Source organism: Streptomyces sp. NRRL S-1813 (genome assembly GCF_000719605.1).
Classification (GTDB): domain Bacteria; phylum Actinomycetota; class Actinomycetes; order Streptomycetales; family Streptomycetaceae; genus Streptomyces; species Streptomyces decoyicus.
On sequence record NZ_JOHB01000004.1, the window covers coordinates 57,507 to 114,081 of the forward strand.

Consider the following 56,575-nt stretch of genomic DNA (forward strand, 5'->3'; position numbering starts at 1 on the left):
CGGTCGTCGTCTTCTTCTTGGCGGCTGGCACCTGGCCATTGTCGCCCCGCCTGTCCCCTCTCTGTCGTCCCGCTCCGTCGTCCCGCTCCGTCGTCCCGCTCCGTCGTCCCGCTCCGTCGTCCCTCCCCGGCGTCCCTCGCTCCCGTCCCCCTCTGTCGTCCCGCTCTGCCATCTGCGCTGCCGTGGCCGCGGCCCCGCGCTGCCGCTCATCTCCCCCGCGCTGCCCCCACTGCCTCGCGCAATGCCCCGCGCCGACTCTCCCCGCCCTGCCCCTCGCTGCCTCGTCTCGCTTCCCCGCTTCTCTGCCACTCCCCTTTGTCGTCTTCCTTACATCGCGCCTGGGTGCCGTTCCTTACAGGGCACCTGGTTCCGGTTGCTTGCGTGGCGCCTGTCGGCAACGGCCGGACGCGAGAGGCGTGTATTTCACTAGTAAAATACCTGCTAACCTTCTCGTATGGGGAAGCACGCCAGACCGGCCGGGAAGAACGCGCGCACCGCGCCGGGGAGCGCGGTGCGCGTCCGGCCGTTGCCGATCAGGAGCGCCGTGCGACTGCGCCGCCCCGTCGACATCTGGCACAAGCCGGCACTCAGCGCGGTGGCGGCGCTGGCCGTACCCGACTTCGCGTTGTTCGCCCTGGGCCGGCTGGATCTGATCCTGTACACCTCGGCCGGGGCGATGTGCGCCCTCTACGCGCACGGTCTGCCGTACGCAGCGCGCGCCCGCACGCTGCTGTGGGTGGTGCTCGGCATGGTCGCCGGCCTCGGCGTCGCACTGACCGCCGCCTCGCTGACCACCTCGACCGCGCTGCTCGTCGTCCTGGCCTCGCTGGTGGCCGCGGTCCACAAGATGGTCTGTGACGCCACGCGCATCGGCCCGCCGGGAAACCTCATCCTGACGTTCATCGCCGCGTCGGCATTCTTCGTGCCGCAGCACCTCGGCCAGGTGCCCCTGCACCTTGCGCTCGCGCTCGGCGCCGGGGGGCTCGCCTGGCTGGTCTGCATGGCGCCGGCGCTGATACGGCCGCGGGGGCCGGAACGTATCGCCACCGCCCGTGCGCTGGAGGCCGCCGCGGGGCTGCTGCGTACGGAACCTGGCCCCGGCGGGGTGGAACCGGCCGGTGTGGCACAGGCCCGGCATACCGCGGCGGCCGCCGTGAACGCGGCCTGGCACACGCTGTTCCTGGTCCCGGCGCACACACCGGCGCAGGCCGCGGCGCGGGCCGGGCTCGAACGGCTGCTGGTGCGCGCCGAGTCGGCGCTCGGGCACGAACCCCGGTCCGCGGCGGCGGAAGCCGAGCGGCTCACCGGCTGGGCGCCTGAGCTGCGCAGCGGGCGGCCGTTGCCCGAGATCGCGCTCTCGACTGCGGAGACCGAGGAGCTGGTGGGCGTCGCCGACGAGGCGCGGGAACCACGGCGGCCCGCGCCCGGTCGCCCCGGGGTGCTCGCCCGGCTCGCGCCCGGGTCACCACTGCTGCCCATAGGCGCGCGGGTCGCCGCCGGGGGTGTGCTGGCGGGCTGGGCATCGATGGCCGTCGGCGTCGGTCATCCGTACTGGGCCGTGGTCACCGCGGCCTCGATCCACCAGGCCAACACCACGCTCTCCTGGCAGCGGGCGCTGCAACGCACGCTCGGCAATCTGCTCGGTCTGCTGCTCTACACCGCACTGCTGCCCCTGCTGCACGCCGGGCAGCTCGCGATGATCGTGCTGGCGCTGGCCTGCCAGCTCGGCGCGGAGGCCTGCATCACCCGCAATTACTGGCTCGGCTCGGTGTGGGTCACGCCGATGGCACTGTTGCTGACCGAATTCGGCAGTCGGCTGCCGGCGAGGACACTGATCGCGGACCGCTGGATCGACACCGTGGTGGGCGCGGCGGTGGGCCTGGCCTGCTGCGTGCTGGTCACCAACCGGCGGGCCGCCGACCGTATCGAGGTCGCCCTGGACCGGGTCACGACTGCGGAGTCCGCCGCATCGCGGCTCCTCGCGACGGGGCCCGCGTCCGGGGCGGACGACGCACGGGAGACCGGCTGGGCCCGTGACCGGCTGGCCGGCGGCCTGGTCGAGCTTCGCGAGGCCGTGGAGGTGGCGGCCGGCGAGTGGTGGCAGCGCGCCCTTCCGGAGGAGCGGATCGCCCATGCCGAGCAGCAGGGCCACCGGGCACTGGCCGGTCTCGTACGGCGGCTCTCGGCACCGGTGCCGGCCGCCTGACCCGTGCGCCCGCCCGGCGCGGTTCAGGCGGCCTGCGGCAGGCACAATTAGGGGCGTACGGCATGGCCGAGAGGAGTGTGCGGGTGACCGAGGACATCGTCGCGGGGGTGCTGCGCCAGTGGCAGCAGGTGCACCCCGGGCTGGACACCGGCCCGATGGCGGTGATCGGGCGGCTCAACCGCTGTTCCGCGCTGCTTCAGCAGGCGGCCGATGCGCCGCTGCGGAAGGCCGGGCTCACCCGTCCCGAGTTCGACATCCTCGGCACCTTGCGCCGGATGGACCGCGAGCTGACCCCCGGGCGGGTGGCCCGCGAGACCTTTGCGTCGGGTGCCGCGGTGACCAAACGTGTACGGCAGCTGGAGGAGCGTGGGCTGATCTCCCGCCGCCCTGACGACCGGGACCGCCGCGTCGCGCATCTCTCGCTCACCGACGAAGGACGCGAGACCATCGACCAGCTGCTGCCCGAACAGCTGCGGTACGAGGCGGCGCTGCTCGACGGCATCGGCGATCAGCGGCAGGAGGAACTCTCCGAGGCGCTGGGCGAGTTGCTGGTGGTGCTGGAGGGACGGCTCGGCAGCCTGATGGAGTGAGGAAGGCGCCCGTGGGTGGGCGGTGAGCCCAGGTCCCCAGGTGCCCCCAGGTGCCCCCAGTAGGCGTAGTGGGGCTACGGCCCCAACGGGGGGCGGCGAACCCGGCGGGGCCCGACCTGGCCAAGGGGCCGACCTGGCCAGGGGGCGAAGTCGGCTAGGGGCGGCGAACCGAGGCGGCGGGGGTTGCCCTGGTGAGGGTGGCCCGGGGTGGGCCGCGGCGCGCAGCAGGCCGTCAGACGCCCGGGGCCCTCGCCCGAGGCCCTCGCCCGTCCACCATCCCGGGCCGGCCACCCCGAGCGCCCGGCCGGACCCTCGCCCGCCGCCACCCCGGTCCACCCGCCTCCTTCTCAGCCCGCCCGTCGCGCCGAGTAGGCGCGCCCGTTCCGCGTCAGGCTCGCCGTCACGGCTCCAGTCGTGCGATCCGGCCCCGCTCGCCGGCGGCCCAACAGCCCAGGTCAGGGGCGCAGTCGACGGTGTCGTACGAACCGTTGTCGAAGGTGTGCCAGGTGCGGCCGGCGTCGAGTGTCAGATCGCTGCCGGACGGACCGACCGCCACGGCGAGGCGCCGGGAGTGCGGGAGCCAGACGACGCCGGAGCGATAGGCCTTCGGGGGTCCGGCGGCCGGTATCCAGGTGGCACCGGCGTCGTCGCTGACCGCGGCGGCATGGGGCGAGGGCTGGTCGGGGCGGAAATCGCCGCCCACCGCGAGGGCGTGGGTGCGGTCGCGGAAGGCGAGCGCGAAGACGCCACGGGCCGGGTCGCCCGCCGGGATGGGGGTGTCGGTGACCGACCAGGTACGGCCGCGGTCGGCGGTGTGCAGGACGCGGGCGGTGGCCGCCCCGCCGGTCGCGATCCAGGCATCACGGCGGCCCGCCGACACCAGACACTGGCCGCTGGCGGCGAACGCGGCTTCGCCCTTCTGGGCCGGCGGCATGCCGTCCGACGGCAGTACGCGCCAACTGCGGCCCCCGTCCGCGGTGGACAGGATGCGGTAGGTGCCGTCGACGGGATCGCTGAGTGCGATGCCGTGCCGCCGGTCGAAGAACGTCAGGCAGTCGTAGAACGCCCGAGGATCGGTGTTGCGGAAGCTTTCGCTCCAGGTGGCGCCGGCATCGTCGGTCCGGAAGACGCGTGAGGCCTCGCCCTCGCCGATCGCGAGGACGACCGCGCGGCGTGCATCAAGCGCTTCGATGTCACGGAACTCCAGCTCCCCGGCGCCGGGCGGGGAGATGTCCCTCCAGTGCTTGCCGCCGTCGTGGGTGCGCAGCACGGTGCCCGCCGTGCCGGCGACCCAGGCCGTCGTGCGGCTGACGGCCGCCAGACCCCGGAAGCGGGCGGTGCTGCCGCTGTCCTTGAGCCGCCAGCCGGCGTGCGGGGTGGTGAGCGACGCCGCCGGCACCGGCTCGCCGGCCGCAGCCGGTGCCGCCGCGTACGAACGCGCCTCCCTGGTTCCGTGCGCGCTCGCGTGTGTGGGCCCGTACGCGTCGGTGTCCGTCGGCCGGGCGGCGGACGCCGGGCCGGATGCCATCGTGGCGAGCGCCGCCGCGCCGGCCGCTACGGCCGCCCAGCGCCGGGCTTTCCGCATGCGCCGCGCCCGCCTCGTGTCCCGGTCCGAGCTCTCCCACAACAAGCGTCCCGTGCGCCGCATTCGCCCCACCCCGCTCTGGTTTTGGGCTGGAAGCTAGCCCAGCCCGCCCGCGCCGTCCAGACCGCCCCCCGCTCGCGGAAACAGCGCGAGCCACCGGCAGCCGACGGGGTCGCGATCACGGCGCACCACCAACGCACCGCCAAGGCCCCGCCGGTACGCCACCGACGCGCCCACTCGCCCCCGCGCCTGACCGCCCCGAAGTGCCTGACGGGCCATCACTTCACGCCCTTGAGGCCCGGTCACCCGCTCCGGGCGCACAGCAAAGAGGGCATATGCGTACATCCAAAGGCCCGTGACGCAGGTCACGCAGGAATCCAATGCACCTGGCGGGATGCCCTACGCGTCCTAGTGGTCAAAGACCCAACGATCCGCACCGAATGCAAGGGAGCCGGCGATGTCCAGCGTCATCGATCAAGCCGTTCAGGCCCGTCTCATCGCGACCGCTCCCCGGTCGCAGGTGATTCCGGCGAGCCTGCGTTACGACCGCGCCGATCCGTTCGCGGTGCATCTGGTCTTTCCGCCCGCCGCGTCGCTGGACGGCGCGGAGGTGACGTGGACGTTCGGGCGGGACCTGCTGGAGGAGGGCCTGAGCGAGCCGGCCGGGGCGGGCGATGTGCAGATCTGGCCGTACGACTCCGATGACGTGGTGGTGGAGTTCCACGCCGTCAGCGGTATGGCGGTGGTGCAGTTCGACGCACAGGAGCTGCGGGCCTTCCTGACCCGGTCCTACCACCTCGTCGCCAAGGGCGACGAGGCGAGACACCTGGATGTCGAGGCCGATCTCGCCGCCCTGTTGCGCGAGGCGTAGGACTCGCCTCTGAAGGCAAAGGCGAAGCGGATAGCGAAGACGAAGGCGCAGACGAAGGCGCAGACGCAGACGAAGGCGCAGACGCAGACGCAGACGAAGGCGCAGACGAAGGCGCAGACGCAGACGCAGGCGAAGACGCGGGCGCCGGTGGCGAAGAGGCGCTTCACCGAGGCGGTCGCACATACGAGTTCGGCGCGCACTCCCCTCAAGGCCGCTCCGCCGCCGATACCGGACGTTCACCGGCGGACGAAGACGGCGCCTTCCCCCCTCCGGACGAGGGCGACACCTCCCCTTCTCCGGACGAACACGGCACTCCACCTCCTCCTGGTGGCCGTGGCACTCCACCTCCTCCGGGCGCGGGCGCCGCATCCGCCCCGCAGCCGGAGGACGTCGGCCCTTCCGCCACCCGCTCCGCCCCGAAGAGGTTCGCCAGATGCAGATCCAGCAGCCGTAGCGCGGTGCCGGGGTCGTGCACACCCAGCAGGACGTAGGTGGCGAGGCCGTCGGCCATGCTGATCAGCAGCATCGCCTCGTCCTCGGTGGCGCGTTCCGGCGGCAGCTCACCGCGGTCCGCGGCCAGCCGCAGTTGGTCGGCGAAGAAGGCACGGAGCTGAGGGATGCCGTTCTCGGCCTCGGCGCGCAGGGCCTCGTCGTGGACGGCGCGGGCGAAGTAGGCGGCACCGACCAGCAGCCCGATGCGGCTCTTGTCGTCCAGCGGCAGCATGCCCGACAGGCAGGCCCGCAGCACCTGGCGGGGCGTCGGCTCCTCGGTCAGCGACTCGATGCGTGCCCGAATCCGGTCCGCGGCGAGCCGGTTGATGTGCCGGAGGGCGAAGAGGAGCATCTCGTCCTTGGTGCGGAAGTAGTGCTGGAGCCGGCCGAGCGAGATACCGGCCTCCGCGGCGACATCGCGCAGGCTCGCGCCGTCCAGCCCGCGGGTACTCGCGATCCGCCACAGCGCCTCGGAGATCTCCTGGCGCCTGGCTTCGTGGTCCACCTTCTTGGGCACGGATGACCTCCCTCATGCAGTGCGCGGTCCCTCGCACGTGGCTCCGGCTCGGGAGACCCGGCCCGCTTTTACAAGTCGCTTGTACCGTTATAACGTATCGCCACTCAATACGCTTGACTTGGAAACCGGTGACCCCTCATGCCCGAGCCCGCCGCCCCACTGCTGCGCCCGCCCCGCCATCGTGTCGACCCCCGGGCCCGTCGCTGGTGGACGGTCCAGGCACTGCTGACGCTCAGCGGTCCGATGCTGCTCACCGCACTGACCATGGCGGTCCTGTCCCTCCTCTTCTTCCCGGGCGCACTGCCGTGGCTGGGCCCGCTCCTGCTGGTCGTGCTCGTCCTGCCGGCCGTGGGCTACCTCGTGGTCATGCCGCGGTGGCGGTACGCGGTGCACGCCTGGGAGCTGGGCGAGCGGGCGGTCTACGCGGCCGGCGGCTGGTTCTGGCAGAAGCGGCGGATCGCACCGCTGACCCGGGTGCAGACGGTGGACACGGTGCGCGGCCCGCTTCAACGGCGGTACGGGCTCGCGACGGTGACCGTCACCACCGCCTCCACCGCGGGCGACATCAAGATCGCGGGGCTGTCCGACGCGGACGCCGAGGAACTGTCCCGGCGGATCGGCGAGGCGGCACAGGACGTGCCGGGTGATGCCGCATGAGCGCGCCCCTGGACCCCGAGATCCCGGGCACGGCCCACGACGCACCCGGGTTGGACCGCGCCGTACGCGGCACCCACCCCGGCACACCCGGCCCACTTCCGGAGGTATCCGGCACACCCGGCACACACCCCGACGCATCCGGCACACACCCCGCCACCCCCTCCGTCACGGCCCAGTGGCGGCGGCTGGATCCGCGCACCCTTCTGGTGCACTGCGGCTGGATGGCCGCACCGCTCGGTTCGCTGGCGCTGACGGCGCTGGCCACCGGGGGCCGGATCACCACCGGGGCCTGGTTCACGCTCGCCGCCATCGCCGCCTCGTTCGCCGTCGTCACCACGATCGGCCTGATCCGCTGGGCCCGTACGGAGTTCCGTGTCGCCCTCCCCCGGAGTGCGGACGGCACGGGAGAGGGTGCCGTCGGCGGGGGCCACGGCCACCCGGCCCTCACCCTCGACGTACGCAGCGGGCTGCTGACCCGGCGGCTGCGCAGTGTGCCGCTGCACCGCATCCGCACCGTCGATCTGACGGCGTCACCGCTGCACCGGCTGCTGGGTGTCACCGTGCTGCGGGCCGGTACGGCGGGCTCGGGGGACGGCCGCAGCGAGCTGTCGCTGGAGGCGCTCGCGGCCCCGGAGGCGGAACGGCTGCGTGCGGAACTGCTCGCCTACGCGGATGCCGAGGCGGTCGCGAACGACCCCGAGGTGGCCCGTATCAGCTGGCGCTGGCTGCGGTATGCGCCGCTCACCTTCTGGGTCGTCGGCGGGGTGTTCGTGGTGGCCGGTTCGGCCTACCGGGTCCTGGACGGCATCGGCATCGAGGCCTGGAAACTCGGCTTCGTCCAGCGGGCGTTCGCCGAATTCGGCGCGAGCGCACTCTGGCTGACGGTTCCGGCCGCGCTGCTCGTCATCCTCGCCCTCGGCTCGGTCGGCGCCCTCGCCCTGTACGTCGAGAACTGGTGGAACTACTGCCTGGAGTGGACCGACTCGCGCACTCTGCGGGTGCGCCGCGGCCTGTTCACCACCCGCTCGGTCACCATCGAACGGGCGCGGCTGCGCGGAGTGTTGCTGCGCGAACCGCTGCTGCTGCGAGCCGGCGGCGGGGCCCTGGTGCGGGCGGTGGCGGGCGGCCTGGGCAACCGCGAGGAGAACCGCAAGCGCAGCGGGCTGCTGCCGCCGGCGCCCCGTCCGGAGGCGCTGCGGGTGGCGGGCGGCGCCCTGCGGTCGCCCTTCCCGGGAAGCACGTCACCGGCAGCGCTGGCACCGCACCCCCGCGTCGCCCTTCGCCGGCGCCGGGTGCGCGGGCTGCTGTGGGCGGTGCTGCCCGGCACCGCCGTCCTCGCCGGTCTCGGCGCCGTGTTCACCCCCGTGCTGCTGCACTGCGCCTGGATCTACGCGGTGGTCGCCACGGCGGTCGTGCTGTGGCTGGCCCGGGACGCGTACCGCAATCTGGGGCACGGCGTGGACGGCCCGTATCTGGTCGCCCGCTCGGGCACCTTCAGCCGTGACACCCTCGCCCTCCAGCGCGAGGCCATCGCGGCCTGGACGTTCTCGACTTCGCCGTTCAGCCGCCGGGCCGGTCTGGTCACGCTCACCGCGGCGGTCGCGGCGGGCGAGGACGGTTATCGCATCCCGGACCTCGCGGCCGCCGAGGCCCCGGGCTTCGCCGCGGCGGCGGCCCCGGGGATCCTGGAGGAGTTCCTGACGCACCCCGGGACACCGGCGCACCTGCCGGAACAACGGCTGCCGTAGCGGCGGGAGAACTGCACGTGAGGGATGTGTCCTTACTGTTGGCCGGCTGACAACCGTTCCGGTGGGGACGCCCCGCACACGACGTGCGGCGGACCGCCGGACAAGGCTGCGACAACATGAGATACATCACACACATGTCGCGTGCACGGCGAGCGCGGGCACACCGTCCTACTGGACGAGCCATTGCCCATGACCCGGCAGCCGTGAGGGAGCAGCGCGATGAACCCAGTCATCGACCAAGCCGTCCAGGTCCGCCTCATCGCCACCGCCTTCGGCCCGCATGCAGTGCCGGCGGTGCTGCACTATCAGCCCGCCGATCCGCTGGCGGTACGGATGTTCTTCCCGCCGGAGATCTCGCTGGACGGCTCCGCCGTGGACTGGGCGTTCGCCCGCGAGCTGCTCGACGAGGGGCTGCGGGCGCCGGCCGGGCGGGGCGATGTGCGGGTGCGGCCGTCCGGCCCGGACCGCACGGTGATGGAGTTCCACGCCGAGGAGGGCATCGCCATGGTCCAGTTGAAGACCGCGGATGCCCGGCTGTTCCTCGCCCGCTCCTACGAGGCCGTGCCCGCGGGCGGCGAGCTGGCGCACCTCGGCATGGAGCGCGGCCTCGCGGAGCTGTTCGGCGCGGCGTGAGGCGGAGGGTGGGGCGCGGCATGAGGCACGGCGGGAGGCCGAGCGTGAGGCACGGCATGGAGCAGGGCGAGGTGTTCACGGCGTAAGGCCGGGGCAGGCGGACGGCGGGACTTCCCGGTCATCCCTCAGCGCTTCGGGAACCCGAACCCGTAACCCTGCTGCTGCATCCACGGCAGCAGCCGGTCCAACGACTCGACGGTCCGGGAGCGGTCGCCCCCGCCGTCGTGGAACAGGACCGTCGGCCCGTTGGGGAGTTCGCTGTGCACCGTCGCCTCGATCCCCTCGACGGTGCCGCCCTCGAAGTCCTTGCTGTCGACGTTCCAGCCCAGCGGCCGCATACCGTGCTTCGCGGCCAGCTGCCGGCTGTAGGGCGTGAAGGCGCCGCCGGGGGCGCGGTAGTACTCGACCTGCGCGCCGCCCGCCGCCTCCTCGATCATCTTCTGCGCGCCGAGTATCTGCTGCGACTGGTAGCTCTCCGGCTGGTGATCCATGCCGGTGTTGTGGCTGATGGTGTGGTCACAGAGCTTGTGCCCGGCGGCCACCACCTTCTTGACCAGGTCCGGGTGCGCCTTGGCCTGCGGGCCGATCATGCAGAAGACCGCTTTGACGTTGTACTTCTTCAGCACGTCGAGCACCTTCGGGGTCCAGACCGGGTCCGGGCCGTCGTCGATGGTGATGTTCAGACTGCGGCCGGGGCGGTCCGAGGCGTGCACGATGGAGGAATCGACCGGTGCGACGGGGGCCGCCCGCTTGGCCTTGGCCCCGACGCCTTCCGCCTCGGCCTGGGAGGCCGATCCGAAGTTGCCGAACGCGAGCGTCCCCGCAACCGCGAGTGAGACCACTGCCGCCGCAGCCACCCCGATGATGCCGCTCTCCATGCCGAAGCGCCGTGCCATCCCGATCCCGTCCCTCATACCGTGCTCGTGTGCGTACCGACGGCGGTGGGTGTGTGTGCCACGCACCGCCTTGCACCACGTGAGATGCAGCAGAGTCCGGGCAGGCTGCTCCTGTTACCGATCCATCATGAAACTTATTGATACTGGACCCATGCCACGTGTACTTCTGATCGAGGACGACGCCGCCGTACGGGACGGAGTGTCCCTGGCCCTACGGCGGCGCGGCCATGAAGTGGCGGCCGCGGCCAGCGGCGAGGAAGGGCTGGAGCTCCTGCCGGGCTTCCGCCCCGACATCGTGCTGCTGGATCTGATGCTCCCCGGCAAGGACGGCTTCGAGGTCTGCCGGCTGATCCGTACCGAGCGGCAGCTGCCGATCATCATGCTCACCGCCCGTGGCGAAGACCTGGATGTGGTGCTCGGGCTGGAGGCGGGGGCCGACGACTACATCATCAAGCCGGCCCGCGGCGAGGTCCTCGAAGCACGTATGCGCGCGGTGCTGCGCCGCACGGCGCTGCCCGCCGACGGCACTCCGGCCGCCGCGGAGCCGGGCCCCGCCCCGGTCGAGAGCTACGGCGAACTGGCCATAGACCGCGCCGGTCTGGTCGTCGGCAAGGGCGGCAAGGATCTGGCACTGGCCCCCTCGGAGATGAAGCTGCTGCTGTTCCTGTCCGCCACTCCCGGGCAGGTCTTCAGCCGCCAGCAGCTGCTGGAGCATGTGTGGGAGCACAGCTACCACGGCGATGCGCGGCTGGTCGACGCCTGTGTCATGCGGCTGCGGACGAAGATAGAGGACACCCCGCGCAGCCCCCGTTACGTCCAGACCGTGCGCGGCTTCGGCTATCGCTTCGGGCCCCTGTGAAGCGCCTCGCCGGCCGGGTGCCGGCCCTGCCCCTTCTGGGGCCGGGGAACCCCCAGCTGCTGCGGGGCCTGCGGGCCCGGCTCGTCGTGGGATTCCTGGTGGTGGCCGCCCTCAGCGCGCTGACCACCGCGCTGCTGACCTACCAGGAGGCCCGTAACGCCATACTCCAGCGCTCCCAGGACATCGCCGTCAACGACCTGCGGGCGCAGGTCAATTCGCTGGCGCCGGAACTCCCGGTGCCGCCGTCCCGGGCGGATCTGGACTCCCTGCGGGTCCAGCTGGAGCGCTCCGGGAAGTCCCGGGACTGGGACATTTCGGTACGTTACAGCGGCGTACGGGACACCGGCGAAGGCGACCTGCGGGGCAGCGTCGTGGTACCGGCCGGCCTCAAGGAGTCGGTGGAGAAGCGCCATGTGCCGGCCTTCCAGCGCGTGGACCGCAGCGGGGACCCCTGGCTGCTGATCGGGATGCCGGTGCGGCAGTCCGACGGCCGGGCCTCCGCGCTGTCGGTCTATGCCCAGCTCCCGCTGAGCGCCGAGGAGTCCAATGTCGAGGCGCTGGTGAGCGCCGCCCAGCGGGGCGCGCTGCCGGTGCTGGTGCTGACCGTGGTCCTGGCGCTGCTCGCCGCGCGCGGTGTGCTGCGGCCCGTACGGGGCCTGCGGCAGGCCGCCGGGCGGATCGCCGAGGGCAAGCTGGACACCCGGCTGGAGGTCAAGGGCGCCGATGAGATCGCGGATCTGTCCCGGACGTTCAACGACATGGCGGCCCGGCTGGAGGAGAGCATGGCCGAGCTGCGCCGCCTGGAGTCCAACTCCCGCCGGTTCGCCGCCGATGTCTCCCACGAGCTGCGGACGCCGCTGGCGGCGATGGCCGCGGTCACCGATGTGCTCGACGAGGACGCCGACTCCCTCGACCCCGACACCGCCTCCGCGGTCCGGCTGATCAGCCAGGAGACCGGGAAGCTGGCGCGGATGGTGGAGGACCTGATGGAGGTGTCACGGTTCGACGCGGGGGCCGCGGCGCTGCATCTGGACGAGGTGGACGTCGCCGAGACCATCCGCAAGACCCTTCAGGCCAGGGCCTGGCAGAAGCGGGTGTCGGCGGACCTGCCGGCGAACGTACGGGCCGGGCTCGATCCACGGCGGCTCGATGTGGTGGTCGCCAACCTGGTCGGCAACGCCCTGCACCACGGCGGCGAGCCGGTCCGGGTACGGCTGCACGCCCCCGAGCCGGGGGCGGACCGGCTGCTGATCGAGATCTCCGACAGCGGCCCCGGCATCGACCCCGAGGTCCTGCCGCACGTCTTCGACCGCTTCTACAAAGCGGACTCCGCCCGCGCCCGCTCGGAGGGCAGCGGCCTGGGTCTGGCCATCGCGCTGGAGAACGTACGGCTGCACGGCGGCTCCGTGCGCGCCGCCAACGCCCCCGAGGGCGGCGCGGTGTTCACGGTGGATCTGCCGCTGCGCCACGAGGAGGCGGGCGAGCCGGCGGGCGACGGGTGCTCCGGCCCGCCGGACGACGCCTGGGCGGCCGACGACGCAGGGGCGGCCGGGGAGCGGACCGCGGACGACGACCGGGGCGGCACCCGCCTCGAAGCCGGGAAAGAGACCCACGCATGAGCGCCATGAACGCCCTCAACGCCCTGTGTGCGACGCGGGCCCGGCGGCGGGTGCTGACCGGCGTGCTCACCGGTGTGCCGGCCGTCGTGCTCACCGGGGCCCTGGCCGGTGCGCTGGCCGGCTGCGGTATCGCGCCGACCGATGTCATCGACGCCGGCGAGCCCGCCACCGGCGTGCGGTCACCTGGCCAGCCCGAGGCCGAAGTCCAGCTGTTCTTCTACGGACCGTCCGGGCTGCGCTCCGCGACCCGGCGGGCGGAGACACCGGTCGGCCCGGAGCAGGCCATCGAGGTGCTGATGAAGGGACCGAATCACGCCGAGCGGATGCGCGGCCTGTCCAGCGTGCTGCCGAAGTTCCCCGGCCCGCTGACCGCCGCCACCCGCGTGGGCAGCGTCGTGATCACTCTGCCGATGGACGTCAAGCTGCTGGACTCCGCCTCGCTGAACCAGCTGGTGTGCACCGCGGCCAATGCGCGGGTGCCCGGGAACAAGCCGCCCGGGGAGGTCACCGTGACGCTGGTGAGCAAATCCGTCCGGGTCGGCCCCATGGTGTGCGGCGGCAACAACGCGTTCCCCGTCGTCGAGCCGAGCCCGACCCGCACCGCCCCGCCCGCCCCGACCCGGACCGCCACGGGCGGGACCGACGCGGGCCCGACGGGCGTGGAACCGGGCCCGACGGGCTGAACGGCCGCCCCCACGGGCCCGCCCGGCGTTACCGTGAAGACGGGCATCCGCCCACCCCGCACCGCGTCCGGAAGAGGAACGGCCGACCGGCCCCGGAAACCTCGGGAGACTCACGCGATGACCGAGCGCAAACCCCCCCGGTGTCAGCTTCGAGACCTGGATCGACAAACAGATCCGTGAGGCGACGGAGCGCGGCGAATTCGCCCACCTCTCCGGTGCCGGCAAGCCGCTCCCCCACCTCGACCAGCCGTATGACGAGATGTGGTGGATCAAGGACAAGATGAGCCGGGAGAATCTCTCCTGTCTGCCGCCGAGCCTCGCACTGCGCAAGGAGGCCGAGGACGCCCTGGAGGCGGCGGTCCATGCTCCCACCGAGGCCGCGCTGCGCCGCATCCTGACCGCGGTCAACGAGCGGATCGACGCGGCGCTCCGTACGCCGCTCGAAGGCCCGCCGCTGAATCTCGCACCGTTCGACATCGACGAGGTGGCCGGTAAGTGGCGCCAGGAGCAAGGGAGTTGAAGCGCGGACACGGTCTCCGGGCCGGCCCGTCGGCGACCAGGCGCACCGCTCCACACCCAGCGCCCGGCACCGCCGTCGTCACCGCCCGGCGGGCCCCATCCGTACGCGCAGGAAGCGCGGCCGGTAGAGCTCCACATCGCCGTTGACCCGGGGGTCGGCCGGGACGCCGGGCGGGCCGAGCCAATTGACGTCGTAACTGAGCAGAAACTCCCCGTTTGCCGTGAATTCCGGGTGTACCTGGGGGTTGTAGACGGCGACATGGTGCGGGTCGGGGGCCGGCGGGCGGGGCGGGGTGAGGCGGCCGTTCGGTCCGTGCCAGGGGCCGAACGGTGAGCAGGACCAGTAGCTGGTGAGCGTCCGCATCCCCGCCGCACCGTCTCCCCCGGTGTCCATGGTGATCAGCACCCAGGCCGGGCCGTCGCGCACGACGGTGAAGGCGCTGCCGACACCGCGCCGGCCACCGGCCCGCAGCACCGGTCCGGCCCGCCCGGCCTGCCGCCGCCAGTGGGCGCCGTCCCGGAACCGCCAGCTGCCGCGGTCCGCGAGCCGCCCGGCCGGGGCGCGCGCGAGAAAGGCGCTGGAGGCCGGTGTCGAGGGCGGGTCATCACTGCCGAAGACGTAGGTCCAGCCGCCGTCGCGGACCGCCGCCGCTCCGTAGAGGACGCGTCGGCCCGGCTCTGCGACGGAGGCCGGGCCGACGGTCTCCGTGATGCCTTCGAGGCGCAGGGCGGGGAGCGACAGCGTGGCGACCTCGGTGGCGTGCGGCACGCCGAAGATCCACGGTCCGGTTCCGGGCGCGCGGTTCCACAGCAGCACCCGGACGACCTTCTCGGGTGTGCCGGGCGTACGGGGCTCCACGCTCGCGCGCACCGGCCAGCGCAGGCCACCGCCGGGCGGGGCGGGGAAGAGCGGTCCGCGGGCTCCCGCGGGGCCGCCGGTCAGGGTGCGCTCCAGCCGGCCCGAACGGGACATCACCAGGGCGGAGTTGTGCCGCAGCAGCGGGACGCCGCCGGTGTCGGCGGTGCGCCAACGGTGCTTCTGCCCCTGTGGGTTGGGCGGCGGCTGGATCCGGTCGAGGAAGGTGTCGGAGAAGAGCCAGAGGGTGCGGCCGTCGGGAAGGCGCACCGAGTGGGTGCCGTCCCCGCCGGTCCAGTCGTCCATACGGGCGTTGTCATCGCCATAACGAGCGAATTCCGCGGTATGCCCGGAATCTACGGACCAGGAGGCGATCCGGCGCCCCGTGCAGTCCGCGACCCGGCCGGAGGGAGCCGCCCGCGGCAGCCCCCACAGGGGCGCGACGGCGAGAAGCAGGGCGGCGACGGCCGCGGTGCGGATCATCGGCCCCTTGGACATGGCGCTCCTCGGTCGGGTGCCGCGCCACCGTACTGAACCGCCGCCGAACGGCCTGGGGCGGCGCGTCCGGTACGGAAAAAGATGACTCCGTGCCATACGGCCGACCCGCCCCACGTGCCCCTTCCGACGCATAAATATGAAGAATCATGGGAGGTCAACGAGTGCAACGTCACAGCTGGAGCCCCTGCTCCAGCTAACGGTCGTTCGCCTAGCCTGCTGCCATGACCGCCGAGTCCCCCGAACTCCCCCTGGCCGCCGCCTTCCCCGATGCCGATCGAGAGCAGTGGCAGCGCCTCGTCGAAGGTGTGCTGCGCAAATCGGGCGTCACCGAGGCGACGGGCACCGCCGCCGAGGACGCCCTCGCCACCGATCTCCAGGACGGCATCCGCATCCGCCCGCTCTACACCGCCGAGGACGGCACGGCCTCCCTGGGCCATCCGGGCTTCCCGCCGTTCGTACGGGCCGGCCGGCCCGAGGGCACCTCCGTCGCCGGGTGGGACGTACGCCAGCGCCATGTCCACACCGACCCGCGGCGCGCCAATGAATCGGTGCTGGCCGATCTGGAGAACGGCGTCACCTCGGTCTGGCTGACCGTCGGCGACGGCGGGGTGCCGGTGGAGGGTCTGGAGCAGACGCTCGACGGCGTCTATCTGGACCTGGCCGCGGTGGTACTGGAAGCGGGCGCCGATTTCGCGCCCGCCGCCGAGGAGTTGCTGCGGCTGTACACCGCGTCCGGCGCACCGCTGAGCGAGGCGGCCGGATGCCTGGGCGCCGACCCGCTCGGCCTGCTGGCCCGTACGGGCGACGACGCCAAGCTGCGCCTTCAGCTGGAGTCGGCCGCCCGGCTGGCCGCACGCTGCACCACCGAGGCGCCCGGCATCCGGGCGCTGGCCGTCGACGCGCTGCCGTACCACGAGGCGGGCGGCTCGGCCGCCGAGGAGCTGGGCATCTCGCTGGCCACCGGCGTCGCCTATCTGCGGCAGCTGACGGGAGCCGGCCTCGGTGTCGACGACGCCTGTCGGCAGCTGGAGTTCCGCTATGCCGCCTCCGCCGACCAGTTCCTGACGATCGCCAAGCTGCGCGCGGCCCGCCGGCTGTGGGCCCGGGTCGCCGAGGTCTGCGGGGCCTCGCCCGCCGCGTCGGCGCAGCGCCAGCACGCCGTCACCTCCACGGTCATGATGACCCGTCGGGACCCGTGGGTGAACATGCTGCGCACCACGGTCGCCGGGCTGTCCGCGGGCGTGGGCGGCGCGGATGCGGTGACGGTGCTGCCGTTCGACGCCGCGCTGGGCGTGCCCGACGCGTTCGCCCGACGGATCGCCCGGAACACCCAGTCCGTGCTGCTGGAGGAGTCGCACCTGTCGAAGGTGATCGACCCGGCGGGCGGCTCCTGGTACGTGGAGAGCCTCACCGACGAACTGGCCCGTGCGGCCTGGGCCTGGTTCCAGGAGATCGAGGGCGCGGGCGGCCAGGCCGCCGCGCTGCGCTCCGGGATGATTGCCGGCCGGCTGGCCCGCACCTGGGAGCGCCGCACCGAAGACCTCGCCCGCCGCCGTGAACCGATCACCGGTGTCAGCGAGTTCCCCCATCTCGCCGAGCCGCCGGTACACCGCGAGCCGACACCCACGCCGGTCGGCGGCGGGCTGCCGCGGGTGCGCAGGGACGATGCGTACGAGCGGCTGCGGTCGCGTTCCGATGACCACCTGGCGGCGAGCGGTGCCCGGCCGAAGGTCTTTCTGGCCGCGCTGGGCCCGGTGGCGGCCCACACCGCGCGGGTGGCGTTCGCCGCCAATCTGTTCCAGGCGGGCGGCATCGAGACGGTCGCGGAGCCCGCGCCGGTGGATGCGGAGTCGGTGGCCGAGGCGTTCGCCCGCAGTGGCGCGCGGATCGCCTGTCTGTGTTCGAGCGATGCGGTGTACGGCGAGCAGGCGGCGGCCGTGGCGGCCGCCCTGAAGTCGGCGGGAGCGCTGCGGGTGCATCTCGCCGGCAAGCCGGGTGAGCGCCGGGAGGAATTCGTAGCGGCCGGTGTGGACTCCTTTGTCTTCGCGGGCTGCGACGCGGTCGAGGTGCTGTCCTCGGCCCTGGATGTCATGGAGGTGGCGTGATGAACGACACGACACAGCAAGCGGGCGCCATCCCGGACTTCAGCACGGTCGAGCTGGGCGCCCCGGTCACCGCGGACGCCGCCGGTGACACCGGGGAGTGGGCCGCGGCCGTGGCGCAGTCCACCGGCAAGGGTGTGGCGGACCTGACGTGGGAGACGCCGGAGGGTATCGACGTCAAGCCGCTGTACACCGACGAGGATCTCGACGGTCTGGACTTCCTGGGGACGTACCCGGGGATCACGCCGTATCTGCGCGGCCCGTACCCGACGATGTACGTCAACCAGCCCTGGACGATCCGGCAGTACGCCGGCTTCTCCACCGCCGAGGAGTCCAACGCCTTCTACCGGCGCAATCTCGCGGCCGGCCAGAAGGGCCTGTCGGTCGCCTTCGACCTGCCCACGCACCGCGGCTACGACAGCGACCATCCGCGGGTGACCGGCGATGTCGGCATGGCGGGCGTCGCGATCGACTCCATCTACGACATGCGGCAGCTCTTCGCGGGCATCCCGCTGGACAAGATGACCGTGTCGATGACGATGAACGGCGCGGTGCTTCCGGTGCTGGCGCTGTACATCGTGGCCGCCGAGGAACAGGGCGTAGCGCCCGAGAAGCTGGCCGGGACCATCCAGAACGACATCCTCAAGGAGTTCATGGTCCGCAACACCTACATCTATCCCCCGCAGCCCTCGATGCGGATCATCTCCGACATCTTCGCGTACACCTCGCAGAAGATGCCGCGCTACAACTCCATCTCCATCTCCGGCTACCACATACAAGAGGCGGGCGCGACGGCCGACCTGGAGCTGGCGTACACCCTCGCGGACGGGGTGGAGTACCTGCGTGCGGGCATGGCGGCGGGCATGGACGTGGACTCCTTCGCACCGCGGCTGTCGTTCTTCTGGGCGATCGGCATGAACTTCTTCATGGAGATCGCCAAGCTGCGGGCGGCCCGGCTGCTGTGGGCGCGGCTGGTCCAGCGCTTCGACCCGAAGAACCCCAAGTCCCTCTCGCTGCGGACCCATTCGCAGACCTCGGGCTGGTCGCTGACCGCGCAGGACGTGTTCAACAACGTCACGCGGACCTGTGTGGAGGCGATGGCGGCGACGCAGGGCCACACCCAGTCCCTGCACACGAACGCGCTCGACGAGGCACTCGCCCTGCCCACCGACTTCTCCGCCCGGATCGCCCGTAACACCCAGCTCTTCCTCCAGCAGGAGTCGGGCACCTGCCGGGTCATCGACCCGTGGGGCGGCAGCGCCTACGTCGAGAAGCTCACCCACGATCTGGCGCAGCGGGCCTGGCAGCACATCGAGGAGGTCGAGGCGGCCGGCGGGATGGCCAAGGCCATCGACGCGGGCATCCCCAAGCTGCGCGTCGAGGAGGCCGCGGCGCGTACCCAGGCGCGGATCGACTCGGGGCGGCAGGCGCTGATCGGCGTCAACAAGTACCGGGTGGAGACCGACGAGGAGATCGACGTCCTCAAGGTCGACAACTCGTCGGTGCGCGCCCAGCAGATCGAGAAGCTCAAGCGGCTGCGGGCCGAGCGCGACGAGGACGCCTGCCAGGCGGCGCTGGAGGCGCTGACGGCGGCGGCGAAGTCCGGTCCCGGCGAGGGTCTGGAGGGCAATCTGCTGGCGCTGGCGGTGGACGCGGCCCGTGCCATGGCGACGGTCGGCGAGATCTCGGACGCCCTGGAGTCGGTCTACGGGCGGCACTCCGGCCAGATCCGTACGATCTCCGGTGTGTACCGAGACGAAGCGGGCCCCTCCTCCGGTGTCGAGCGCACCCGGGCGCTGGTGGCCGAGTTCGAGCGCGCCGAGGGGCGCCGGCCGCGCATCCTGGTGGCCAAGATGGGCCAGGACGGCCATGACCGCGGCCAGAAGGTCATCGCCACGGCCTTCGCCGACCTGGGCTTCGACGTCGATGTCGGCCCGCTGTTCCAGACCCCGGCCGAGGTGGCACGCCAGGCGGTGGAGGCGGACGTCCACATCGTCGGGGTGTCCTCGCTGGCCGCCGGGCATCTGACGCTGGTGCCCGCGCTCAAGGAGGCGCTGGCCGCGGAGGAGCGGGAGGACATCACGATCGTGGTGGGCGGGGTGATCCCGCCGCAGGACGTGCAGCCGCTGCGCGACATGGGCGCCGCCGCGGTCTTCCTGCCCGGCACGGTCATCCCCGAGGCCGCCCACGATCTGGTGCGGGACCTGGCATCGGTCCTGGGCCACGAGCTGTGAACGGGTGAGCATGCCTGCGAGGATCGATGTCGAACGGTATGCCGAAGGTGTCCGCGCGGGCTCCCGGGCCTGGATCGCCCGCGCCGTCACCCTGGTCGAGTCCACCCGGCCCGACCACCGGGCGGCGGCCCAGCGGCTGTTGATCGAGCTGCTGCCGTACTCCGGCTCGGCCCGCAGAGTGGGCATCAGCGGGGTGCCCGGCGTCGGCAAGTCGACCTTCATCGACGCGCTCGGTTCCCTGCTGACCGGCGCCGGGCACCGGGTGGCGGTGCTCGCCGTCGACCCGTCCTCCAGCCGTACCGGCGGCTCCATCCTGGGTGACAAGACCCGGATGGAGCGGCTGGCGACGGACCCGGCGGCGTTCGTCCGCCCCTCCCCCACGTCCGGCACGCTGGGCGGGGTGGCGCGGGCCACCCGGGAGTCCATCGTGGTGATGGAGGCCGCGGGCTATGACGTGGTCCTGGTGGAGACGGTCGGCGTCGGCCAGTCCGAGACCGCCGTCGCGGGCATGGTCGACACGTTTCTGCTGCTGACTCTGGCGCGCACCGGCGACCAGCTCCAGGGCATCAAGAAGGGCGTGCTGGAGCTGGCGGACCTGGTCTCCGTCAACAAGGCCGACGGCCCGCACGAGCGCGACGCACGCTCCGCGGCCCGTGAACTGGCCGGTGCGCTACGGCTCTTGCAGCCCCCGGACGCGGCCTGGACACCCCCCGTGCTGACCTGTAGCGCCCGCGAGGGCACCGGTCTGAAGGGGCTCTGGGAGCGGGTCGAGCAGCATCGCACTCTTCTGGAGTCCACCGGGGCGCTGGCCGAACGGCGCCGTACCCAGCAGGTCGACTGGACCTGGTCGATGGTGCGCGAGCGGCTGATCGACCGCCTTCAGGAACACCCCGAGGTGCGCCGGCTGGGCCCCGATGTCGAACGTGCCGTGCGCGACGGCGAGCTCACCGCGACCCTGGCGGCCGAGCGGCTGCTGGAGGCGTTCGGACTGGGGGACGGGCCGACGGGCGAGGCCTAGGCCGACGGCCGGGCGGTGTCCGGCCGCCCGGCCCTCGCACGCCCCGGCCCTTCCCCTCCCCGGCCCTCCAGCACTCAAGAGCACCTGGCCGGACCGACCGCGACGCCTGCCCTACCCCCCTGCGCCCCACTCCCCCGCCGGGATGGTGCGTTGCGCCCGCTCGGCGAAGTGGGCGACGGCCATGTCACGGAACCGCGCGGCGGCCGTGGAGAGATAGCTGTCCTCGCGCCGGACCAGGCTCAGGGTCCGTACGCAGTCGGGGGTGTCGAGGTGCAGCCAGGCGAGCGGCGTCCGGGAGAGATCGGCACGGGCGAGCGAGGGCATCAGCCCGATACCGAGACCTGCCGCGATCAGGAAGTGTGTGGCGCCCGGCTCGTCGCCCTCGCAGGAGATCACCGGACGGCGTCCGATCACGGTGAACAGCCGCTCCAGCAGCGCACGTTGCCAGTGGCCCGCCCGGGTGGTGATGAAGGGTTCCTCGGCGACCTCGGCGAGCGTCAGCCGGCCCCGGCCGGCCAGCGGATGACCGGCCGGCACGGCGAGCAGCACCTCTTCGTGCAGCAGCCGCACCGCGCCCAGACCGGGCCCGGACAGCGGCTGCGAGGCAAAGCAGAAGTCCACCTCCCGTGCCCGCAGCTGATCCCGCATCACCTCGGGCGTGGACTGGAAGCACCGGACGGTGACACCGGGATGGGCGGCGCGGAATGCGGCCAGCAGCTCGGTGAGGGGCAGCAGCGTCTCGGCGGCGACGGCGACGGAGCCGTCGTCGAGCCCGGCGGCGTCGGCCGCCTCCCTGCGCGCGTCGTCGAGTTCGTCCAGCGCACGCTCGACCCGGGCCAGGAACGCGGCACCGTGGGGGTTGAGCCGGATGGTGCGGCCCTGCCGGTCGAAGAGCGGCACCCCCAGCTCCGCTTCCAGCCGCGCGATCGTCCGGCTCACCGAGGGCTGGGCCACCCGTAGTTCCGCTGCGGCCCGGCTGATGTGCTCTCGGCGCGCGACCTCCCTGAAGTAGCGCAGGGACAGCAGATCCATCGGCTTCTCGGACCTTCCGCTCGGGTGACGGCAACCCGGGAATCGTCACACACGGCAGGTCCGTGAATTGTTCCGCTGAGGCGGGCCCGCCCCCCGTACGGGCCCGCCTCAGCCGCGCATCGACACCGTCGCCCACACCGTCTTGCCGGTGCGGTCCGGTGGTGTCCAGCCCCAGGCGTCGCTCAGCTGGTCGACGATGTGCAGTCCACGCCCGGATTCCGACAGGGTGTCCGGGGGCTTGACGACGGGCGCTCCGGCGCCGGCGTCCGAGACCGCGCACAGCACCGTGGCGTTCTGCCGGGTCAGGGCGAGCCAGGCGTTGCAGAAGGGGGCGGGTGCCTCGCGGGCCTCGTCCTCCCCGGGCGCCGTGCCATAGCGCAGCGCATTGCTGACGAGTTCGGAGACGACCAGGGCCACGTCGTCGGCCACGTCGGCACACAACTGCCAGCCGGCGAGAGTCGCCCGGGTGAACCGGCGGGCCTCCGGAACGGTGCGCGCGGAGCCGCTGAGGGCGCAGGCGGCGAAGCCGTCGGGGGCGGGCATCCACCAGCTGTCCTCGTGCGGTTCCTCCCGAGGGGCGTCGTGCACGGTCTCTGCCGGATGTGTGGTCATCAACATCTCCGCGAGGGCGATTTCAGGGCTGGGCCGGACTGCCTCGGAGAGCTAATATCCTCGGCAGCCGTCCCATGATGCAAGTGCATCTGCAATTACATCAGTAAGGACGGCCGCCCAGGGGCTCGTTCACGCCAAGGTGATCGCAGGCTCGAAACCGGTCGGAGAAGCGACCTCCAGCAAGGGAGCAGCTGATATGGAGTCGGTGACCAACGGCATGCAGGCGACCAGCATCGAAGGTGCCGTCTGGCGCAAGAGCCGCCGCAGCAACCCCAGCGGCAACTGTGTGGAACTGGCCGTTCTTTCGGACGGCGGGGTGGCGGTGCGCAACTCACGGTTCGCCACGGGTCCGGCCCTGGTCTACACCCGCGCCGAGATGGTGGCTTTCGTCCAGGGAGCCAAGGACGGCGACTTCGACGACCTCATCGCCGGCCACTGACACATGCGCACCGCGATTGGCGCATATGTCGTTCGGATAGTCGCCCCGGCTGTACGAACCGCTCGGGGCGGTGGGACACTGGGCGCTCGCCCGACCACTCAGGGGAGTCAGCATGACCGCCGCGCAGCCGAGCAGCGATCCGTCCCTGCGCCGCTACCTGGACCATCCGCGCGGCGGCCCGACCGTCCTGCGTATCGTGCTGGGCACCCAGCTTCGCCGGCTGCGTGAAGGGGCGGGCATCACCCGGGAGGCCGCCGGGGACGCCATCCGCGGTTCGCACGCGAAGATCAGCCGCCTGGAGCTCGGCCGGGTGAGCTGCAAGGAGCGGGATGTCGCCGATCTGCTGACGCCCTACAACGTCACTGACGATGCGGTCCGCGCCGACTTCCTCAAGCTGGCCCGCAAGACCAGCAGTCCGGGGTGGTGGCATCAGTACGGCGATGTGCTGCCCGGCTGGTTCGAGACGCATATCGGCCTCGAAGAAGCCGCCTCGGTGATCCGTACGTACGAAGTCCAGTTCGTGCCGGGCCTGTTGCAGACTGCGGACTACGCCCGTGCGGTGGCCCAGCTCGGGCATCCGCGGTCCTCCCCGGAGGAGATCGAGCGGCGGGTGCAGCTGCGCGTACAGCGCCAGGAGCTGCTGACCGTCCCGGACGCGCCGCGGGTGTGGGCCGTGATCGACGAGGCGTCACTGCGTCGTCCGCTCGGCGGGCCTGAGGTGATGGCAGGTCAGCTCAGACATCTGCTGAAGATGGCCGAGCTGCCGAATGTCACGTTGCAGATCGCGCCGTTCAGCCTCGGCGGCCTGGCGGCGGCCGGCGGTCCGATCACGATCCTGCGGTTCCTGGAGCCGGATCTGCCGGACATCGTCTATCTGGAGCAGCTGACCAGCGCGCTCTATCTGGACAAGCGCGATGATGTCGATCATTACCTCGCGGTGATGGACCGGCTCAGCGCGCAGTCCGAGTCTCCTCGCGAGTCACTGGAGATCCTGGAGCGGCTGCTCAAGCAGGAGAACTGACGCACCGCATCCCAGCGGAGAGGGGCGGGGCACCCACCGGGCGCCCCGCCCCTCTTCCATGACGTGGTCCTGCGCCCTACACCTTGCGGGCGACGCCGCCGAACTCGATCCACTCCTGGGTGAGTTGCTTGGGGCCGATGTCCGCGTCCGGCTTCCAGGTGGAGACCTCGACCAGGCCCGGCTCCTGGATCTCCAGCCCTTCCAGGAACCCCGCCAGCTCATGGGCCTGCCGCACCCGGCCCCACTGGCCGTGGGTGCTGACCCGCATGAATTCGGTGACGAAGTCGCGGGTGGCGGCGTCCTCGCTGACGAGCTGACACACCACCAGGAAGCTGCCGGGCACGAGCCGGTCGGCGACCCGCTTGATCAGCCCGGCCGGGTCGTCGGCATCGGTTATGCAGTGGAGGACCGAGACGAACAGCGCGGCGACGGGCTCATCGAAATTGATCAGACGCTCGACCTCGGGGCTGCCGAGGATGCCGTCGGTGTCCCGCATGTCCGCCTGGATGACGGCGGTGTTGGCGTTCTCCTCCAGCAGCGCGCGGCCGTGCGCCAGGACGATGGGGTCGTTGTCGACGTACACCACACGGGAATCCGGGTCGACCTGCTGGGCGACCTGGTGGACGTTGTCCTGGGTCGGCAGGCCTGATCCGTGGTCGATGAACTGCCGGATGCCGTGTTCGCGAGCCAGCCAGCGGACCACCCGCTGGAGAAAACGCCGGTTGTTGATCGCCAGCACCTGGGTGCTCGGTACGACCTTGCTCAACTCTTCGCAGGCCTCGCGGTCGACGGCGTAGTTGTCCTTGCCGCCCAGGTAGTAGTCGTACATCCGCGCCACACTCGGGATGCTGATATCAACGGCGCCGGCCTGCGGTTGTGATTCCTGGCTCATTCCACACTTTCCCGTCGCTCCGACAGTCATCAGCCATGGGGCAGGGGTGATCGCTCCGTATAGGAGTGACCACGCGCTGCAAGCCCCCAACATACCCATCGATCGGGGGTTGTTGCAGACGAGCGGCAGGGCCCCTTGAAGGAAGTGCGGGGTGTTGTTCCGCCGGGCACACATCAGTACCCCAACAGACGTACGAATCAAGGGTGTTCAATCAGCCAGATCGCGCGCCGGCGTGTCCGCCATGACCGTCATGGCCGAGAATCGTCCCATCAGGTTTGGCGATCAGGGGAAGCAGTACTCCCCGTGCGTGACCATGATGATCTCGATCCGCTCGCCGACGGTCGCCCGGAAGTCGGGCCCGGCCGGCAGGTTGTTGATCGTCATGTCGTTGAAGACGAGGGTGAACTGCCGGTCGGGCAGGGGGTCGCCGGCCCGGCGCACGACGACCGGGCTGACATCCCCGCCCCGCATGAGCAGACCCCGAAGCGAATCCCGCACGTCGGGCCGGCCGAGACGCGGAGGGGGTACGGGCCGCCACCACGCCACTCACAGGCGGCGGCCCGTTCCCTTTCCCCCGGCGACACCCGACGCCGGGCACGCCCCCCGCGCGGTCCGGCCCGGCCGAGGAGCGCACCCGGCCCGGTCCGCATCCGGTTCCGCACCGGCAGACACCCGAGCAACAGCCGCTGCGGAAAGGGGCGTTGCGAGAGGACGCCTACCACCATCGACTCGCTTTACACCCGTCACCTGAACCGCCGATGCGCGCCCTCCCCTCCCAACTATCTGACTTTCCAGTAAACTTACTCGTCAGTAAGGTTGGGGTAGGCTGGCACCAATGACTGACACACGCAGGCGACGCATGCCCAGGCCGGTCCGGGAACAGCAGATCATCGACGCCGCGATCCGGGTCTTCGCCAAGCGCGGCTACCACGCCGCCTCGGTCGACGAGATCGCCGAACTCGCCGGGATCTCCAAGCCGATGGTCTACCTCTATCTCGACTCCAAGGAGGGGCTGTTCCTCGCCTGTCTGCGACGTGAGGCCGAGCGTCTGGTGGCCGCGTTACGGGCCGCCGCGGGCCCTGCCCACCCTCCCGAGCTACGGCTGCGGGCCGGACTGCTGGCCTTCTTCACCTTCGTCACCGAACACCGCGACAGCTGGGTGGTGCTGCACCGCCAGGCGTCGGAGCTGAGCCCGGCGATCGCGGCGGAGCTGGGCCGTACCCGGCAGGCGGTGATGACGGAGGTCTCCGGGCTGGTCCGGACCGGCGGCCCGGAGAGCGCCGCGCCCGCCTGCCCCGACGACGAGGCCGACTTCGTGACGTACACCCTGGTCGGGGCCGCGGACTCGCTCACCGACTGGATGACGCTCCATCCGGACGAGCCCCCGGAGCGGATCACCCTGCGACTGATGAACATGGTGTGGGTGGGGATGCGCAATGTGCTCGACGGAGAGGTGTGGACGACGCCGGCCGAGGAGCCGTAAGGGTGCCCTTCGCGCCATGGCGTACTGGCCCGCTCGCCCGCCCGGCCGGTACAAGAGGGGGATGACCACAGAGCAGAGTGAGCCGTCGACCCTCCCCGTGCCCTCGCCCACCACCGAGGAGATGGTGCGCGCCAACCAGGCGAACTGGGACGCCCGTACCCCTGTCCATGTGGCGAGCGAGTTCTACGGCCTGGACGGCTCCCGGACCGCCGAGCACTGGTTCGCGCCGTTCGAGTGGACGGATCTGGGCGATCTGGCCGGGCGGGACGTCCTGCATCTGCAATGCCATCTGGGCACCGAGACGGCCGCGTTCGCCGAGCGGGGCGCCGCGCACACGGTCGGGCTCGACTTCTCCGCGGCGGCGGTCGCGGAGGCGCGACGGCTCGCCGAGGAGGCCGGACGGAATGTGGAGTTCGTCCGGTCGGATGTGCACCGGGCCGTGGAGGCGCTGGACGGGCGCCGGTTCGATGTGATCTACACGGGCAAGGGCGCGCTGTGCTACCTGCCGGATCTGGCCACCTGGGCCGGGATCGTCAGCTCGCTGCTGCGGCCCGGCGGGACGTTCTATCTGGTCGAGTTCCATCCGCTGCTCGACGCCCTGGGCCCGACGCCGAGCCCGGATCGGCAGGAACTCCGGCTGCACCATGACTACTTGGGCGGCCGCGGCCCGCTCAGGAGCGATACGCCGTCCACGTACACCGACGGCCCGCCCGTGCAGGGTGCCACGACGAGTTACGAGTGGCGGCACGGCCTCGGGGAGGTCATCTCCGCTGTGGTCGGCGCGGGGCTGACCGTGCAACTGGTGCGGGAGACCGAGCTGCTGCCGTGGAAGCGGTTCGATGCGATGGTGCCGTCCGAGAACGGCTGGTGGCGCCTTCCGCCGTCGGAGCCGATCGTTCCGCTGCTGTATGCGCTGCGGGCGGTGAAGGCCTGAGCCGACGGCAGACACGGGCGCGGGCACCCGACGGCATCGAGGTCTATCGGCACCGCGCCCGGCGCCGCGCGCCCCTCAGCTCGCCGGCCCGTGGATCCTGCGGTGTGTCAGCGCCCACCAGACCTCCGCGAGATCCGCCGGGTCACGCAGGCTGGTGCCGGTGATCTCCTCGAACCGCCGGAGCCGGTTGCGCAGCGTGTTGGGGTGCACGTAGAGGGTGCGCGCGGCGGCCTCCAGCCGCAGCCCCTGCTCCAGATAGGCGGCCGCGGCCTCCTCCAACTGGGCGCCGTCCTCGCCCCGTTCGGCCAGCGGCGCCAGGCGCAGCCCCACCAGCGCCTCCCCCACGGCAGGGAGCGCCACGACCGTGGCCCGCAGCCCCAGCTCCTCACGGGTGAACGCCCCGACGAGTCCGAAACCGGTGGCGGCCCGGAGCGCCTGGGTGGCCCGGGTGAACTCCGCGGCGAGTCCGGACGCGGGGGCCGGGGCACCCAGCCCCAGGACCAGGCCGCGGCACAACCCGGCCGGGCGCCCGGCCAGCAGCCCCGCCACATCCCCGTCCACGGTCGTGACCAGAGGTTTCCCCGTCCCGTCCAGGGCGAGCCAGGGGCGCAGCAGAGCGACGATCCGGCCGAAGGCGCCGTCGCCGGGGCCGGGGTGGCCGGTGGCACACGGGGCGGGGCCGGGCTCCGGGGTGCCGACGGGGCCACCGGGCGGCGCGACGTCGGGCAGGCGCGCGCGGAAAGGGCGACGGAGCGCGCCGCGGTCGTACCAGCCGTCCGCCGCCGTCTCCTCGTCAGCGAGGTATCCGCCGGCCGGCTGGATATCGGCAGGCCCGTCGCCCCACGCGCCGCCGCCGGAAGGCGACTTGCCCCACCGCACCTCGCCGAGCAGCAGGGCGCGGACCTGCACGGCCCGGCGACGGTCCGTCATCGCGTCTTCCTCGAAGCCGACCCGGCAGCTGCGCACGATGCGCAGGGTGTTGGCGTCGACCCAGGCGCGGAGTGTCTCGGCGATCGGCAGCAGGTCCTCGGCGGTGCCGCGGCGGGCCGCCATCTCCTCGCCGAACCGCCGCCAGACGATGTCCGTTCCGATCCGGTAGGCGGAGATGATGTCCTCGACGGGCAGCGAGCGGGCCAGGGCCGTCACCTCGTCGAGATGGGTCTCCGGGATGGCGTACGCCCGGCCGTCATCGCGCCCGGAGCCCTGTGGTGTCCGCCGCTCCTCGGACCAGCGCTGCACCAGTGACAGGCCGTTGCGCAGGGACGCCAGCACCCTCGGGCGGAGCTGGTCCACCGACGCCGCGGCGTAGGAGGGGAGTTGGGCCCGCAGGCCGCCGATGACCTCGTCGGTGAGGGCGTCGATGGCGGCGTGCAGTGCGGCGACGGACTCCGGCACCGTTGTGGAAGTCTCCACCCGTCCCCTCCCGACTCGGTGTCTTTCCCCATGGCGAAATCGATCATTCGTCGCCATGCTACGAGGAAGCCGCCCGAACCCCTACAGATGTTCGATCTTGGACGACTTTTCCCCGGCCGTCCTGATCCGTCCGGCGTTCGGCGCCCGGCCCCGCTGTTCCTCCCCATCACCCCCCGCACCAGCAAGGAATCCCATGGCTGTTTCCTGGCGTCGTATCGCGGTGCCCGCCGCCGCGGTCGGCGTACTCGTCCCCGCCGCCCTCGGCACCCATGCGCTGCTCTCGGGTCCCGACGCACCGCGCACCTCCGCGGCCGGCATACCGGCCACCGGGCCGACAGCCCCCGGTGCCGTGCCGGACGATGGCCCGGCCTCCGGTCCTGAGGGCGCTGCCGCGGTCGCCAGGCCGTCCGACGCGCCGACCCGTTCCGGCAATTCGGTCTCCGTGCAGCTCTCGTCGTACGACGCGCACCGCAAGCAGGCGGAACTCAAGCCGTCCGCCGGCAAGACCGTACGGACCGGGGATGTGATCGCCGCCGCGCCCAACCGACACGCCCCTTCAGGTGCGCTGTTCAAGGTCGGCAAGGTCACCGGCTCCCGCGACGGCAAGGTCCGGGTGACCACCGCCCCGGCCACGCTCTCGGAACTGCTCGGCGATCAGAAGGTGGACCAGCGCACGGCGTTGCGGCCCGGTGAGATCTCGGTCAGGCCGCTCTCCTCGGGTGTCACCGTGCAGAAGCCCGCTGCCGGCACCGGTTCGGCCGGCGACGGCCCGGCCCCTCCGTCCGGCACCCCGGCCCCTCCGTCCGGCAGCCCTGACGCCACCGCGTCCCCGAGCCCCTCGGCGTCCGGCTCCTCCGGGGTCCGCACCCAACTCGTGCCCTCCGCTCCCCGCCCCGCCCCCACTTCCTCCGGCAGCGCGCTGTCGCCCGGCGCGCGCAAGGCGCTCACCACCCTGCGGCTGGGTCTCAATGTGCCGCTGCCCAAGGGCGTGGAGGCAACCGGCAAGTCTCCCGCCCGGCTGTCCGGCGACGTGATGTTCCGGCCCGAGCTGATTTTCCAGTACGAGAAGCGCGGCGGGCTCAACCTGCTGCCGCAGCGCGCGGCGGTCGGCCTGGGCGGCTCCTACGCCTATGGCTGGCAGGTCCACGGCAAGGTGCGCGGGACCGCGGACACCGGGCAGGTCGCGGTGCCGATCGCGGCGGTCACCGGACGGCACGTCTTCTGGGTGGGCCCGGTCCCCGTCGTGGTCAGCACCGAGGTCACCTTCACCTACCGCTTCACCGCCGGCGGCCGCATCGTGCTCGACGCCGACCAGCGCACCTCCGGTTCGTTCGCCGTCGGCGCGAAGTACGACCGCGGGAACGGGTGGCAGCCGCTGCACGAAGCGGACCAGCAGACCAAGGGAACGGCTCCCCGGGTCGAGGGTGCGGCCTCCGCGACGGCCCGTATCGGGGCACGGGCCCAGGTGTTCCTCTACGACACCGCGGGCGTCGGGGGTGAGCTGTCCGTCCACCTCACCGGACGGGCCGCGGCTGCCACTGGCGGCGGTGCCCCGGCGTGGGCGCTGAGCGCGGGCTACGACCTGAAGACCGAGCTGATGCTGCAACTGAAGATCTTCGGCATCCAGCTCGTCGACCTCAGGACCACGCCGTTCGCCCTGCACGACGAGCGCAAGCTGTTCGGGCGGGGGAAGCTGCCCGCCGCCTGAGCCCTCGCTCTCCGCACGGAGGACGGCGCCCCCGGGGACCTCTGCCCCGGGGGCGCCGTCCGTGTGTCCGCGTACCGGCCCGGCGCGCGTCCGCGCCCGGCCACGCCGCGCTCACCCCAGCCGCCGGTACACCGAGCGCAGCAGCTGGTCCTTCGCCGGCCCGCCGACCCGCCACTCCAGATGCCAGGTGTCCGCCCCGACGACGGTGAAGGTTCCCTCGTACCGGTCCGCGGCACAGGGGTGGACGGCGGTCCAGCTGCCGGCCCTGAGGTCGAGGTCGTGGAAGGGCCGGCCGTCGGCAAAGTCGATCTCGGCAGTGCCGTCCGGCCGGGGCCGCAGCAGCAGGGTGCGGCTCGCCGGTTTCGCCGTCCCGCCCCACGTCAGTTGTCCCTCCTCGAGGTGCAGCAGGGCCTCCCCCGCCCCGTCGGGCCGGAACTCGGCGGTGCCGCGGAAGCTGCCCTCGCCGCCGGACCGCAGGTCGTGCACCGTGCGCTCGATGCTCCAGCGGCCGGAAAGGTACGCCGCGGCATCGGGGACGGGGTGCGGCCCGACGGCCGGCGCCGGCTCCGGACCCTGCCCCGGCTCCCGTCCGCGTCGGTGCCCTCGGCCCCTCTCACTGCTCATCCCTCCATTCTCCCGTCCGCCCGCCCGCCTCACTCCGTCGGCCCCACCCGGCGCCGATCCCCTCTCCCCCGGCCCCTCGTACCGTGCGGAGCCGCACCGCCCGTCTTAGTCTCAGGGCAGTGACCCGCACCGAGGTCCGCACGGCCGGCCGCCCGTCGGCCTGACGCCGTCGGCCGGGGCGCCGCGCCTGCCGCAGTCGCCCCGTACGAGCCCGGAGACCGGAGGCATCACCATGCCGGAGCTGTTCATCGGAGGTCAGTGGACCGCAGCGGCCGACGGGCAGGTACGGGAAATCCGTTGCCCGGCGGACGGCACGCTGGTCGCGACCGTTGACGAGGGCGGGCCGAAGGACGTGGCGGCGGCGGTCGGGGCTGCTCGTGCGGCCTTCGACGACGGGCCGTGGCCGCAGACGCCGGCGGCCGAGCGCGGCCGGCTGGTCCTGCGCGTCGCCGAGCTGCTGGAGCGCGACAAGGACGCGCTGGCCAGGGCCGAGTCGCTGGACACCGGCAAGCGGCTGGTCGAGAGCGCCTACGACATGGACGACATCGCCAACTGCTTCCGCTACTTCGGCAATCTCGGCGCGGCCGGCGGCACGGACCGGGTGGTGGACGCGGGCGCGGCGGAGATCGACAGCCAGGTGCGGCACGAGCCGGTCGGCGTCTGCACGCTGATCACCCCGTGGAACTACCCGCTGTTGCAGACCGCCTGGAAGGTCGCCCCCGCCCTGGTCACGGGCAACACCTTCATCCTGAAGCCCAGTGAGCTCACCCCGCACACCGCCATCCACCTCATGCGGCTGCTGGCCGAGGCCGGACTGCCGGACGGCGCGGCGAATCTGGTGCTGGGCACCGGCCAGAGCGTGGGCGCGCCGCTGACCGAGGACCCACGGGTGGACATGGTGTCGTTCACCGGCGGTCTGCTCACCGGCCGGCGCATCATGGCCGCGGCGGCGCCCACGGTGAAGAAGATCGCGCTGGAACTGGGCGGCAAGAACCCCAACATCGTCTTCGCGGACGCCGATTTCGACACCGCCGTCGACTACGCCCTGATGGCGGTCTTTCTGCACTCCGGGCAGGTCTGCTCGGCGGGCGCCCGGCTGCTCGTCCAGGAGGAACTGCACGATGCGTTCGTCGACGAGCTGGTCACCCGAGCCCAGCGGATCCGGCTCGGCGGGCCGTTCGACGAACACGCCCGGTCCGGCCCGCTGATCTCGGCCGCGCACCGCGCGAAGATCGAGGCATATGTGGCGGGCGGGCTGGACGAAGGTGCCGTACTGCTCTGCGGCGGCGCGCGGCCCGACGATCCGTCACTGGCGAACGGCTTCTACTATCTGCCGACCGTGCTGGACGAGTGCACCCCGGACATGTCCGTCGTCCGCGACGAGAGCTTCGGGCCGGTGCTGACCGTCGAGCGCTTCCGCAGCGAGGAGGAGGCGGTCTCGCTCGCCAACGACACGGTGTACGGGCTGGCCGGGGCGGTGTGGACGCAGGACAGCGAACGTGCCCACCGGGTCGCCGCCCGGCTGCGCGCGGGAACGGTCTGGATCAATGACTTCCATCCGTATGTGCCGCAGGCGGAGTGGGGCGGCATGAAGCAATCGGGCATCGGGCGCGAGCTGGGGCCCGCGGGACTGGCCGAGTACCAGGAGGCCAAGCACATCTGGCGCAATACCGCACCGCGTCCGCAGAGGTGGTTCGAGTGACCGACTCCGAGTCCGCGCGCCCCGGCACCCGGGCCGACGGTTCGCACGACGACGATTCGCTCGCCGAGCTCGGCTACAAGCCGGAGCTCAAGCGCACCCTGGGCAACTTCCACACCTTCGCCGCCGGCATCAGCTACATCTCGATCCTCACCGGCACCTTCCAGCTGTTCTACTTCGGTATCGCCCACGGCGGCCCGGCCTACTGGTGGTCCTGGCCGATGGTCTTCGTCGGCCAGTTGATGGTGGCGCTGTGCTTCTGCGAGCTGGCCGCCCGCTACCCCGTGGCCGGATCGATCTACAACTGGGCCAAGCAGCTCGGCGGCCCGCACATCGGCTGGCTCGGCGGCTGGATGATGCTGACCGCCACCATGGTCTCGCTGTCCGCGGTGGCGCTGGCGTACCAGGTGACGCTGCCGCAGATCTCGTCGTGGTTCCAGTTCATCGGCGACGGGACCGGCCAGTCCGCGGCCGAGAACGCCGTGGTGCTCGGCACGGTCCTGATCGCCTTCACCACCCTGGTCAACGCCTTCGGCGTCAAGCTGATGGCGCGGATCAACTCCGCGGGCGTGGCGATCGAGCTGATCGCCGCCATCGTTCTGGTCATTCTGCTCGCCGCGCACGTCACCCGCGGCCCCGGCGTGGTGCTCAACACCTTCGGTCTGGGCAGCGGCACGAACCTCGGCTACTTCGGCGCGTTCCTGACCGCGTCACTGGCCTCGGCGTATGTCATGTACGGCTTCGACACCGCCTCGTCGCTCGGTGAGGAGTCCAAGGACCCCGGCCGCAACGCGCCCCGCGCCATCCTGCGGGCACTGATCGCGTCCTTCCTCATCGGCGGTCTGATCCTCCTCTTCGCCCTGCTCTCCGTGCCCGATCTGCACTCCAAGGAGCTGTCCGTGGACGGCCTCCAATACGTGGTGCTCTCCACGCTCGGCTCGACCATCGGGCAGATCGTGCTCTGGTGTGTGGTCATTGCGATCACCGTGTGCGAGCTGGCGGTGCACACCGCCGGCATCCGGCTGGCGTTCGCGATGGCCCGGGACAACAACCTCCCGGCCGCCTCCCTGCTCGCCAAGGTCAGTCCGCGCTTCCAGACACCGGTGCTGCCGGCCGTCATCATCGGCCTGGTGGCGATCGCCATCCTCCTCATCAACGTCAACCAGCCGCAGATCTTCTCGGTGATCACCAGCATCGCGATCATCATGATCTATCTGGCGTATCTCGCGGTCACCCTGCCGATGCTGGTCCAACGGCTGCGCGGCAACTGGACGCCGGCCAAGGGGAAGTTCTCGCTGGGCAGGTTCGGCATTCCGGTGAACGTCCTCGCCGTGCTCTGGGGCTTCGGGATGTCCCTCAACCTCGCCTGGCCGCGTGCCGCGGTGTACAACGCGACCGGCCCCCAGCACTGGTATCTGCGCTGGGGCGCCTTCTTGTTCATCGGTGTCGTGGCGATCGGCGGCTTCACCTACTACTGGTTCGTCCAGCGCAAGCGCACGGGCGTCCTGGCCACCCACGCCGCCGTCACCCCCGACAGCGGCGGTCCGGGCGACAGCAGCACCCCCACCCCCTGATCTGGAGACGCCGCCATGTCCCAAGAGGTCCCTGTGGACGAGTTCGACTATGTCGTGGTCGGCGGCGGCACGGCCGGCGCCGTCGTGGCCGCCCGGCTCAGCGAGGACCCCGCCGTCACCGTCTGCCTCCTGGAAGCCGGCCCCTCCGACGTCGGTGACGAGAACGTGCTGCGCCTGGACCGCTGGATGGGCCTGCTGGAGTCCGGCTACGACTGGGACTACCCGGTCGAACCGCAGGAGAACGGCAACAGCTTCATGCGGCACGCCCGCGCCAAGGTGCTCGGCGGCTGCTCCTCGCACAACTCCTGTATCGCCTTCTGGACCCCGGCCGAGGACCTGGACGAATGGGCCGCGATGGGCTGTACGGGCTGGGGTGCGGCCGACTGCTTCCCGCTCTTCCAGCAGCTGGAGACCAACGACGCCCCCGGCGACCACCACGGCCGCAACGGCCCGGTCACCCTGCGCACCATCCCGCCGAACGACCCGTGCGGTGTGGCCCTTCTGGAGGCCTGCGCGGCTGCCGGCATCCCGACCACACCGTTCAACACCGGTCGGACCGTCGTCCGGGGCGCAAACTGGTTCCAGATCAACTGCCGCCCGGACGGCACCCGTTCCTCCGCCTCGGTGTCCTACCTCCACCCCGTGATGGGCACCCGCAAGAACCTCGAGGTACGCACCGGGCTCCAGGCCAGGCGCCTGAACTTCGACTCCGCCCGACGCTGCACGGGTGTGGACTATCTCGCGCCCGACCTGATCCACACCCGCACCGTCAACGCCCGCCGCGAGACCATCCTCTCCTGCGGCGCCATCGATTCCCCGAAACTCCTCATGCTCTCCGGCATCGGCCCGGCCGGCCATCTGCGTGCCACCGGTATCGACCCGGTCATCGACTCCCCCGGCGTCGGCTCCTACCTCCAGGACCACCCGGAGGGCGTGATCATGTGGAACGCCAAGCAGCCCATGGTCAGCTCGTCCACCCAGTGGTGGGAGATCGGCATCTTCGCCGACACCGAACCCGGCCTCGACCGCCCGGACCTGATGTTCCACTACGGTTCCGTGCCCTTCGACATGAACACCTACCGCCGCGGCTATCCCACCTCGGAGAACGCCTTCTGCCTCACCCCGAACGTCACCCGGGCCCGCTCACTGGGCACGGTGCGGCTGCGCACCCGCGACTTCCGCGACAAGCCCGAGGTCGACCCGCGCTACTTCACCCATGAACACGACGTCCGCGTCATGACCCACGGCCTGCGCCTCGCCCGCGAGATCATCTCCCAGGCGCCGATGGCCGACTGGGCCGGCACCGAACTCGCCCCCGGCCCGTCCACCCTGTCCGACGCCGAGCTGTTCGAGTACATCCGCACCACGCACAACACGGTCTACCACCCCGCCTGCACCGTGCAGATGGGCGCCCCCGATGACCGGACGACGCCGCTCGACCCCCAGCTGCGGGTCAAGGGCGTGACCGCTCTGCGGGTGGCCGACGGTTCGGTGATGCCGTTCCTGCCGGCCGTCAATCCCTGCATCACCACGATGATGATCGGGGAGAAGTGTGCGGACATGATCAAGGGCGCCCGGTAGGGGCACCCCTGTGTCCATGCGTCCACGCGAAAGCCCCGCCCGCGGGCGGGGCCACTCACACATCCACGGCCTACGAGGTGGGCTCCCTTCGCCGGCATTGTCCGAATCAGGTGCTAGGGGTCGCCGTCCGGTCCTGTGACCTTTCGGCCTCTCAGCCCGACTTTTCTTCTTGTCCTCGGCGAGAGCCAGAGCTCCCTTCCCCGAGGCCGGTCCAGTCGAACTCCCTCGCTCGCCCCGTAGGCCTGAGGCCAGGATACTCCCGAAGAAACTGGATGAGATAGGCATTTCGGGCATTTTTTTACGCCACTGCCCCGGAACGCAAAAAACCCCTGATGAACAGGGGTTTTCGCTGGTGTCCGAGGGGGGACTTGAACCCCCACGCCCGATAAAGGGCACTAGCACCTCAAGCTAGCGCGTCTGCCATTCCGCCACCCGGACTAGGTGTGATCTTCGCGGGGCGTTCCCCGCGGCGACATGGACAACAATACCAAGGTTTCGGAGTGCCTTTCACCTGCGTATCCGTCGCCCACATAACCTCAATTTATGGGCAATGCGGGACATATCGTGCATATCAGTGGTCCACGCAGGCCACGGGCGCTTTCGCCGCTGCGGGAGCATCTGCGGGACACCTTCTGGTTCGCGCCGACGGCGGGGCTGGCCTGCGCGGTGCTGCTGTGGTGGGCGGCCTCGACGCTCGACCTCAAGATCATCGCGGCGCTCCAGCAGGCGCACGCGTACGCGGCGGTCGGGGAACTGGTCTCGATCGCCGAGGACACCAGGACGATCGTGACGACGATCAGCTCGGCGATGATGACCTTCATCGGTGTGGTCTTCAGCATCTCGCTGGTCGCGGTGCAGATGGCGAGTGGTCAGCTCACCCCGCGGGTGGTGCGGATCTTCATCCGGAGCCGGATCAGCAAGATCACGCTCACGGTGTTTCTGGCGACCTTCCTGTTCTCCCTGCTGGTGCTCACCTCGTACGAGAGCGAGACCGATGTCCGGCAGGTCACGTCGGTGCCGGTGGTGCAGAGCCTGCTGACGATGGTGTTGGTGGCGCTCAGCCTGATCCTGTTCATCGCGTATGTGTCGGCCACCTTGCGGCTGATGCAGGTGGGGCCGGTGGTCGACCGGATCACCCGGGAGACGCTGCGGATGCTGGCGCGGCAGGGCTCCGGTGGGGAGGTCGGGGAGGAGCGGACCTCCCTGCCGCCCGAGGTGGACCGTATGGCGCACGCGGGACGGGCGGGGGTCCTCCTGGACGTGCATGTGGCACGGCTGGTGCGGGTGGCGCGGCGGCATGGGGTGGTCCTGCGGCTGATTCCGCGGATCGGGGACTTCGTGCTGCCGGGAACGCCGGTGCTCGCGGTGCACGGCGGGGCACCACCGCCGCGGTGGGCGCTGCGGTACACGGTTTCGGTGGGGGTGGAGCGCACCTTTCACCAGGATCTCGGGCTCGGTCTGCGCCAGCTGTCGGACATCGCGCTGCGGGCCTTGTCGCCGGCGGTCAACGATCCGACCACGGCCGTGCAGTGCCTGGACCGGATCGTGCAGATTCTGGCGGCGGTGGTGCGGCGGCCGCTCGGGACGGTCCTCCACCGCGATCGCCGGGGTGTGGTGCGGCTGATGCAGAACGTTCCGGGCTGGACGGATCTGGTGGACCTGGGGCTGACCGAGGTCCGGGGGGCCGCGGTGCACAGCCCGCAGGTGAGCCGGCGGATCCTGGCCGGGATCGACGATCTGCTGCTGCTCGCGCCGCAGCACCGGCAGGTACCGCTGCGGCGGCACCGCACGCTCCTGTTGCAGGCGGTGGAGCGTACGGTGCCGGCCGCGGCGGACCGGCGGTTCGCCTCGTATCCGGACCGGCAGGGGATCGGGTAGAGCCTGTGTTCACAGGCAGGCGGGACTTTGAAGACAGGCCCTGGGGCCGCCGGCGTGGTGCCCTGGTTACGGCATCAGGTGGTAGTCGGGGAAGTTGCCCGGCAGACGTTCGGACGCCGGGCCCTCGGTCACGGCGCGGACGAGGAGTTCGCCGCCGACGAACGCGCCGCTCCAGGAGTTGCCGAAGCCGCCGAAGAGCTCGTCGCGGTCGCCGCGGGAGCGGGGCTTGCCGTGGCCGACCTTGAACGCGCGGATCTGTGGGGCGAGACGGTCGTAGCTCTCCTTGTCGTCGCAGGAGAGGCTGGCGACCAGGGCGCCGTTGCTGGCGTTCATGGCGGCGAGGAGTTCGGCCTCGGTGTCGACGAGGACGAGGGTGTCGATGGGGCCGAACGGCTCGGCGTGGTGGAGCGGGGAAGAGGAGGGCGGGGCCAGGAGCGTGGTGGGCGGGAGGTACGCCGAGGTGTCCTGGGAGGGCAGGAAGCGGCCGTCGGCGAGGCTGCCGCGGTGCAGCGGGACGGCACCGCGGGAGATCGCCTCGGTGGTGAGGTCCGCGAGTTCCTTGGCCTTGGCGGCGTTGATCAGCGGGCCGAAGTCGAGTTCGGGGAGCGGGTCGGCGGGGTCGGCGACGGCCAGGGGGTGACCGAACCGGACGCTGCGGACGGCCGGGAGGTACGCGGCGAGGAAGTCGGCGAAGGCCTCGCGCTGCACGACGAAGCGGGGGTAGGCGGTGCAGCGCTGCTTGGCGTAGTCGAAGGTCTTGCGCAGCAGGGGCGTCAGGGACTGCCAGTCGGTGTAATTCCAGATGCCCCAGGTGTTGAGGCCCTCTTGTTCGAGGATGTGGCGTTTGCCGAGGTCGGCGACGGCGGTGGCGACGCGGGCGCCGGTGTCCCGGCCACCGACGAAGGAGACACAGCCGATCTCCGGCGAGCGCACGAGGGAGGGCGAGAGCTCTTTGCCGCTGCCGCTGACGAGGGTGGCCGGGACCCCCTCACGGGCGGCGAGGGCGCAGGCGAGGGTGAGACAGACCAGACCACCGTCGGTGGGGGTCTTGGCGATCACCGCGTTGCCGGCCAGCGCCTGGACGAGCATCGCGTGGATCAGCACCGACATCGGGTAGTTCCAGCTGGCGATGTTGCTGACCGGGCCGGGCAGTGGCGTGCGGTCGGCGAGCATCCGGTCGATCTCGGAGACGTACCAGCGGACGCCGTCGATGGCTCGGTCGACGTCGGCCTGCGCGAGCTTCCAGGGCTTGCCGATCTCCCAGACGAGCAGCAGCGCGAGCAGTTCGCGGTGCTCGGTCAGCGCGTCGAGGGTGGCGGAGATCCGGGCCTTGCGTTCGGTCAACGGGACATGGCGCCAGGCCCGGTGCTGGTCGAGGGAGGCCCGTACGGCGTGCAGTGCGGCGTCCGCATCGAGGCGGGGCGGGCCGGCGATGGGGGTGCCGTCGACGGGGCTGGTGGCGGGCAGCGGGTCTCCGTCCGGGTGCCAGGCAGCGGCCCAGAGGTTGAGGGCCTGGTCGTCGCGGAAGGCTTCGGGGGCCGCGGCCAGGCTGCGCTGCCAGGCGTCCTGCCAGGACGTTCCGGGCTTGAGGAGGAGCGTCGGTGCGGGTGTGGTGCGCGCGTTCCACGAGGGATTCGAGCTGGATTCGGCGGTGGTGGCCATCGTTTGTCTCCGCTCTCGGTGCACGGCCGGAGGGGCAGGGTGGTGGCGCTCGGGCGGCTCCCGGAGGAACCGTGTTACTGGAAGGTAGTGGGGCATGGGGGCACTGCGGGACGGTCCGGCGTCAGGTATGGCGAGTGTCACTCGGTGCGGGCGACGGGGCCACCCGGGTGAGGCGACCGCGTGGCCCGCCGCGGCGGGGCGGGCTTCCCGCGGGCCGTCGGCGCTCCCGGCGCGCGGCACCAACGCGCTCTGGCTGTCGCGGAGTTCCCCTGCTCACTGCACGACGAGGGTGGGCGGCGCCGCGATGGCACCGCCCACCCTCGTCCGTCGTACGTACGGGCTCAGCCGGCGGCGGGCTCCCCGTTCTCCTGCGTACGGTCGGCGATCGCCCGGTGATGGCGGACGACCTCTCCGATGATGAAGTTGAGGAACTTCTCGGCGAAGGCCGGATCCAGCTTGGCGTCCTCGGCCAGCCGGCGCAGCCGCTCGATCTGCGCGGCCTCACGGGCCGGGTCGGCGGGCGGCAGGCTGTGCCGGGCCTTGAGCTCGCCGACCTGCTGGGTGCACTTGAAGCGCTCGGCGAGCAGATGCACCAGGGCGGCGTCCAGATTGTCGATGCTGCCGCGCAGATAGCTCAGCCGTTCACGGGCCGCCTGGTCGGCGATGGCGGCCGCTTCGCCGGCCGCCGGTGCTGTCCCCTCGCTCATGTGCGTCTCGCCATTCGTGATCGGTCGGGTGCCTGGTGCGGTGTCGTGCTGGTGCTGCTTCATTCTTGATCGGGTGCACATTACCCGGCCGGTGGCGGGGCGCCGGGCCGGTCTCGCGGATCGGACCGGAGGGGTCCCGATCCGGCCGGAGGGGGAACCGATCCGGCCGGAACGGGGAAGCCCGACAGACCGGAGTGGTCCACGGGACCTCCGCGCGGGGGTGCGGTCCCGCGCTACGTCCGGCTATCCCCGCAGGTGACGGAGGTGGCGGGCGGAGCGGGCGGCGGTGGACAGCGAACCGGCCGGGTTGGCGGCCGCCGTCGTGAGAAGCGGTACTGCGCGACATACGCCCAGTAGATGTCCATCTCCAGGAAGACCAGTTCGGGGTCGGTCTCGGCGAGCAGCACGTCGTAGAGGCGCACGCGCGGGTTGTCGGTGGCGAAGGAGAATTCGTCGGCGTGGTTGTGGTGGGAGAAGCGCATTCCACGGGCGTTCGCGGCGGCACCGTAGGTGTTGAATTCCTCGGCGGCGCGCTTCCAGGCATCGACCGTGTTGCCGTAGCGGTCGGGGCTGGAGGGGGTGCCGATGTGCGGCAGGCCGAGCGCCTCGGCGTCGTCGAGGACCTGGGTGAGCCGGGTGTCTCCCGTGGCCCCGCCGGAACCCGCGGCTCCCCCGGCGCCCGTAGGCCCGTCGGCGCCCGTAGGCCCGTCGGCATCCGTAGGCCCGTCGGCATCCGTACGCCCGCCGACCCCTGTGGGCCCCGTGCCCCCGTACGAACACGCCCGGTGGCAGGATCCCCCACAGAACCCGCCACCGGGCCGTTCTTTCTGGGGCGCGGCGATCGGCCGGCCCCGGGGACGAGGCGCTGCCCCGGTCCCAGCTCAGAAACATACCCAGGCTTCCGCCCGGCCATCCCTCCCTTCCCCTCCGGTGATCGGCCCGGCCCGTTCACCGGGCTCATGACGGTGTCCCGGTCCGCAGCAGCTCGGCGTACTCGACGAGCGCGGTGTACTGGTCGGCGAGCGCGGCGGGGCCGCCGTCCGGGTCCTTGAAGTAGAAGCCGAGGGCGGGTTGCGGGCCGGACAGGCCGACGGTGTGGGCGGCGGCCAGGAGGCGGGCCAGATCGAGGACGAGGGGGGCGGCGAGTGCGGAGTCGCAGCCCTGCCAGGTGGTCTGGAGGGTCATCCGGCTGCCGAGGAGGCCGCGGGCGGCGGCGCGGCCGTCCTTGAGGACGGTGACCCGGTCGCCGATGCGGCGGATCTCCTCCAGACGGTGCGAGATGTAGATGACGGCCACGCCCTCGGCGGTGAGGCCAGCGACGATGCGGAAGAGGTTGCCGACCTCGTCCGGGTCGAGGGCGGCGGACGGTTCGTCCATCACGATCAGCCGGACGTCATGGGAGAGGGCCCGGGCCATCGACACAATCTGCGCTTGGGCGGCGGACAGTCTCCCGACGAGCGCGCCGGGGGCGATCTCCGGGTGCCCCAGCCGGGCGAGCAGCTCGGCGGTACGGGCCGTGGTCTCGCCGGAGCGGACGAAGCCACCGGTGGCGACCTCATGGCCGAGGAAGACGTTCTCGGCGACGGAGAGATGTTCCACCAGGTCGAGTTCCTGGTAGATGGTGGCGACGCCCAGGCGCATCGCGGCGATCGGCGAGGGGAGTGTCACGGGGGCGCCCTGCCAGCGGATCTCGCCGGCGTCGGGCTGGTGGACGCCGGCCCGCAGCTTGATCAGAGTGGACTTCCCGCCACCGTTCTGCCCGAGCAGACAGTGCACCTCACCGGCGGTGACGTCGAGATCGACGCCGTCCAGCGCACGGACACCGGGGAAGGATTTGGTGATGCCCCGCATGGTGAGCAGGGGCGCGGGCGCCACCTCGGGCCCGGTGGGCGGCTGGGGGCGGTGCTCTGGTGCCATGACGTGGCCTCCTCGGCGCGACGCCGGTGAGCGGGCAGGGCAAACGGGCTGGGTACACGGGCAGGGCAAGTGGGCTGGGTACATGGGCAGGTGGAACGGGCAACGGGGGACGCGCAGTTCACGCCTCTGCGGGCGGCGGTGCGACAGCGCCGGGCCACGGCGGTGCGGGGGCGGTACGACTGGTGCGAAGCCCGGTTGGTACGACTGGTGCGAAGCCCGGTGGTGCGGCCGGCGCGAAAGCCCCGGTGGTGCGGCTCGTGCGACAGTCCGGTGGTGCGGTTCGAGCGGGCGGATCAAGCGCGCAGTTCACTCGGCGGGTCGGACGGACGGATCAGACGGGCGGATCGGACGGCCGGATCGCGCAGGCCGGTCGAGCAGACGGATCGAGTGAGCGGATCAGGCAGGCGAGAACAGATGGTCGCTGATCAGGCGGGCCGCGCCGGTCACCCCGGACGCCTGCCCCAACTTCCCCAGCACGATGGGGAGATTGCCGGTCGCCAGCGGAAGCGACTGGCGGTAGACCTGGGTGCGGATCGCGGCGAGCAGGGTGTGGCCGAGTCCGGTCACCCCGCCGCCGATCACCACCAGCCCCGGGTTGAAGAAGCTGACCAGGCCGGCGATGACCTGGCCGGTGCGGGTACCGCCGGCCCGGATCAGATCCAGTGCGGCGGCGTCACCGGAGGCGGCTGCGACGGCCACATCGGCGGCGGTCAGCGGGCCGCCCGCCGCCATCCGGGCGGCGAGTTCGGGTGAGGTGCCGTCCTGGGCCGCGTCCGTCGCGTCCCGGGCCAGCGCGGCGCCGCCGAAGTACGCCTCCAGACAACCGTGGTTGCCGCAGGCGCACGCGCGGCCGTCCGGCTCGACCTGGATATGGCCGATGTCGCCGGCGCTGCCCGTCGTACCGCGGTAGACCTCGCCGCCGACGACGATGCCGCAGCCGATGCCGGTACCGATCTTGACGAAGAGTTCGACCCGGTCGCCCAGCTGGGCACGGGAGTTGGGCCCGTCATCACGCAACAGGCGCAGGAGCCGCGCCTGATGCGCGTTCGCGGTCCTGGCCGTCATGCGCCTCACGCCGCCCTCCAGCCGTACTCGGCATCGACCGACCGGTGCGGTGACGCCGTACGGCGTCACCACCGGGCTTTCGAGGGGTACGTAGCAGCGCTTGTCCGCACGGGGAAGAACTACGGACAGCATCCATGCCGACTTTCTCCTGTGCGAGGACAAAGCGTCGCGCGGGCGGATCCGGACCCGAGGCGGTACGGGGGCGAGCGAGCCGGGAGCCCTTCTCCTGATCCGCCGTACAGACCCTGGCCGACCCGCCTCCCGGAGCGGGCCGCAGAAAGGCGGCTCCTGCGAGAATGCGCCCGACCGAACCAGGCAGCCGACCGACCATCGGCGCCGGACAGCGCAGGGGGTAGCCGACGTATGAGCAGGGACCGCATCCAGATCGCAGGGGCCGAGGTCGCCGTCGTGGGCGGCAGTATCGCCGGTTGCGCCACGGCACTGGCCGCACACCGGGCCGGCGCGGACCGGGTCACCATTTATGAACGCACCACCGGCCACCTCGCGGACCGCGGTGTCGGCCTCGCGGTGCACAACGCCCGGTACGCCGAACTCGCCGCCGCCGGATACATGGACGCCGCCATGCCATGGGTGCAGCTGACCACCCGCCGCTGGTACGTCCGCGACGGCTCCGCTCCGCTCGGCCGCCAGGTCGGCGTGCTGCCCTTCCCGTTCCGCTCCTACTGCTGGGGACCGCTCTGGCAGGAGTTACGGCGGCGACTGCCGGAGGACACCGCATTCCGGCCGGGGGTACGGGTCGCCGCGGTCAGCCATGCGGAGGACGGCGCCGCACTGCATCTCAACGGCGTCGACGGCATCGAGGGCGACGATGGCGACGAGAGCGGCGAGGGCAACAACAAGGGCGGCGAAGGCAGCGGCGAACGCCAGCACACCGGCGCCGGTCGCCGTACGGAGCGCTTCGACCTGGTCATCGGCGCGGACGGCTATCGCTCGGTGGTCCGCGACACCGCGTTCCCCGGCGTGCGGCCCGGCTACGCCGGCTATCTCGCCTGGCGCGGCGCCGTCCCTGCCGACCGGCTGACGGAGCTCGGCCTCCCCGGCCTGCCGGCCGATCCCTGGGCGGAGGAGGACTGCATCTACGGCGTCTTCCCCGGCGGCCATGTCATCATCTACCGCATCCCGGACGGCCGCGGGGGCCGGCGCGCGAACTGGGTCCTGTACACCGCCCCGCCCGCCGGCCTCGACCTGGGCCTCGACACCCCCACCAGCCTGCCGCCCGGCACCCTCACCGACGCCCTGTACGCCCATTTCGCGCACGTCACGGACGAGTTGCTGCCGCCCTACTGGGGCGGGCTGATGCGGCTGACGCCACGTCAAGAAGTGTTCATCCAGCCGATGTACGACTTCACCGCGCCTCGCTACACCACCGGCCGGCTGCTGCTCGCGGGCGATGCGGCGACCGTCGCCCGCCCGCACACCGGCGCCGGCGCGGTGAAAGCGCTCCAGGATGCCGCCGCCCTGGAGGCCGCGCTGCACGCCCTACAGGAGCGGCCGGATGCGCTGGCGGCCTACGGCGCCGAGCGCGGTGAGACCGGCCGGACGATGGTCGAGCTGGGGCGCCGGCTGGGCCGCTTCCTCGTCCAGGACACGCCCGACTGGCGCACGCTGGACCAGGCCGGAGTGGAGGCAGCCTGGGCAGCGGCCGACGGCTCGGGCGCGTTCGGCGGCCGTGAACTGAAGAGCTGACGCCTCCGGACGCGATGTACCGACGTACCGTCGGCCGACAGGCATGCCGCGCGCGGTGCGACGCCGACCGCCACCTGGCCTCCCCCGTGCAGGAGAATGAGAGGGTTGAGGTCACCCCGCGCACGACCGCCCGGTGACCACGGCGGCAACCGCTGCACCAAGGGCCGCCAAGGCTCTCCGCACAGACAGCACCGGGACCGAGCCGGCCCGGTCAGGACGGGACTGATCAGACATGGGACGGGTCACCGAGCGACGCCGCGTCATCCGCATCCGCGACGGTGCCGTGAGCACCCGCCCGGACACCCTCGTCGCCGAGGAGCCGCTGGAGATACGGCTCGGCGGAAAGCCGCTGGCGATCACGATGCGCACACCGGGTGACGACTTCGCGCTCGCCGCCGGCTTCCTCGTCAGCGAGGGCGTCCTGGCGAGCGCCGACGAGCTGGCGAACATCGTCTACTGCGCGGGGGCGACGGCGGACGGGGAGAACACCTACAACGTGGTGGATGTCCGGCTCGCGGAGGGGGTCCCGGTCCCGGACATCACCCTGGAGCGCAACGTCTACACGACGTCGTCCTGCGGGCTGTGCGGCAAGGCCAGCCTGGACGCGGTGCGCACGACCACCCGCTTCCCCCTGGAAACCTCCGCGGCCGACCCGGTCCGCATCGAACCGGCGACCCTCGCCGCCCTGCCCGACCGGCTGCGGGCCGCCCAGCGCGTGTTCGAGCGGACCGGGGGTCTGCATGCGGCGGCGCTGTTCACGCCGGACGGTGAGCTGCTCGACATCCGGGAGGACGTGGGGCGGCACAACGCCGTCGACAAGATCGTCGGGCGGGCGCTCCAGCAGGGGAAGCTGCCGCTGTCGTCGAGTGTGCTGATGGTCTCCGGCCGGGCGTCGTTCGAGCTGGTGCAGAAGGCCGTGATGGCGGGCATTCCCCTGCTGGCCGCGGTCTCCGCGCCGTCCTCGCTCGCCGTCGACCTGGCCGCCGAGACCGGGCTGACCCTGGTCGGCTTTCTGCGCGGCTCCTCCATGAATGTCTACGCGGGCGAGCACCGCATCGCCCTGCCCGCGGGGGCCGCCGCGGAGACGGACTGAGGCCGCGGCGACGAACCTGAGGCCGCGCATCCAACGCACGGACCGGCGGGCCGCTCGGCGGAGTGCCCTTGCGCCGAGCGGCCCGTGACTCACTCCCCCGGCAACGCGATCCGGGTCAGCAGCGCGATCAACTGCTCGCGTTCGGCCGGGGTCAGGGCCGCGGTCAGCTCCGCGTTGGCCGCGTCGCCGAGTTCCTGGGTGCGGCGCAGCCGCCGCCGGCCGTCGGCGGAGATCTCGATGGCGTTCTTGCGCCGGTCCTTGGGGTCGGGGGTGCGGGTCACCAGCCCGTCCTGCTGTAGATCGTTGACGATCGCGACCATGTCCTTGGGGTCGATACCCAGCGTCCGGCCGAGTTCCGCCTGGGAGACCGGGCTGAGTTCGTCGACCGCGGACAGCACGGCGTGATGCATCATCCGCATGCCTTCGCCGGCGAGCGCGTCGGCGACGAGCCGGTGCCCGCGGGCGGCGGCGCGGCCCAGCAGCCAGCTGGGGAGGGCGCGGATACGGCTGGGGGCGTAGGGGGTGTCGGCCATGGAACCACCGTACCGAGAAATCCATTGGAGAGCCCAACGAAAACCATTGGTGAATCCAATGGTTTCCGGCTATCGTTGGGCCACCCAATGAAACCTGGCCGGTGGGCGCCGCCGACGACCGCGAGCCGGTCGCCGGCCGGTGCACCGCGCACCGCGCACCGCGCACCGCGCACCGACCGAACGTTCCCGGAGGTGTCGGCCCATGCGCCGCGTTCGATTCCACACCTATGGCGGCCCCGAGGTCCTGCGCAGGGAGGAGGCCGAGGCGCCGGTGCCCGGCCCCGGTGAACTGCTGGTGCGTACGGAGGCGATCGGCGTCACGCTGCCGTGCGTACGGCGGGTGCGCGGCGACGGCAAGGGCGGCGGCGATCCGCTGCCCGCGATGCCCGGCGGCGAGATCGCCGGTACGGTCGTCGGGCTCGGCCCCGACGTCACCGGCTTCGCCCTCGGCGACCGCATCACCTCGCTCACGCTCACCGGCTCCTACGCCGAACTCGCCCTCGCGCCCGTCTTCCTGGCGAGCCGGATACCGGACGGCGCAAGCGCGGTGCAGGCGGTGGCGCTGGTGCGCAGCGGGCAGGTGGCGCTCGCCGCGCTCAGCACCGCGGCACCACAGGGCGCCGAGTCCGTACTGATCACCGGCGCGGCGAGCGGCACCGGCCATCTCGCCGTCCAACTCGCCAAGCTCCAGGGGGTGCCACGGGTGGTGGCCGCCGTCAGCTCGGCCGCCAAGGCGGACTTCCTGTACGGGCTGGGGGCCGACGAGGTGGTGGTCTATGACCAGGAGTCCTGGGGCGAGCCGGCCGACATCGTCCTGGACGGCGTCGGCGGCGCGCTGCTGCCGCGCGCACTGGCCGCGCTGGCTCCCGGCGGCCGGCTGATCTTCTTCAACTCCGGTGGCGGGACGGTCCCGGCGTACGAGCTGCTGGCGGGCGCCAAGACCATCACGGGGCTGACGATGCGCCGCTTCTCCACCGTCCACCGGGAGCGGTACGAGCAGCACCGGGCACAGCTGTGGGAACTGGCCGGATCGGGCCGACTGCGGGCCGCGGTCCATGCCGAACTGCCCCTGGACGAGGCCGCGAAGGCGCACGAGATCATCGAGACCAGGGCCAACCTCGGCAAGGTGGTCCTGCGACCGTAAGACATGCCAGTCGCAGACGGCACCTGCGGAGCACCCGGCACAACGGTCACCCCCGGCCCTCGTACCGCACCGGGCGCACCCGGCGCAGTGCCTGCGGGCCGGGAGAGTGAATTACGGCCGCGGCACGGAGAACCGGCGCACGCTCCTTGTCGCGGTCGGCACGCGGCAGTAGCTTCCGTCGCGATGCACATAGGACGTGGGATGTCCTGATGACCCGACGCCGATGCCTCGAAGGGCAGGCCGGACCATGACGTCAGTTCTCCGCGCACACCCCAGCCACCGCAGCAGACCCCGGCGCCCGCGCGCCGCCGCCCTGCTCGCCGCACTGACCGCCACCGCCCTCGCCCTCCTGCCGACCGCCCCCGCACAGGCCGCGCCTGACGGGGCGCCGGGTACGCGTACCACTGCCGCGGCCCCGGCCCCGGCCCCGGCCCCGGCCGGCGGATTCGACCAGCAGGTCCTCTTCAAGGCGTCCCAGGAACACGGCTACTTCTGCTTCCGTATACCGGCCGTGGTGAAGTCCGCGCAGAACACCCTCCTCGCGTTCGCCGAGGGCCGGCGGCACGACTGCGGTGACGCGGGCGATATCGACCTCGTCCTCAAGCGTTCCACCGACGGCGGCCGGACCTGGGGCCCGCTCCAGGTCATCAACCGCGGCAACGGCGACACCCACGGCAACCCGGCGCCCATCGTGGACCGCCGTACCGGCCGGATCGTGCTCGCCGAGACCTACAACAAGGGCCGCGCCGACGGCCTCAGCTGCGATGTCCCCTGCGACCGCACCCCGCACCTCCAGTACAGCGACGACGACGGCGCCACCTGGTCCACACCCCGGGACCTGACCACAAGCATCCGTCCCCCGCAGTGGAACTCCTGGTACGCCACCGGGCCCGTACACGGCATCCAGCTCACCCGCGGCCGGCATGCCGGCCGACTGGTCTTCGGCATCAACTCCGAGAGCTACGCGGCCAACCGGGTCACCGCCAACCACGCCGCCCTGGTCCACAGCGACGACGGCGGCGCCACCTGGAAGGTCGGCGCGCTGGACTCCTGGCCCGTTGCCGCCGAGGGCACGTTCCGTCAAAAGCCCTCGGAGATGGCGCTCCTGGAACGCTCCGACGGGTCCGTCTACGTCAACGGACGGGAACAGGACGGCACCGACCTGGGCCATCGCACCGTGGCGGTCAGCCGGGACGGGGGCGACTCCTTCGCCGCGCCGTTCCGCGCCCTTCCCGACCTCTACGCCCCGATGGTGCAGGGATCGGCGCTGCGCCTGACGCACCCGCACGGCGGCCGCAGCCGCACCCTGTTCGCGGCGCCCGCCGACCCCGACCGGCGCCGGACCATGACCATCCGCTCCTCCTGGGACGAGGGCCGCACCTGGGAGGGCGTCGACCGCGGCGCCCGGGTCACCACCGACTGGTCCGGCTACTCGGACCTGGTGGCGCTCTCCGGCGACGTCACCGGCCTGATGTACGAGGGCGGTGCGGTCGACGCCCGGGACGAGATCCGCTTCGCCCGCTTCACCGAGGACTGGCTCGGCCCGCGCCGCGGCCCGGACCCCACGACCCGCGACGCCGCACCGGGCGCCCGGCCGGCCCTCGTGCTGGGCGGCGCCCGGACCACCGAAGGACGCTTCGGCCGGGCGCTCTCCTTCGACGGCACGGACGACGCGGTGCGCCTCCCCTACCGGGGCTCCCTCCCCCTGGGCACCCACGACTTCACGTGCAGCCTGTGGTTCCGCTATGACGCCGCCACGGGCGAACAGCCACTGCTGTGGATGGGCGGGGTGGGCGCCAGGTCACCGCAGGTGGCGGTGGAGGGCGACCCCGGCCACGGCCGGATCACCGCCCGCCTCACCGCCGTCGACGGCGCCACCCCGGCCACCTCGGCCCAAGCCGTGACCCACGAGGCGTACAACGACGGCAGCTGGCACCATCTGGCGCTGCGCCGCACCGGCGGCCGGCTGCTGCTCACCGTGGACGGCGGGGAGACCACCGTCGTCCCCGATGTCCCGGGGTCGGTCAGCCGCGGCTCGGTCTTCGGCGTGCACCTGGGCCAGAGACCCGACAGCCGCGCCCAGTTCACCGGCGCGCTGGACGAGGTACGCGTCTACCGGCGGGCCCTGAGCGACGCCGAGCTGTCCGGCGTACGCAGCGCCAACACCCCGGCGAACGGCCCGCTGGTGCTGGGGCTGTCGCTGGACCGGGTGCGTGGCGGCGCGAAGAACTGAGCAAGCCGGTCCGCGAAGCCACGGCCTGCCCGGACGCCACCGCGCCGGGCAGGCCTCACCCCCGCGCTCCGCTCACCACCACATCGGCCGCGGCCTCCGCCTCGCCCCTGCTTCCCGCCCCGCTGCCCGTCGCCGCCGGCTCCGCTGCCGCGAACCGCTTGGCCAGGACCGCGCACACCATCAACTGCATCTGATGGAACAGCATCAGCGGCAGCACCATCAGCCCGGCCTGCGCACCGAAGAGCACGCTGGCCATCGGCAGGCCGGCCGCCAGGCTCTTCTTGGAGCCGGCGAAGGTGATCGCGATCCGGTCCGCACGGGGGAAGCCGAGCCGCTTCGCGCCGTACGAGGTGACGGTCAGCATCACCGCGAGCAGCACGGCCTCCACCCCCAGCAGGCACAGCAGCCGCAGGGTGGAGACCTGGTGCCAGATGCCCTGGACCATGCCGGCGCTGAAGGCGGTGTAGACGACGAGCAGTATCGAGCCGCGGTCCACATAGCCGAGGACCTTCTTGTGGCGGAGGAGAAACCCGCTGATCCACCGCCGCAACAGCTGCCCGGCCACGAACGGCAACAGCAGCTGGCCGACGATCGACAGCAGCGAATCGGCCGAGAAGCCACCGCCGTCCCCGTGCAGGACGAGTCCCGCCAGCAGCGGCGTGACGACGATGCCGACGAGGCTGGAGAACGAGCCCGCACAGATCGCCGCCGCGACATTGCCGCGGGCGACGGAGGTGAAGGCGATCGAGGACTGGACCGTCGACGGCACCAGGCACAGGAACAGCAGCCCCGTGCAGAGCGCGGGTGTCAGGACGGAGGGGACCAGTCCGCGGGCGGCCAGGCCGAGCACCGGGAAGAGGACGAAGGTGCAGGCCAGGACGGTGAGATGGAGCCGCCAGTGGCGGAGTCCGGCCATCGCCTCGCGGGTGGAGAGCCGGGCGCCGTAGAGGAAGAAGAGCAGCGCGACGGCGCCGGTCGAGGTCCCCTCGGCGACGGTGGCGGCCGGTCCGCGGGCGGGCAGCAGTGCGGCCAGGGCGACCGTGCCCACCAGCGCCAGGATGTACCCGTCCACGGGCAGCCAGGAGGGGAGTTTGGGCACAGGGCGGCGCATGGTCTCTCTTCGGTCGTTCGGCGGATCGTGGGCGGGGGCATGGCCGGGGCCCACTCCAGGGTGCCGTGGACTGCGGACATCAGGAACCCCTCTTACCGTGGTCACTGTTATTACGCTTCGCGATGAGCCACCCGGCACGATGGGCCTCCCGCTGCGCGAGGCCGCGGAGGCGGACGGCATACGCGGACGCAGATGCAGGCGCAGGCGCAGACAACGGACGCGGACGGCAGAGCGGACGGCAGACATGGAGGCCCCGTGTTCGAACCCGCGCAGTTGCGCACCTTTCTCGCCGTGGCACAGACGCTGAGCTTCACCCAGGCCGCGCACCGGCTCGGGCTGCGGCAGTCGACCGTGAGCCAGCACGTACGGAAGCTGGAGGAGGCCGCCGGACGCAGACTGTTCGCCCGGGACACCCATGCCGTGGAGCTGACCGAGGACGGCGAGGCGATGCTCGGCTTCGCCCGCACGATCCTGGAGGCGAACGAGCGGGCCGCGAGCTTCTTCGCGGGAACCCGGCTGCGCGGCAGGCTCCGCTTCGGCGCCTCCGAGGACTTTGTGCTGACCCGGATGCCGGAGGTCCTCGAAGGGTTCCGGCGGGACCACCCCGAGGTCGACCTGGAGCTGACCGTCGAGCTGTCGGGGACCCTGCACGAGCTGCTGGCGGCCGGGCGGCTCGATCTCGTCCTTGCCAAGCGGCGCCCCGAGGAGTCACGCGGACGGCTGGTGTGGCGCGACCGGCTGGTGTGGGTGGGCGCCGAGCGGCTGCGCCTCGATCCGCAGCGCCCGGTCCCGCTGGTCGTCTACCCGCCGCCCGCGCTGACCCGCGCCCGGGCGCTGGAGGCGCTGGAGCGCGCGGGCCGGGAATGGCGGATCGCCTGCACCAGCGGAAGCCTCAACGGACTGATCGCCGCAACTCGGGCAGGACTGGGCGTTATGGCGCATACGAAGGGCATGATCCCGCCAGGTCTGGTCGCTATTCCGCCACGTGCCGGGCTGCCGGAACTCGGCGGAGTGGACTTCGTTCTTCTGTACGGGCAGCGCGACCGCGCGGCGCGGGGCCCGGCGGAGGCGCTCGCGGACGCGATCCTGGCGGGCGGCGACCGGCTCCAGCTCCCTTAGGGCCTGTCGTCTGGATCAGGCCGGATCAGGGAACGGGGTCTGGTGCGTGCAGCTGCAAGGCGGAGGAGGGAGTCGACGCGGAGCGTCGGGGAGTGACGACAACGCCGCAGATGTGCGTGCCAGACCCCGCGAGCCCGGCCTGATCCAGACGACAGGCCCTAGCCCTGGTCTGCGGAGAAGCCCCGGTCACGGGGCTCCGCGCCGGACGACCGGCTGAATTGATGTCAGGTGCAGAGATTTGGTGCAGATATGGTCCCGGCGTCGTGATCGTCCGGCGTTGAACCGGTCGGATCATGTCCAGGCTTCTCCGAAGTAACCCGATTTCGACGGTTGGCCAGATCCCATGCCGCCGGATTCACGACGTGGTACGGCTCTGCCGGATCCCGTCACGTTGGGGTACGGTCGCGGCCTTGTGAGCAACACCACGAGGAGCTGGGTCATTGCGCGAGTTCACCGTCCCGCCTTTGGCGACCGCGCCCCGGGTCGGCGGTCTGGCGGATGTCGTCTACGAGTACGCCGAAGCCGATCCCGGACGCGTCGCGCTGGCGCGTAAGGACGACGAGGGAAACTGGCAGAACGTCACCGCCGGACAATTCCGGGACGAGGTCCTCGCACTGGCCAAGGGTCTGCTCGCGCAGGGCGTCCGGTTCGGTGACCGGATCGGCATCATGTCCCGTACCCGCTACGAGTGGACCGTGTTCGACTTCGCGCTGTGGTCGATCGGCGTCCAGTCCGTCCCGCTGTATCCGACGTCATCGGCGGAGCAGGTCTTCTGGATGCTGCACAACGCGGGCGTCTCGGCCTGCCTGGTCGAGCACGAGGACCATGCGATGACCATCGGCTCGGTCATCGACCGGCTCCCCCATCTGCGCAAGCTGTGGCAGCTGGACGCCGACCCGGTGGCCGAACTGACCGCGGCCGGCGCACATATCGACGACGACGTGGTGCACCGGCACCGCATGGCCGTCACCCCGGACGCCACCGCGACGATCATCTACACCTCCGGCACCACCGGCCGTCCCAAGGGCTGTGTGATCACCCACGCCAACTTCGTGGCCGAGTCCGACAACATGGTGCTCCGCTACGAGAGGGTCTTCCACTCCAAGCCGGGCGACGAAGCGTCCACCCTGCTCTTCCTGCCGCTGGCGCACGTCTTCGGCCGGATGGTGCAGGTCGCCGCGATCCGCGGCCGGGTCAAGCTGGCCCACCAGCCCGAGCTGGCGGCCCGTGCGCTCCTGCCCGACCTCCAGACCTTCCAGCCGACCTTCATCCTCGCGGTGCCGTACATCTTCGAGAAGGTCTTCGCCGCGGCCCGGCGCCGGGCGGAGGCGGAGGGCAAAGCCGGACCGTTCGACAAGGCCGTCGAGATCGCGGTCCGCTACGCCGAGGCGCAGGAGCACAAGGCCTTCGGCACCGGCTCCGGCCCGAGCGCCGCGCTGCGGATGCAGCATCAGTTCTTCGACAAGGTCGTCTACAGCAAGGTCCGGGCCGCGATGGGCGGCCGGGTGCGGCATGCGATGTCCGGCGGTTCTGCGATGGAGCGCCGCCTCGGGCTGTTCTTCGCCGGCGCCGGCGTACGGATCTTCGAGGGCTACGGCCTGACGGAGAGCACCGCGGCCGCCACCGCCAACCCGCCCGAGCGGACCCGCTTCGGCACCGTCGGCACCCCCGTCCCCGGCACCACCGTGCACATCGCGGAGGACGGTGAGATCTGGCTGTACGGCGGGCAGATCTTCCACGGCTACCACAACGACCCCAAGGCGACCGATGCCGTGCTGCACGACGGCTGGTTCTCCACCGGTGACCTGGGCGCGCTGGACGAGGACGGCTATCTGACGATCACCGGCCGCAAGAAGGAAATCCTGGTCACCTCCGGTGGCAAGACGGTCTCGCCGGTGGGCCTGGAGGAGCGGGTGCGGGCGCATCCGCTGGTTGCCCAGTGCATCGTCGTCGGCAACGACCGGCCGTTCATCGCAGCGCTGGTGACCCTGGACCCGGAGGCGGTCGCGCACTGGCTGACCATGCGGGAGAAGCCGGAGATGCCGCCGACCGACCTGGTGCGCGACCCTGATCTGGAGACCGAGATCCGGCGCGCCGTGGTCGCCGCCAACACGCTGGTCTCGCAGGCCGAGTCGATCCGTACGTTCCGGATACTGGCCAACCAGTTCAGCGAGGAGCACGGACTGCTGACACCGTCGCTGAAGCTCAAGCGCAAGGCGATCGAGACGGCGTACGAGGTCGAGGTGGACGCGCTGTACCAGGCGTGACGGACGGGGCGGCCGCCAGATGCGGCCGACCGGCCCGGCCTCACCTCGGCCCGCGCCCCCCGTCCGGCGCCCCGCACTCCCCCGTATGGCGGACCGGGATCGCCCATGGGTCGGATGTCCGCCGCGCCGGGGCCGATGAGGCTGCTGTCATGAACAGTCGCCGCCTCGCTCTCCTCGGCCGGATCGCGGTCGTCGCCTGCCTTCCCTATCTCGCCCTCAAGCTGCTGTGGGTGCTGGGCTTCGACATCGGCGTCCTCGACGCTCCGCGCGTCAGCCGCGCCACCTGGGTCGCGGGCAATGCCTTCACCTTCCTCCTCGACGCCGTCGCCGCCGTGGTGGCTCACACCCTCACCCGGCCGGCCGGCCGCCGCGCCCCGGCCTGGCTGCTGGCCTTCCCGCTGTGGATGGCCTCCGGACTGCTCTTCCCGCTGCTGACGGGGCTCGTCGGCGGCAGTCTCACCGGCCTGGTCACGGGCGCCCGCAACCCGCTGGCCGCCGGTGACTTCCTCGCGCCGTGGGTCTTCGGCGTCGTCTACGGCGGCTTTCTCATCGAGGCCGTCACCCTGCTCGGCGCCTTCACCGTGTATGCGCACCAGCGCTGGGGCGGTCTGCTGCGCCGTCCGCTGCACGCCCTCCCCGGCACCGGCAGCCGGGCGGTGCAGCGGATCTTCCTGCTGCCCGCGGCCGTACTGCTCGCGGCGCTGGGCACCGTCCGCATCCTGTGGGGCACGGGCTCGACGCTCGGCGTGGCCGCCACCGATGCGGACAGCCGCAACCTCCTCACCGCCGCCGCGGACTGGTCCCAGGGCCTGTACTCGGTCGCCGGCGCCGCCGGGCTGCTGCTCCTGGCCCTGCCGGGCCTGCTGCCCCGGCTCCGGGTCCGTACGGCGCTGGCCCTGGCCTGGTCCGGCAGTGGCGCGGCCTTCGCCTGCGGGGGCTGCCTGTGGCTCGGACAGGCGGTGGCCGACGGCCTCTCCCCCGGTGCCTCCGCGGTCCCCGACGGCCTCCCGGGTCTGCTGGGCGCCCTGGAGCTGTGCACCGGGCTCGTGGTGCTCTGCGCCGGTGCGTTCACCCTCTGCGAACTCACCGCCGCGGCCCGCCCCGCGCCCCCGGCGGCGCACGGCCACCCGGCCCCGCCCATGGAGCGCGCACAAGAACACTCCGCTTTCTCCGCATCGCGTCGGCACACGCGGGAATGCGCGACTCCGGATGATCGTTGACATCCGTGAACGAGAAAGCCGACGTAAGGATCGATTCCCCCGTGAGCAAGGTTCCGTCCATCACGCTCAACAACGGCGTTGCGATGCCGCAGCTCGGCTTCGGCGTCTGGCAGGTCGAGGACGACCAGGCATCCACCGCCGTCGGTCGTGCCCTGGACGCCGGGTACCGCAGCATCGACACCGCGGCGATCTACGGCAACGAAGAGGGCACGGGCAAGGCGCTCGCCGCTTCCGGCATCCGCCGTGACGAACTGTTCGTCACGACCAAGCTCTGGAATGCCGAGCAGGGCTACGACTCCACGCTGCGCGCCTTCGACACCTCCCTCACCAAGCTCGGCCTGGAGTACGTGGATCTCTACCTGATCCACTGGCCGCTCCCGTCGAAGGACCTGTACGTCGAGACGTACAAGGCCTTCGAGAAGATCCACGCGGAGGGCCGCGCCAAGGCCATCGGCGTCTCGAACTTCCTCCCGGAGCACCTGGAGCGGCTGCTGGGCGAGACGTCCGTCGTCCCGGCCGTCAACCAGATCGAGCTGCACCCGCAGCTCCAGCAGGCCGAGTCCCGCGCCTTCCACGCCCGGCACAACATCGTGACCGAGGCCTGGTCGCCGCTCGGCCAGGGCAAGGGCCTCCTGGAGGACGCGACGATCGCCGCGCTGGCCACCAAGCACGGCAAGACCCCCGCCCAGGTGGTGCTGCGCTGGCACCTCCAGCTCGGCAATGTCGTGATCCCGAAGTCCGTCACCCCCTCGCGCATCGCCGAGAACATCGACGTCTTCGACTTCGAGCTGGACGACGACGACCTCGCCGCCCTCGCCGGCCTGGACACCGGCAACCGCCTCGGCCCGGACCCGGCCACCTTCGACGTGGCCTGACCGACGCTCGGTGACGGCGCCGCCCGGCTCGTCCGGGCGGCGCCGCCGCGTACCCGAGTGGCGGGCCGGGCGGACGCCAGGAAGTGTGGAGGGTGAGTGTGGGGTGGCTCCGGCGGCGTGCCGACAGGGGCCGGTACCCCTCCGCCCTGCTCCTCCCCCGTGCCCACGGCATGGGAGGTGCCCCCAGCGAGGAGGCCACAATGCCTGAAGTCACCTCTCCCTACCAGCCCGGAACGCCCTGCTGGATCGATCTCGCGGCCCCTGACCAGCAGGCCGCCATCGACTTCTACTCCGACGTCTTCGGGTGGACCGGAGAGATCGGGCCCCCGGAGAACGGCGGCTACGCCGTCTGCATGCTGAACGGCAAACCGGTGGCCGGCATCATGGCCGCCGTCCCGATGGGCGGCCAGCCCGCGCCGCCGACCGTGTGGACCACCTATCTGGCCGCC

General features: G+C 71.8%; 45 protein-coding genes, 1 tRNA gene and 4 pseudogenes (2 of these 50 only partly in view). 31 read left to right on the plus strand and 19 right to left on the minus strand.

The genetic code is table 11. The annotated features are described in order from the left end of the window. Positions 1–31: the 5' end (the start) of a TetR/AcrR family transcriptional regulator gene (locus tag IF67_RS0108920; protein ID WP_030983860.1), read on the minus strand. The gene continues 587 nt to the left of window position 1, outside the view; the window shows 31 of its 618 coding nt (coding positions 1–31); its start codon is at positions 29–31; its stop codon lies beyond the left edge, outside the window. Between the two features lie 423 nt (positions 32–454). Between IF67_RS0108920 and IF67_RS0108925 the strand changes: the two genes are divergently transcribed. Together IF67_RS0108925 and IF67_RS0108930 are read left to right on the plus strand one after the other, a co-directional pair. After that, on the plus strand, positions 455–2,206 hold the full coding sequence (locus IF67_RS0108925) for an FUSC family protein (RefSeq protein WP_051817815.1): 1,752 nt from the start codon (positions 455–457) through the stop codon (positions 2,204–2,206). A gap of 83 nt (positions 2,207–2,289) precedes the next feature. Continuing rightward, positions 2,290–2,796 carry a MarR family winged helix-turn-helix transcriptional regulator gene (locus IF67_RS0108930; RefSeq protein WP_030983864.1) on the plus strand — a complete coding sequence of 169 codons (507 nt, stop codon included), beginning with the start codon at positions 2,290–2,292 and terminating at the stop codon, positions 2,794–2,796. A gap of 400 nt (positions 2,797–3,196) precedes the next feature. Here the strand turns inward: IF67_RS0108930 and IF67_RS0108935 are convergent, their stop codons facing one another. Then, positions 3,197–4,381: a WD40/YVTN/BNR-like repeat-containing protein gene (locus tag IF67_RS0108935; RefSeq protein WP_030983865.1), complete on the minus strand. Its 1,185-nt coding sequence runs from the start codon at positions 4,379–4,381 to the stop codon at positions 3,197–3,199. A gap of 457 nt (positions 4,382–4,838) precedes the next feature. Between IF67_RS0108935 and IF67_RS0108940 the strand changes: the two genes are divergently transcribed. Then, positions 4,839–5,252 (plus strand): SsgA family sporulation/cell division regulator, encoded by a 414-nt coding sequence (locus IF67_RS0108940; protein WP_030983867.1) that lies wholly within the window; start codon positions 4,839–4,841, stop codon positions 5,250–5,252. 205 nt (positions 5,253–5,457) lie between these two features. Here the strand turns inward: IF67_RS0108940 and IF67_RS38930 are convergent, their stop codons facing one another. Next, complete coding sequence (locus IF67_RS38930) at positions 5,458–6,261, minus strand: TetR/AcrR family transcriptional regulator (protein ID WP_051817816.1); 804 nt, start codon at positions 6,259–6,261, stop codon at positions 5,458–5,460. Positions 6,262–6,399: 138 nt separating this feature from the next. Here IF67_RS38930 and IF67_RS0108950 point away from each other — a divergent pair, with 138 nt between their 5' ends. The 3 genes from IF67_RS0108950 (at position 6,400) to IF67_RS0108960 (ending at position 9,299) form a co-directional block, all read left to right on the plus strand. Continuing rightward, positions 6,400–6,918 carry a PH domain-containing protein gene (locus IF67_RS0108950; RefSeq protein ID WP_030983876.1) on the plus strand — a complete coding sequence of 173 codons (519 nt, stop codon included), beginning with the start codon at positions 6,400–6,402 and terminating at the stop codon, positions 6,916–6,918. After that, the gene (locus IF67_RS38935) at positions 6,915–8,666 is read left to right on the plus strand and encodes a PH domain-containing protein (RefSeq protein WP_078889350.1); all 1,752 of its coding nucleotides are present in this window, start codon (positions 6,915–6,917) and stop codon (positions 8,664–8,666) included. Before IF67_RS0108950 ends, IF67_RS38935 begins: the two co-directional genes overlap by 4 nt. Positions 8,667–8,885: 219 nt before the next feature. Continuing rightward, a complete protein-coding gene (locus IF67_RS0108960) occupies positions 8,886–9,299 on the plus strand; it encodes an SsgA family sporulation/cell division regulator (protein ID WP_030983881.1) in 414 nt (137 codons plus the stop codon). 125 nt (positions 9,300–9,424) lie between these two features. Here the strand turns inward: IF67_RS0108960 and IF67_RS0108970 are convergent, their stop codons facing one another. Beyond that, positions 9,425–10,213 (minus strand): polysaccharide deacetylase family protein, encoded by a 789-nt coding sequence (locus IF67_RS0108970; protein WP_420708620.1) that lies wholly within the window; start codon positions 10,211–10,213, stop codon positions 9,425–9,427. Positions 10,214–10,346: 133 nt separating this feature from the next. Here IF67_RS0108970 and IF67_RS0108975 point away from each other — a divergent pair, with 133 nt between their 5' ends. The 4 genes from IF67_RS0108975 (at position 10,347) to IF67_RS38940 (ending at position 13,876) form a co-directional block, all read left to right on the plus strand. After that, complete coding sequence (locus IF67_RS0108975) at positions 10,347–11,054, plus strand: response regulator transcription factor (RefSeq protein WP_030983885.1); 708 nt, start codon at positions 10,347–10,349, stop codon at positions 11,052–11,054. Continuing rightward, a complete protein-coding gene (locus IF67_RS0108980; protein WP_030983886.1) occupies positions 11,051–12,673 on the plus strand; it encodes a sensor histidine kinase in 1,623 nt (540 codons plus the stop codon). Before IF67_RS0108975 ends, IF67_RS0108980 begins: the two co-directional genes overlap by 4 nt. Next, positions 12,670–13,356 (plus strand): GerMN domain-containing protein, encoded by a 687-nt coding sequence (locus IF67_RS0108985; protein WP_030983887.1) that lies wholly within the window; start codon positions 12,670–12,672, stop codon positions 13,354–13,356. The genes IF67_RS0108980 and IF67_RS0108985 overlap by 4 nt, the downstream gene beginning before the upstream one ends. 172 nt (positions 13,357–13,528) lie before the next feature. After that, positions 13,529–13,876 (plus strand): DUF1992 domain-containing protein, encoded by a 348-nt coding sequence (locus IF67_RS38940; protein WP_420708627.1) that lies wholly within the window; start codon positions 13,529–13,531, stop codon positions 13,874–13,876. A 78-nt stretch (positions 13,877–13,954) separates the two neighbouring features. Here IF67_RS38940 and IF67_RS0108995 read toward each other — a convergent pair whose 3' ends face one another. Then, positions 13,955–15,229, minus strand: a complete 1,275-nt coding sequence (locus IF67_RS0108995; protein WP_030983888.1) for a DUF4185 domain-containing protein — start codon at positions 15,227–15,229, stop codon at positions 13,955–13,957. 221 nt (positions 15,230–15,450) lie between these two features. On the opposite strand from IF67_RS0108995, the gene IF67_RS0109000 reads away from it, so the two are divergent. Genes IF67_RS0109000 through meaB form a run of 3 tightly spaced genes read left to right on the plus strand, consistent with a single transcriptional unit; the run spans position 15,451 to position 20,583 of the window. After that, positions 15,451–17,334, plus strand: a complete 1,884-nt coding sequence (locus tag IF67_RS0109000) for a methylmalonyl-CoA mutase family protein (protein ID WP_030983890.1) — start codon at positions 15,451–15,453, stop codon at positions 17,332–17,334. Continuing rightward, positions 17,334–19,565, plus strand: coding sequence for a methylmalonyl-CoA mutase (gene scpA, locus IF67_RS0109005; RefSeq protein ID WP_030983892.1), 2,232 nt, complete (start codon positions 17,334–17,336; stop codon positions 19,563–19,565). Before IF67_RS0109000 ends, scpA begins: the two co-directional genes overlap by 1 nt. 10 nt (positions 19,566–19,575) lie before the next feature. After that, positions 19,576–20,583 carry a methylmalonyl Co-A mutase-associated GTPase MeaB gene (meaB, locus tag IF67_RS0109010; protein ID WP_030983894.1) on the plus strand — a complete coding sequence of 336 codons (1,008 nt, stop codon included), beginning with the start codon at positions 19,576–19,578 and terminating at the stop codon, positions 20,581–20,583. A gap of 111 nt (positions 20,584–20,694) precedes the next feature. On the opposite strand, the gene IF67_RS0109015 is transcribed toward meaB, so the two are convergent. Together IF67_RS0109015 and IF67_RS0109020 are read right to left on the minus strand one after the other, a co-directional pair. Continuing rightward, on the minus strand, positions 20,695–21,615 hold the full coding sequence (locus tag IF67_RS0109015; RefSeq protein ID WP_030983896.1) for a LysR family transcriptional regulator: 921 nt from the start codon (positions 21,613–21,615) through the stop codon (positions 20,695–20,697). Between the two features lie 108 nt (positions 21,616–21,723). Then, entirely contained in the window at positions 21,724–22,227 is a 504-nt protein-coding gene (locus tag IF67_RS0109020) for an ATP-binding protein (RefSeq protein ID WP_030983898.1), read from the minus strand. Between the two features lie 196 nt (positions 22,228–22,423). On the opposite strand from IF67_RS0109020, the gene IF67_RS0109025 reads away from it, so the two are divergent. Beyond that, complete coding sequence (locus tag IF67_RS0109025; RefSeq protein ID WP_030983900.1) at positions 22,424–22,666, plus strand: DUF397 domain-containing protein; 243 nt, start codon at positions 22,424–22,426, stop codon at positions 22,664–22,666. Positions 22,667–22,778: 112 nt separating this feature from the next. Beyond that, entirely contained in the window at positions 22,779–23,687 is a 909-nt protein-coding gene (locus IF67_RS0109030; RefSeq protein WP_030983901.1) for a helix-turn-helix domain-containing protein, read from the plus strand. A gap of 76 nt (positions 23,688–23,763) precedes the next feature. Here IF67_RS0109030 and IF67_RS0109035 read toward each other — a convergent pair whose 3' ends face one another. Then, positions 23,764–24,579, minus strand: coding sequence for an SAM-dependent methyltransferase (locus IF67_RS0109035; protein WP_030983903.1), 816 nt, complete (start codon positions 24,577–24,579; stop codon positions 23,764–23,766). Positions 24,580–24,873: 294 nt separating this feature from the next. Beyond that, positions 24,874–25,041, minus strand: a pseudogene (locus IF67_RS0109040) (copper oxidase); the annotation flags it as partial. A gap of 373 nt (positions 25,042–25,414) precedes the next feature. Here IF67_RS0109040 and IF67_RS0109045 point away from each other — a divergent pair. Together IF67_RS0109045 and IF67_RS0109050 are read left to right on the plus strand one after the other, a co-directional pair. Then, a complete protein-coding gene (locus IF67_RS0109045; RefSeq protein WP_030983908.1) occupies positions 25,415–26,062 on the plus strand; it encodes a TetR/AcrR family transcriptional regulator in 648 nt (215 codons plus the stop codon). Positions 26,063–26,123: 61 nt separating this feature from the next. Beyond that, positions 26,124–26,996, plus strand: a complete 873-nt coding sequence (locus tag IF67_RS0109050; RefSeq protein WP_030983910.1) for a class I SAM-dependent methyltransferase — start codon at positions 26,124–26,126, stop codon at positions 26,994–26,996. Between the two features lie 75 nt (positions 26,997–27,071). Here IF67_RS0109050 and IF67_RS0109055 read toward each other — a convergent pair whose 3' ends face one another. Next, positions 27,072–28,409, minus strand: coding sequence for a helix-turn-helix domain-containing protein (locus tag IF67_RS0109055; RefSeq protein ID WP_234341033.1), 1,338 nt, complete (start codon positions 28,407–28,409; stop codon positions 27,072–27,074). 193 nt (positions 28,410–28,602) lie between these two features. Between IF67_RS0109055 and IF67_RS0109060 the strand changes: the two genes are divergently transcribed. Beyond that, positions 28,603–30,117 (plus strand): hypothetical protein, encoded by a 1,515-nt coding sequence (locus IF67_RS0109060; protein WP_030983912.1) that lies wholly within the window; start codon positions 28,603–28,605, stop codon positions 30,115–30,117. Positions 30,118–30,228: 111 nt separating this feature from the next. On the opposite strand, the gene IF67_RS0109065 is transcribed toward IF67_RS0109060, so the two are convergent. Continuing rightward, positions 30,229–30,741 carry a DUF6314 family protein gene (locus tag IF67_RS0109065; RefSeq protein ID WP_030983913.1) on the minus strand — a complete coding sequence of 171 codons (513 nt, stop codon included), beginning with the start codon at positions 30,739–30,741 and terminating at the stop codon, positions 30,229–30,231. A 232-nt stretch (positions 30,742–30,973) separates the two neighbouring features. On the opposite strand from IF67_RS0109065, the gene IF67_RS0109070 reads away from it, so the two are divergent. From IF67_RS0109070 to IF67_RS0109080, 3 genes are read left to right on the plus strand one after another with little or no spacing between them, the layout of a single operon-like run. Beyond that, the gene (locus IF67_RS0109070; RefSeq protein ID WP_030983914.1) at positions 30,974–32,443 is read left to right on the plus strand and encodes an aldehyde dehydrogenase family protein; all 1,470 of its coding nucleotides are present in this window, start codon (positions 30,974–30,976) and stop codon (positions 32,441–32,443) included. Beyond that, positions 32,440–34,014, plus strand: a complete 1,575-nt coding sequence (locus IF67_RS0109075; protein WP_030983916.1) for an APC family permease — start codon at positions 32,440–32,442, stop codon at positions 34,012–34,014. Before IF67_RS0109070 ends, IF67_RS0109075 begins: the two co-directional genes overlap by 4 nt. Before the next feature lie 15 nt (positions 34,015–34,029). Next, on the plus strand, positions 34,030–35,595 hold the full coding sequence (locus tag IF67_RS0109080; RefSeq protein WP_030983917.1) for a GMC family oxidoreductase: 1,566 nt from the start codon (positions 34,030–34,032) through the stop codon (positions 35,593–35,595). 350 nt (positions 35,596–35,945) lie between these two features. On the opposite strand, the gene IF67_RS0109085 is transcribed toward IF67_RS0109080, so the two are convergent. Continuing rightward, positions 35,946–36,033 (minus strand) — tRNA-Leu (locus IF67_RS0109085). A 105-nt stretch (positions 36,034–36,138) separates the two neighbouring features. Here IF67_RS0109085 and IF67_RS0109090 point away from each other — a divergent pair. Then, entirely contained in the window at positions 36,139–37,473 is a 1,335-nt protein-coding gene (locus tag IF67_RS0109090) for a DUF2254 domain-containing protein (RefSeq protein WP_030983920.1), read from the plus strand. A 66-nt stretch (positions 37,474–37,539) separates the two neighbouring features. Here IF67_RS0109090 and IF67_RS0109095 read toward each other — a convergent pair whose 3' ends face one another. From IF67_RS0109095 to IF67_RS0109115, 5 genes and pseudogenes are all read right to left on the minus strand, one after another. After that, positions 37,540–39,135 carry an aldehyde dehydrogenase family protein gene (locus tag IF67_RS0109095; RefSeq protein WP_030983921.1) on the minus strand — a complete coding sequence of 532 codons (1,596 nt, stop codon included), beginning with the start codon at positions 39,133–39,135 and terminating at the stop codon, positions 37,540–37,542. A gap of 341 nt (positions 39,136–39,476) precedes the next feature. Further along, complete coding sequence (locus IF67_RS38945; RefSeq protein WP_051817846.1) at positions 39,477–39,842, minus strand: chorismate mutase; 366 nt, start codon at positions 39,840–39,842, stop codon at positions 39,477–39,479. A 305-nt stretch (positions 39,843–40,147) separates the two neighbouring features. Then, positions 40,148–40,474 (minus strand): annotated as a pseudogene (locus IF67_RS41260) (sugar phosphate isomerase/epimerase family protein); the annotation flags it as partial. 565 nt (positions 40,475–41,039) lie between these two features. Further along, positions 41,040–41,759: pseudogene (locus IF67_RS0109110) on the minus strand (ATP-binding cassette domain-containing protein); the annotation flags it as partial. A gap of 396 nt (positions 41,760–42,155) precedes the next feature. Beyond that, positions 42,156–42,725: pseudogene (locus IF67_RS0109115) on the minus strand (ROK family protein); the annotation flags it as partial. 462 nt (positions 42,726–43,187) lie between these two features. Between IF67_RS0109115 and IF67_RS0109120 the strand changes: the two are divergent. Beyond that, positions 43,188–44,531 (plus strand): FAD-dependent monooxygenase, encoded by a 1,344-nt coding sequence (locus tag IF67_RS0109120; RefSeq protein ID WP_063754315.1) that lies wholly within the window; start codon positions 43,188–43,190, stop codon positions 44,529–44,531. A 232-nt stretch (positions 44,532–44,763) separates the two neighbouring features. Further along, positions 44,764–45,624, plus strand: a complete 861-nt coding sequence (gene fdhD, locus IF67_RS0109125; protein WP_030983934.1) for a formate dehydrogenase accessory sulfurtransferase FdhD — start codon at positions 44,764–44,766, stop codon at positions 45,622–45,624. An 89-nt stretch (positions 45,625–45,713) separates the two neighbouring features. On the opposite strand, the gene IF67_RS0109130 is transcribed toward fdhD, so the two are convergent. Continuing rightward, positions 45,714–46,157: a MarR family winged helix-turn-helix transcriptional regulator gene (locus IF67_RS0109130; protein WP_030983935.1), complete on the minus strand. Its 444-nt coding sequence runs from the start codon at positions 46,155–46,157 to the stop codon at positions 45,714–45,716. 202 nt (positions 46,158–46,359) lie between these two features. Here IF67_RS0109130 and IF67_RS0109135 point away from each other — a divergent pair, with 202 nt between their 5' ends. Further along, entirely contained in the window at positions 46,360–47,301 is a 942-nt protein-coding gene (locus IF67_RS0109135; RefSeq protein ID WP_030983936.1) for a quinone oxidoreductase family protein, read from the plus strand. 247 nt (positions 47,302–47,548) lie between these two features. Beyond that, positions 47,549–49,534 (plus strand): sialidase family protein, encoded by a 1,986-nt coding sequence (locus IF67_RS0109140; RefSeq protein ID WP_030983937.1) that lies wholly within the window; start codon positions 47,549–47,551, stop codon positions 49,532–49,534. Between the two features lie 55 nt (positions 49,535–49,589). Here the strand turns inward: IF67_RS0109140 and IF67_RS0109145 are convergent, their stop codons facing one another. Further along, positions 49,590–50,645 carry a bile acid:sodium symporter family protein gene (locus IF67_RS0109145; RefSeq protein ID WP_030983938.1) on the minus strand — a complete coding sequence of 352 codons (1,056 nt, stop codon included), beginning with the start codon at positions 50,643–50,645 and terminating at the stop codon, positions 49,590–49,592. 255 nt (positions 50,646–50,900) lie between these two features. On the opposite strand from IF67_RS0109145, the gene IF67_RS0109150 reads away from it, so the two are divergent. The 5 genes from IF67_RS0109150 to IF67_RS0109170 form a co-directional block, all read left to right on the plus strand. Next, positions 50,901–51,764: a LysR family transcriptional regulator gene (locus IF67_RS0109150; RefSeq protein WP_030983939.1), complete on the plus strand. Its 864-nt coding sequence runs from the start codon at positions 50,901–50,903 to the stop codon at positions 51,762–51,764. Positions 51,765–52,204: 440 nt separating this feature from the next. Next, positions 52,205–54,031 (plus strand): AMP-dependent synthetase/ligase, encoded by a 1,827-nt coding sequence (locus IF67_RS0109155; protein WP_030983941.1) that lies wholly within the window; start codon positions 52,205–52,207, stop codon positions 54,029–54,031. A gap of 149 nt (positions 54,032–54,180) precedes the next feature. Continuing rightward, positions 54,181–55,251, plus strand: a complete 1,071-nt coding sequence (locus tag IF67_RS0109160) for a hypothetical protein (protein ID WP_030983942.1) — start codon at positions 54,181–54,183, stop codon at positions 55,249–55,251. 41 nt (positions 55,252–55,292) lie between these two features. Then, positions 55,293–56,126, plus strand: coding sequence for an aldo/keto reductase (locus IF67_RS0109165; protein ID WP_030983944.1), 834 nt, complete (start codon positions 55,293–55,295; stop codon positions 56,124–56,126). 200 nt (positions 56,127–56,326) lie between these two features. Continuing rightward, positions 56,327–56,575: the beginning of a VOC family protein gene (locus tag IF67_RS0109170; protein ID WP_030983947.1), read on the plus strand. It continues 543 nt past the right edge of the window; only the first 249 of its 792 coding nucleotides appear in the window; it begins with the start codon at positions 56,327–56,329; its stop codon lies off the right edge, out of view.

Bases quoted from the DNA above. Each gene is read 5' to 3' on its own strand.
- IF67_RS0108925 (WP_051817815.1), top strand. From the start codon at position 455: ATGGGGAAGCACGCCAGACCGGCCGGGAAGAACGCGCGCACCGCGCCG.
- IF67_RS0108935 (WP_030983865.1), bottom strand. From the start codon at position 4,381: ATGCGGAAAGCCCGGCGCTGGGCGGCCGTAGCGGCCGGCGCGGCGGCG.
- IF67_RS0108940 (WP_030983867.1), top strand. From the start codon at position 4,839: ATGTCCAGCGTCATCGATCAAGCCGTTCAGGCCCGTCTCATCGCGACC.
- IF67_RS0108950 (WP_030983876.1), top strand. From the start codon at position 6,400: ATGCCCGAGCCCGCCGCCCCACTGCTGCGCCCGCCCCGCCATCGTGTC.
- IF67_RS38935 (WP_078889350.1), top strand. From the start codon at position 6,915: ATGAGCGCGCCCCTGGACCCCGAGATCCCGGGCACGGCCCACGACGCA.
- IF67_RS0108960 (WP_030983881.1), top strand. From the start codon at position 8,886: ATGAACCCAGTCATCGACCAAGCCGTCCAGGTCCGCCTCATCGCCACC.
- IF67_RS0108970 (WP_420708620.1), bottom strand. From the start codon at position 10,213: ATGAGGGACGGGATCGGGATGGCACGGCGCTTCGGCATGGAGAGCGGC.
- IF67_RS0108975 (WP_030983885.1), top strand. From the start codon at position 10,347: ATGCCACGTGTACTTCTGATCGAGGACGACGCCGCCGTACGGGACGGA.
- IF67_RS0108985 (WP_030983887.1), top strand. From the start codon at position 12,670: ATGAGCGCCATGAACGCCCTCAACGCCCTGTGTGCGACGCGGGCCCGG.
- IF67_RS0108995 (WP_030983888.1), bottom strand. From the start codon at position 15,229: ATGTCCAAGGGGCCGATGATCCGCACCGCGGCCGTCGCCGCCCTGCTT.
- IF67_RS0109000 (WP_030983890.1), top strand. From the start codon at position 15,451: ATGACCGCCGAGTCCCCCGAACTCCCCCTGGCCGCCGCCTTCCCCGAT.
- scpA (WP_030983892.1), top strand. From the start codon at position 17,334: ATGAACGACACGACACAGCAAGCGGGCGCCATCCCGGACTTCAGCACG.
- meaB (WP_030983894.1), top strand. From the start codon at position 19,576: ATGCCTGCGAGGATCGATGTCGAACGGTATGCCGAAGGTGTCCGCGCG.
- IF67_RS0109015 (WP_030983896.1), bottom strand. From the start codon at position 21,615: ATGGATCTGCTGTCCCTGCGCTACTTCAGGGAGGTCGCGCGCCGAGAG.
- IF67_RS0109020 (WP_030983898.1), bottom strand. From the start codon at position 22,227: ATGACCACACATCCGGCAGAGACCGTGCACGACGCCCCTCGGGAGGAA.
- IF67_RS0109025 (WP_030983900.1), top strand. From the start codon at position 22,424: ATGGAGTCGGTGACCAACGGCATGCAGGCGACCAGCATCGAAGGTGCC.
- IF67_RS0109030 (WP_030983901.1), top strand. From the start codon at position 22,779: ATGACCGCCGCGCAGCCGAGCAGCGATCCGTCCCTGCGCCGCTACCTG.
- IF67_RS0109035 (WP_030983903.1), bottom strand. From the start codon at position 24,579: ATGAGCCAGGAATCACAACCGCAGGCCGGCGCCGTTGATATCAGCATC.
- IF67_RS0109045 (WP_030983908.1), top strand. From the start codon at position 25,415: ATGACTGACACACGCAGGCGACGCATGCCCAGGCCGGTCCGGGAACAG.
- IF67_RS0109050 (WP_030983910.1), top strand. From the start codon at position 26,124: ATGACCACAGAGCAGAGTGAGCCGTCGACCCTCCCCGTGCCCTCGCCC.
- IF67_RS0109060 (WP_030983912.1), top strand. From the start codon at position 28,603: ATGGCTGTTTCCTGGCGTCGTATCGCGGTGCCCGCCGCCGCGGTCGGC.
- IF67_RS0109065 (WP_030983913.1), bottom strand. From the start codon at position 30,741: ATGAGCAGTGAGAGGGGCCGAGGGCACCGACGCGGACGGGAGCCGGGG.
- IF67_RS0109070 (WP_030983914.1), top strand. From the start codon at position 30,974: ATGCCGGAGCTGTTCATCGGAGGTCAGTGGACCGCAGCGGCCGACGGG.
- IF67_RS0109080 (WP_030983917.1), top strand. From the start codon at position 34,030: ATGTCCCAAGAGGTCCCTGTGGACGAGTTCGACTATGTCGTGGTCGGC.
- IF67_RS0109090 (WP_030983920.1), top strand. From the start codon at position 36,139: ATGGGCAATGCGGGACATATCGTGCATATCAGTGGTCCACGCAGGCCA.
- IF67_RS0109095 (WP_030983921.1), bottom strand. From the start codon at position 39,135: ATGGCCACCACCGCCGAATCCAGCTCGAATCCCTCGTGGAACGCGCGC.
- IF67_RS38945 (WP_051817846.1), bottom strand. From the start codon at position 39,842: ATGAGCGAGGGGACAGCACCGGCGGCCGGCGAAGCGGCCGCCATCGCC.
- IF67_RS0109120 (WP_063754315.1), top strand. From the start codon at position 43,188: ATGAGCAGGGACCGCATCCAGATCGCAGGGGCCGAGGTCGCCGTCGTG.
- fdhD (WP_030983934.1), top strand. From the start codon at position 44,764: ATGGGACGGGTCACCGAGCGACGCCGCGTCATCCGCATCCGCGACGGT.
- IF67_RS0109130 (WP_030983935.1), bottom strand. From the start codon at position 46,157: ATGGCCGACACCCCCTACGCCCCCAGCCGTATCCGCGCCCTCCCCAGC.
- IF67_RS0109135 (WP_030983936.1), top strand. From the start codon at position 46,360: ATGCGCCGCGTTCGATTCCACACCTATGGCGGCCCCGAGGTCCTGCGC.
- IF67_RS0109140 (WP_030983937.1), top strand. From the start codon at position 47,549: ATGACGTCAGTTCTCCGCGCACACCCCAGCCACCGCAGCAGACCCCGG.
- IF67_RS0109145 (WP_030983938.1), bottom strand. From the start codon at position 50,645: ATGCGCCGCCCTGTGCCCAAACTCCCCTCCTGGCTGCCCGTGGACGGG.
- IF67_RS0109160 (WP_030983942.1), top strand. From the start codon at position 54,181: ATGAACAGTCGCCGCCTCGCTCTCCTCGGCCGGATCGCGGTCGTCGCC.